The following is a 57671-nucleotide window of genomic DNA, read 5'->3' as shown; positions in this document are numbered from 1 at the left end:
GTCAGACTACCTTCTGTTCCTGCAAAACCACCATACATTTTTACACCTGAAACCATCGCAAATGCAGAGTCAGCATGCAAAAACGGACTATACCTCCCTTTTGCTACCCAAATTTCATCTCCATCTTTTGCGAGTGTCAGTGCCGTTTGTAACCTCGTATATCCGTTTGCCCAATCGATACCATTGTTTAAACCTGTTGCAGATACATTTACGTGTAATCTGGCCGCTCCCGGGTTAATTACAAAATTGTATTGTCTGCTTCCTACCAGACTTCCGCTGGTCGCTTTGATCACGACCGAATAATTTCCAGCAATTGTTGGAATGCCAATTAGCTGCCCTGTTTGCTGGTTTAAGCTAATTCCAGGAGGCAAAAACCCAAAAGTAATCTCCCATTTACTCGCTGTAGCACCACCTTTGAGGCTGAGCGACTGACTATAAGGTAACCCGCGTTGCTGCCCGGCGATGCTGCCAGGAAGAATGTCTAATGTCCCGGTCATTCCTGAAGGGCTTTCTATTGCGCCTAGGTCTATGTTCGCACCCACCAGCCTGGAATTGCCAGCGAAATCAGTTGTCCCATTTTGTTTGGAATTGTCTCCTGCATCAAGTGCGATCGAACCATTTTTCAACCTCAGGTCGTCTTGATCTGCGTCTACAAAATCAGGATTCCCAATAATATTGTTTACTCCATAACCATAATTATTTTGAACCAGGCTGCTTTCCATGGTGATCTTAACCCCACCAATCTGATCCGGAAGATTATTTCCCCGCTTGTTTCCCCAGAAAATACTGTTGTACACACTTGATGCTACCGCAGCATTTAAAGCAGCCCCGTAAGTATTATTGTTATTATCAGCAATCACATACGCAATTTCATTATTGCTGAAACTACAGTTGAAGATATTCATCGCAGTGGAAGCTCCATATACAGCCCCTCCAACATGACTTACAGCTGTTCCGGTTACCCTATTTCTACTGAAAACAGAGTTGCGGACAGTCATTCCAGCCCCTGAATAAATTGCTCCTCCCTGCTGACCAGTCGTATTTTGACTAAAGCTAGTCCGGTCTAGAGTCAGCATACCGGTACTGGATATTCCGGCCCCATTTACAGTTGAAGTATTGTTATTAAACACATTATCCTCCAGTGTAATCGGGGCGGTATTATACAATCCAGCTCCGGAGCTGGCCCCGGTATTATTGATAAAGGAAACACGACTTAAGGTCACTGCCCCTGAATTGTACATTCCTGCTCCAATAGCATTGCTAAATGCAGCGTTGTACATGCTGTTGTTTTCCAGAACGAGATTGATCAGTGTAGCGGGCCCTGCATTAAAAAATCCTGCGCCATAATGACTGGCCATGTTATCTTTAATCCATAGGTTCTGAAAAGTTGCAGATCCGGCATTGTTATAAATCCCAGCAGCCCTATTAGCGATTGCGCTTTGGCTATTGGTGCTCACAGTTCGTCCACCACTAACGGTAAATCCGTCCAAAACAGTTTCTTTAGGAACATTCGCAAGATTGGTCACGACGTGGTTGTTGACATTGCTACCTGTCAAAATACTTTGATTAACCGTAAATAATCCCCTTGCATCGGCGATACGCTCTGTCAACAGGCTTTCAGTTCCTGCAAAACCACCATACATTTTTACACCAGATTTTAGCGTAAATGTAGAAGCAGCAACTGCACCAGGACTATAAGTTCCTTTTGCTACCCAGATTTCATTGCCGGCAACTGATTTGGAAATCGCATTTAACAGGTCGGTATAGGCATTTGCCCAATCCACACCGGTATTTGCTCCCTTAGCAGCAGTATTTACATGAATTTTTGTTTGAGCGGAAACTTGAAGAGCGTAAAAGAAAAAAACAGAAAAAGCAATTGCCTTAAAAAGGGAGGTACGCATAATTTAATAAACGGGATTTCTTCTTGAAAAAATTAAGATTCAGTATGTGCGGGGTTAAAGATTTTATTCAGTTTCCACCAAAGAAAGAAAATCGTACTTTATGGACTTTTAAGGAAATACTTCCCTAAAAAAGACCAGATTCAATACGCCTTATCGATAGTTTAAACAACAAAATCAACCCTGCGGCAAAGCTATAAAATAAAGTTTGCTTCACAATAAAATTACCACCATTTTTAGTAAAAATCAGGATACCTAAAGCCATAATTTAGAATAAGTTAGCTAAAGTCAAACCACCGGTTTATAAATTGAATTTCTAAGCCTGATTCTGCGCTGATAACTGGATTTAAGGAAGGTAAAACAGGGCATAAAAAAAATGACTGATATCATCAAATTCGAAGATATCAGTCATTTTCCCTTTTTGAAGCGGGAATGTTCCCGCTAAATTTCACAAAAAAATAAAGCTATGGTTAAAGCGCTTTGTCTAAGCCTCTGTCTTTTAACAGGTATTTCATGTTAGGCTCTTTACCTCTAAAGGCTTTATACAAATCCATTGGCTCTACAGTTCCACCTTTTTCCAATACGTTTTTACGGAAGGAACTGGCTACTTCAGGATTAAATATGTTTCCGCTTTCTTTAAAAGCTGCAAATGCATCACTATCCAATACCGCCGACCAGATATAGCTGTAATATCCAGCGGAGTATCCTGAGGCGAAGATATGTTGGAAATAAGTACTACGGTAACGAGGTGCAATCTGTTTGATCAATCCGTATTTATTCATTTCTGAACTTTCAAATTCTGTTGCATTCACCTCTTTTCCTGCAGGCACAGTGTGGAAGCCCATATCCAGTAAAGATGCTGCAAGATATTCTACCGTTTCAAAACCCTGGTTAAATTTCGAGGCATTTTTCATACGGTCGATCAATTCCTGAGGAACAACTTCACCAGTTTTGTAATGTTTCGCATAAAACTGAAGTACCTCTGGTTCAAAAGCAAAATGTTCCATCACCTGAGAAGGTAGTTCTACAAAGTCGCGGGGAACTGATGTGCCTGCCAGACTTCTGTATTTTACATTCGACAATAAACCATGAAGGGCATGTCCCATTTCATGATAGAAGGTGGTCACTTCATCTGCAGTAAACAATGCAGGTTCGTCCCCATTAGGTCCAGAGAAATTACAAACAATAGAAACTACCGGAGCCACACGTTTGCCATTTTCATAAGACTGAGTTGCATAAGAAGTCATCCATGCCCCTCCACGTTTAGAACTGCGGGTAAAGAAGTCCATATAGATCACTCCGATATGCGTTCCATCTGCTTCCTTAACCTGATACGCAGAAACATCTTTATGGTATACTGGCACCTCTGGAAGTAAGGTAAAGGTAATGCCGTACAATTTGTTCACTACTTTAAAGAACCCTTCTCTTACATTGTCGATCTGGAAATATGGTCGCAATGCTTCCGCATCATAATTATATCTTTCTTTACGTATTTTATCCGCGTAATGTGCCCAATCCCAGGCTTCCAACTTTTCATTGTGACCTTCTTTGTCCATCATTTTTTGCATATCTGCTGCTTCTTGTTTAGCAACCGGTAAAGCAGCATCCCACAGCCCGTTTAACAAGTCGTAAGCTTCTTTAGGCGATTTGGCCATACTTTCTTCCAGCACAAAATCAGCATGACTGTTATAGCCTAATAATGCCGCTTTTTCTGCACGTAAAGAAACGATACGAGAAATGATCTTTTTGTTGTCATTCTCATCATCATGATTGGCGCGATTGATATATGCATTGTACATTTTCTCACGAAGGCTACGGTTTTCAGAATACTGAAGAAAGGGAGTTACACTCGGTGTATGTAAAGTAAACCTCCATTTCCCTTCTTTTCCTACCTGTTTCGCGGAAGCTGCTGCTGCTGCTTTTACCGACTCTGGCAAACCTGCAAGGTCTTTCTGGTTATCGATCAGCAATTCGTAAGCATTGACTTCAGCCAAGAGGTGTTGTCCAAAGTTCAAGGTTAACAGAGAAAACTCTTTATTGATGGCTCTCATTTGTTGCTGTTGTGCTGCATTCAGATTAGCTCCACTTCTCACAAAAGCCTTATACGTTTTTTCCAATAGTCGCTGTTGTTCTGCACTCAATTTTGAAGAAGCACGTTTATCATATACCATTTTTACTCTTTTGAATAATTCAGAATTCAGGTAGATATCGTCACTATGTTTAGACAATTCCGGAGCCATTTGCTGGGCAATTTTCTCCAATTCAGGAGAAGTATTTGCAGAACTAAGGTTAAAGAACACCGTACTTACTTTCGACAATAATTTACCGCTTTCTTCTAAAGCCACTACTGTATTTTCAAAAGTAGGCACTGAACGTTGTTTATAAATTGCGCCAACTGCTTGTTGTTGTTGCTTCATTCCTTCCTCAAAAGCCGGGACAAAATGAGCATTGGTGATTTTGTTAAATGGAGGCACTCCATGTGGAGTGCTATATGTTTCCATAAATGGATTTGTGCTTTGTCCCATTACCGTTTTATCGGTTACCAGGAGCATACCGCAAACTAAAAGCATAGAAGGGATTCCTTTTTTTAAGTTCATTCTCTTTAATAAAATTTATTAATCTACCACAAAAGCCTGGGTAGCCCAGGCCAATACAAAGATAATTTTAAAACGGCTCATGCCCTTTCAAAAATGTATCATTGTTGCAACAATAATGAAAAAGCAGGCATTTAAACTGTGGTAATTACTGTTCCCAGGAATTAGAAATCAAATTTCAAGCGCAACCCTGTTCCGATCAGGTAGAGATTTTCCTGAGTAAACTCTTTAATCGGGAGTTTGACAAATGGTTCCAGAGAAACCGACTTCCCTCGGGAAATTTTCTGTTTGTAACCCAAAGAGAAGTTATAAAATCCAAGATAAGGATCTGTTTTAAGCTCAGAAGTATGCTGCTCTTCCGTTGTCACGGTAGTACTCAATACATTCGCCTTAAAAGTAGAAGAAATTCCCTGTGGATCCACCGGACTATTTTGCACCTGGCTTTCCAGGAAAGTGTTTTTTTGTTTTTGATTCAATACCGCGAAGGCTGAAATTCCAACATTAGCATATAGATTTTTATTGAAACGATACCGGATCTCTAAGGGGATATCTATGCCCCGAATATTAGCATCCACTGCTTTCAATTCCTTACTATTCCCAGCCAATCCTCTTGCTGCCACTGGCATATCTTGTGCGCCTGAACCTGAAGAAGAGCCGGCACTTCTAGACGCAGCCATTTCATTATAAGAGATCCCTGAGTTAATCGATACTTTCTTACTTAAGGCATAGCCCATACTCAAGCCATACCCCATATTCAACTTCTTACTATTCCCCACAGAAGGAGCAACCATCACACCCATTTCCCATTTATCTTCCTGCGCTGCCAAGGAAGCCAATTTAGGATCAGGTCTTTTCCCTCTTGCATTGCCATTTTTAGATTCCTGCGTGAGGAAGTCTTCCAAACTTTGTGGTTTATCTGCAATCGGAGCTTCCACTACAGCTACAGTATGCTCCCCCGCCTTCTCTTGTAAGGAAGGGTTCGCAGTTGAAACTATAGGATTTTCAAGGTTATTGTTCTGTATATTGGTATTTGCAGAATTAGCATTGACAACTTTAGCTCGATCTGTAACAGCAGGCTCAATTGGAGAAGTAGCATACACCCTATTATTATTGGCTACAGTATTCCCTCCTACTGACTCCACTAAATTAGCTCTTACTGACGGCTGCCTTCCTTTCCCTACTTCAGCAGTTTCAGAAGGTACATCAAGAGACGATTCCGCTTGTTTCGGTATCGAATGTTGCCCTGATTCCTTCGTTACGCTTAACTCCAAGGGTATAATCCTTTCATTTTTATTCATGAAAAATATAGCGAAGCCGATCATGATCAATGCAGCCGCAGTACTTAAGCTTCCCAGCCAAAAAAACATCCCCCTTTTTTTGACTGGCTTGTTAGAATTGAAATTTTCCCATGCTCCGGGAGCATAGTCTTCCTCATGAGCCATTAATTGCTCCTTAATGTGAGCGATCAGCTCATCATCAGGCAATTTCATATGTTCATTCGGTTTCATCCTTATATTTTTATTTTTGTCATTTCCCCCATTCATCCCCTGTTATTCCTTTCGCTCCCCCCCTTAATTTGGTTCAAAATCACTAACCAATGATTTTGAATACAGTATCCTTAATTTATTCTTTGCTCTGGTCAGATACACCCTACTTGAGCTTTCCGGTATATTTAATAATTTTGAAATCTCCTCATGAGAAAAACCTTCCAGTTCATACATATTGAAAATCAATTTATGCATTTCCGGTAACTGATTCAGCAGCTTCATAATATCTTGTACATGGAGTTGAGAGATGGCATTTAATTCCGTGATTGGCTGTGGTGGCTCCTCCATATCATCCACATATAAAAATGTTTTTTTACTACGTAAAAAATCAATCGCTGTGCGGGAAGAAATTTTGGCTACCCACCCTTTAAATGCTTTCTGTAATTGTTCCGGATCTTTGGGCGCCCCAAACTGCCCTATTCCCTTAAAAATCTTAATAAAACAATCATTGATCAGCTCTTCAGCATCATTACGATCATTCACATACCTTAAAATAACGCCCATTAAATACCCGTAAAATGATTTATAAACCACCTCCTTGCATTTATTGTCATTCTTCAAACATCCAGCTAAAACGTCCTCAAACTTGAGCATTCTTTTCTAACACCATTAAGGATTCTTTAAATTCATCATCATTGTTCAGGTCAAAAGCATTTGAAAACTGCTTTCTTCCGGAATCTTCTAAAACCAGGCTTAACCTTGGAAACGCTAATTTACACATTTCCAAATAAAGCGGTTTAGAAGCTGGCCCATTGAAGAGCCAGCTACCTATGGTGTCTTATTTTAAAGTACCGATACTAATTTTTTAAAGTAACGTTATAAATTGTTGCTTTGAATTTTAAAGAATCTGTCTCTGCTTTATCTTTAAACCCTCTAGCCCAAACGGTATAGAATTTACCTTTTTCAAGTTTAATTGCAGGAATTGTAGTTTTCACAGTTTTTGAAGCATGATCTTTTACTTCCAGTGTCAGGTTTTCTCCTGGTTCAACATCTGTAAATACACTAAAGTCTTTAAAGCCTTTATTACTGGCAATATTAGTCGCTGTGCCGCTAAGCGCTAAATCTAGAGGTAATGCATCAGGACTTAAATTGATGAAACGAACTTTTGCTTTTTCATTTACAGCAATACTATCTAACTTATCATTGATCGTAAAGAAAGCTCTTTTGCTACCTGTATCTACCAGAAAAGAACTGTAGAATTTTCCTGCCTGATACATTTCATTTTTTGATAAAAGGATAGATGACTTTCCTCTCTCGGTAATGGCAATTCTACTGGTACCAGGATAGGCGCCCAGGTAACCAAATTTATTGCCATATTTAAATGCGGCCTCTTTATTTACCCTTTCATTACCGAAATAAAAATCAAGTTCCTTAGTATCCGGTCCAGCATGAACGATAGTGATTGCAGCCAATTGCACTGGCTCCATGTCATCATACTTTTTTGAACAGGCTGAAAAAACGACAGAGACAGCAATTGCTGCGACAAAAGTCTTCGATATTGATCCTAAATGGTTTGAAATTCTCATAATTAAATTTTTAATACGTAAATGGTTAATTGTTGGCTATTAGCCTTTTCCTTCTTAAACGGAGGTCAATTTAAAAACGCTACAACAGCAAAAAAATAAATTATGCGCATATGCCTTCAAGGAGATCCTTATAAACAAAAACCCCACTACATTTCTGCAGTGGGGTTTTTCCTTTTTTAAAAAAAGATTTAGATCAGATTTACACTTCTACTTACAAAAGCAGTTAATTCCGCACCTGTTAACATTCCCTGCGCCAATAAAGCAAGATCTATAGCTTGTTTCGCCAATAATCCTTGTTCTTCTTCATTGTCCGTTAAAAGAATCTTACCTATCAATTTATGGTTTCCATTGATGGCTACTTTATAGCTATCCGGCATACTGCCGTATAAGCCCATGCCGCCACCCATTTGTGCCATTTCTTTCATGCGGCGCATAAACTCGTCCATTGTTACCGTTACTGGTAATTCTTCCGGGTTCAGACCTACTACCTCCACTTGCATTCCAGGTTTGGTAATTGCTTTGGTAAAGATATCAGTGATCTTTTTCGATTGATCTTCTGTCAATACAGATTCAATAGCCTCATCTTTTTCGATCAGTTTATCGGCAACGCTAGAATCTACGCGTTTCAATAATGTCTTCTCCAGTTTATTCTCCAGGAAGCTGATAAAATGGTTATCGATTGCTGAGTTCATCAGCAATACATCATAATCCTTTTTATTGGCCGATTGGATAAACGTATCTTGTTTAGAAGGATCCGTTGCATAGATATAAACTACCTGACCATTTTTCTCGGTCTGGAAGTCTTTTACCTTATCATGGTATTCTCCTAAAGTATAATTTTCGTTTTTAGTATTGGTTAGCAAGGCAAAATCCTTCGCTTTATCGTAGAATTTCTCTTCGCTTACCAAGCCATATTTAACGAATAAACCGATATCACCCCATTTCTCTTCATAACCTTTACGGTCTTTATTGAAAAGTTCCTGAAGTTTATCTGCTACTTTCTTTGTGATATAGCTGTTGATCTTTTTCACATTGCTATCTGCCTGAAGGAAACTTCTGGAAACATTCAATGGAATATCCGGTGAATCAATCACCCCATGTAACAACATTAAGAATTCCGGAACGATATCTTTTACCTCATCGGTGATAAATACCTGACGTGAGAACAACTTGATCTTGTTGCGTTGCATGTCAAAATCATTCTTCACTTTAGGGAAGTACAATACCCCTGTTAAGTTGAAAGGATAATCAACATTCAGGTGGATCCAGAATAAAGGATCTTCTGCGTAAGGGTACAATTGCTTGTAAAAAGCAAGGTATTCTTCATCTGACAAATCTGCAGGTGCTTTCGTCCAGATAGGATTGGTGGTATTAATGATATTATCTACCTCAACAGCTACTGTTTTCGGTTTTCCTTCTTCATCTTCACCATCGGCCACATGCTCGGTTCTTGTACCGAATTTAATTGGCACTGGTAAGAACTTACCATATTTATCCAGAATCTCTTCCAGTTTATTTTTGCTCAAAAACTCTTCTGATTCCGCATTGATGTGCAGGGTAATTTCTGTACCACGAGTGGTTCTGTTACCGGCAGTAATTTCAAATGAAGTACTACCATCACACACCCAACGTGCAGGTTCTGCACCATCCTGATAAGAAAGGGTTTGAATTTCGACTAAATCCGCTACCATAAAGGCCGAATAAAAGCCTAAACCGAATTTCCCAATGATTTCGTTTGCATCTTTTGCGTCTTTAAACTTCTCTACAAACTCACTAGCTCCGGAGAAAGCCACCTGATTGATGTATTTCTTGATCTCCTCAGCAGTCATACCTAAACCATTATCTGTAATGGTAATGGTCTTTTTATCCGCATCAACCGCTACTTCTACCAATGGGTTACCCAGCTCTCCGTTGTATTGTCCTAATGCAGCAAGACGTTTAATCTTTTGTACCGCATCTACTGCATTGGATACCAGCTCGCGCAGGAATATCTCATTGTCTGAATACAGGAATTTTTTGATGATCGGGAAAATGTTCTCCGTATGAATGGAAATGGTTCCTTTTTCTTCTATGCTCATATGTTAACTCATTTTTAAGTACATAGCTCACCTATCAATGGCTATTCCAATTCAAAAATCTTGTCAAATTGACAGTATTATGTACAGCGCAAATGCCAGATGATTCCCTTAATTTTATGTATACTTGAATATTCTATCTATTTATTTTCGTTTCATGATACCTACCGATCTCTATAGTGAACTCAAAGAAAATGGCACAATTTCAGCCGAATCTTTTGAAAAGTTAACTGAAAAACAGCGAAGTCCATTGTTTTCTCTGCATTGGGAATTGAAGACCTTGTTATATCTTGGCGTGATGATGCTCAGCACGGGATTGGGCATCCTGATTTATAAAAACATAGACACCATTGGACATCAGGCAATATTGGCATTCATTGCGGCCATTTGTGGCGGATGCTTTTACTATTGTTTTAAACATAAAAAGCCTTTCAGCAGAGAATTACTGAAGGCACCGAGTGTGCTTTTCGACTACCTATTGCTGCTGGGCTGTCTTAGTTTCCTAACCTTCACCGGCTACCTACAGTTTCAATACCAGGTATTCGGAACCAATTATGGCCTTGCCACCTTTATTCCCATGCTGGTACTATTTTATGTGGCCTATGAATTTGATCATTTAGGGATTCTCAGCATTGCGATCACCAACCTCGCGGTATGGATGGGCGTGTCTATTACTCCCAATCGCTTACTTTCGACTGGGAATTTTGACAACAACACCTTAATTTATACTTACCTACTTTTAGGAGCTGTTCTTATACTAGCGGCTTTCCTGACCGAGCATTTTAATTTCAAAAAGCACTTTCGGTTCAGCTATCTTCATTTTGGAGTTCACATCAGCTTCATTGCTTTATTGTTCGCTTACTTTAATCATTACGAATCAAAGCTGGCCTTTTTATGGCTATTGATTCTATTTGCTCTGGCTTTCTACCTATACCTGGATGCCTTGCGTCATAAATCATTTTACTTCATGTTATTGGTGATCTTCTACAGTTACATCGCGGTCAGCATTCTTGTTTTCCGTTTAATGGATACCATGAATAATATTGGAGGAATGTACCTACTTTGTCTGTACTTCATTGTTTCAGCCACGGCATTAATCCTACGCATTGTCCGCTTAAATAAACAAATGAAAACCTCATGATCATTTATAATATTACCTGGTTAAAGAACCTGATCATTCAGGATCACCTAAAAAAAGCACATAAGGCCAATGACCTGAAGGGGGAAGAATTATATGCCGCCATGCAAAAATATCCAGTGGGTTTCCATAGCTCTAACGTGTTTATGAGGATTGGATTATTCCTGGTCACCGTTACCCTGACTTCTTTTGCCTTCGGCTTTCTGAGCCTAGTGCTGAGCAGAACCAACTTATTGGAATCTCCTGTCTATTACGTTTTTCTAGGGATTTGTTGTTATGTTGCGCTGGAAATTGCCACTCGTGTGTACCATCATTATCGATCTGGCGTGGACGATGCTTTAATGTGGACCTCCGGATGGCTGTTGCTGGTTGCACTTTACATTTATCTGGACAAAGGGGATTATGGTCATAAACACTTTACCAATGAACTGATCCTTTCCGGTTTTATCACCTTATTAGGCAGTTATTTTACCCTTCGTTTTGCGGATCTGGCCATGGCCCTGCTTGCTTTCTGCGCATTTATCGCTTTTGTTTTTTTTGGTTGGTATAAATACGGTTTCCAGCCTTTATCGACCATGCCTTTTCTAATGATTACTCTTGCCCTGTTGATTTACGGCTTTGCCAAACAGTTGGATAAAAAACACTGGGTTTATAATAATGTGCTGGGGATGGTACAAATAGGGAGTCTGCTGACTGCATATGCTGCCGGTAATTATTTTATCGTAAGGGAACTCGGTTCTACAATGAATGATGTAACATTAAAACCTGATCAAGGCATTCCTTTTGGATGGTTTTTCTGGCTATGGACGATTGGAATTCCACTAATCTACATCGCAATGGGCTTAAAGAGAAAAGAAGTCATCCTGCTCCGGTCTGGTTTAATTTTAGTGGCCGCCGCTGCTTTTACCTTTAGAAGCTATTACCATGTACTCCCGATTGAGATGATGCTGGTAATTTGTGGGGGTTTGCTTCTAGGACTCTCTTATGCTGTGATGCGTTATCTGGAAAGCCCAAAACATGGATTTACAGCCGCCGAGCTTGACGATGACCAGCTACTGGACAAACTCAAAGTAGAATCTCTAATCGTAAGCGGCACCTTTGGCGATGGGACAAGCGCTCCTGAAGGAAGCAGAATGGGAGGTGGTAATTTTGGAGGTGGCGGAGCCAGCAGCGATTTTTAAGGAGAAATATAAATTTCTTGAAGATTATTTAGAATAATTATAAATAGTTTGTTTCTTTGTAAAAAAAGAACCTACATGAAATTCATCATCAATACCTTATCTATTCTATCTCTTTCCATTTTCAGTGGACAGGTAGTTTTGGCACAAACTGTTAAAACGGAGAAAAATCTGGATGCTAAATCTAAAACCACTTTTTACAATCTGACGGAAGGGAAACCTGTCAAAGAGAGCGAAAACTGGGATCTGGCATTCAACAATACGACCATCAAATTGAATAGCAAACATAAAGTTGCTGGTCAGCTCTTGAGCAACACCAGCTTCGATAAAGTTGTAAAAGCACCTGAAAGCGGCTACAAAGAAGATAGCCAAAGCAGTAGTGTGATTCCAACGGGATCAGGAAAAGGCTGGTATAACTACGATATGGCCAGTCATGCGCTAACTCCAATTGAAGGTAAGGTAATTTTGATCCGTACTGCCGCCGGGAAACATTATAAAATTCAAGTATTGAGTTATTATTTTGATGAACAGGATTACAATGAAACCGGCTTTTATACCTTCAAATATACCGCACTAAAATAGCGCTTCGCTATAGGATATAAAAGCGCTCTATTCCTCGCTAACCGCCTTACATAGATACAGAAATGACCGGAATGCTACACAAATATTATCCCGCAGGAGGTTATTTCTTACGTATCTTTGTCGCCGATGGAATACAATGTTCACACTTTGCCAAATGGCATCCGATTACTTCATGTCCCTTCTCCTTCTGCCATTTCTCATGCCTGCATTATAGTAAATAGTGGGTCAAGAGATGAGCAGGACGAAAAAGCAGGATTGGCTCACTTTATTGAGCATCTAATCTTTAAACGCACAGAAAAAAGGAATACGAACCAGATCCTAAACCGACTGGAAAGTGTGGGTGCAGATCTGAATGCTTATACCACCAAAGAATATACTTGTATCCATGCCTCTTTTTTAAACCCATATCTGGATAGAACCCTGGAGCTGTTTCATGATATCGTTTTCCATTCTACATTTCCGGAAGATGAAATAGACAAAGAAAAAAGCGTGATATTGGATGAGATTACATCCTATCTGGATCAACCAGAAGAGGCGATTTATGATGACTTCGAAGACCTTGTATTTGCGGGTCATCCACTGGGGAGAAACATCCTAGGCAGCCCGGAAACGGTGAACAATATCAGCAGGGCCGACATTCAAGAGTTCATCAAAGAAAACTACCATACCGACAAGATCATTGTTGCTGTTTTAGGGAATTACAGCCTGAATAAGCTCATCAAAACCGGTACAAAATACTACTCCGAGATCCCAGAAAACCTGCATAAAAACACCAGAGTAGCTCCAGAAAAGGCTCCATTGGCTAAGGTCATCCTGGAGAAACCGATTATGCAAGCTCATGTGATGCTAGGCGCTCAGGCCTATTCGCTACACCATCCTTATAAAACGGGCTTACTCCTGTTGAACAACATCATCGGTGGTACAGGAATGAGTTCCATCTTAAACTTACAAATTCGGGAGAAATACGGCATTGCCTATACCATTGAGACGGGCTATAGTCCATTGAGTGATACCGGCATCTTTACTTTATATTTTGGCACAGACAAAGAGAAAGTAGAGCGGGCTTTATCGCTTATTTTCAAAGAATTTAAGAAGTTGAAAGACCATCCTTTAACGGAAGTGCAGCTTCAAAAAGCGAAGAATAAGTTCATCGGGCAAATTGCATTGGGCGAAGAAAATAGAATTGGCTTGATCATATCTATGGCTAAAAGTCTGATTGACTACAATAAAATTGACGATTTACAAACGGTATTTAAGAGAATTGAGGCCGTTACCACCACTGAAATGGACAATATTACCCATGAAATCTTGGATGAAAGTAATCTTAGCGCCTTAACCTTTTACCCTTTAGCGTAATATTTGTATTTTTGTATCATGAAATTACCCATTGTAGCATACGGCGATCCGGTACTTAAGAAAGTTTGCGCTCCTATAGACGAGACTTATCCGGATTTAAAACAATTGATCAGCAACATGTTTGACACCATGTATAATGCTCATGGAATTGGTTTAGCTGCCCCTCAGATTGGCTTACCGATCAGGTTATTTATTGTAGATACGGGAGTAGATGAAGAGGAGAAGCAAGGCTTCAAAAGTGCTTTCATCAATGCAGAAATCCTGGAAGAAACAGGCGAGCCCTGGGCTTTCAACGAAGGATGTCTGAGCATTCCTGATATCAGAGAAGATGTGATGCGTAAGCCCAACATCCGTATCAGGTATTATGATGAAAACTGGGATTTACAGGAAAAAGAACTCAATGGCATCCTTGCCCGTGTGATTCAACATGAATATGACCACATTGAAGGCAAGCTGTTTACAGAAACCTTAAGTTTATTGCGTAAGAGAATGCTGAAAAGCAAACTAGATGCGATTTCTAAAGGGAATGTGAGAGTAGATTATAAAATGCGTTTCCCACAGCAGAGCAGAAGGCGTTAATTCCCTTCGCTCCTGCTTTTATCCCCTTTGAATATGGATTGCATCAACTTACCCCATGCGAATGGGTTTAAAAGCGGGTTGGTTTGCACCATATTCTTGTTTAAAGACCTATCGTGATTCAACCTGAAGTTGATTCCAGAGATCTCTGAAGCATCTCTTGGCAAGGTTTGTATCCTTTCAGAAATACTCTCCTGAGAAAGATTCCTGATGGCGATTGCAAAATCATCATCAGCAATCTTCATGGCCATAAAATCTCTGGTGAAGTCCTCTACCGTTGCCCATGGATAAACCCGAACGGTTGGCAGATTGACAATCTCCGATTTTAGCTTCACCATCGCTGTATATTTACTGTCGTCGATTTGTGCAGGAATTGCCTGAAGCAAATCCCTATAACCTACCGCAGTATATAGAATGGTATCACCGGGATGCGCGATAAAGGAGAAATATCCTTTATAATTCGCAGCATACCGCTGGCCTTTATTTGTTAAATTGGTCACCGTTACATAAGGCACCACTGTATTACTGTCTACATCGGTAATAATCCCGCTAAACTGAATCAACTTTTTACTTGCCGGACTTTCCTGTGCGAAAGCCGTACCCATAAAAAGGAGCAATAATAAGGTGAGTGAATACTTCATATACAAAAATAGCTGTATTAATTAAAACGGCTAGTTAAATAGTGTTAAAACGATTAAACCGGTTCTGCTAGGTTAATAGCCACAACAGCAGTGATTTGCGGTACCGCTTTCATGATGGCTTGTTCGATCCCTGCTTTCATGGTCATGAAGCTCATTTTGCAAGATCCACAGTTACCTAATAATCTCAATTTAACTACATTGTCCGCCGTAATCTCTTCTATAGCCACATCCCCACCATCAGCAATTAAATATGGTCTGATCGTGTCTAGTGCCTGCTCTACTTGTTGTGTTAAATCCATTTTATTAATTTTTTAAAGTATAAAAATAGTAATTTTTTAGCAATTAACAGTCAGTGCATTGTTAATAGCCACCTGTTGTGCCACCTTTCCTGCAATTTCTGCAAACACGGTTGACATTTTACTGGACAGGTCTAATGCAATTGGAGTACCTTGATCACCAGCAGCTGTAATGCCCTGAACGATTGGTATTTCACCTAAAAATGGTACTTCAAATGATTTTGCCAGTTCCTTACCCCCATCTTTACCGAAGATATAGTATTTATTTTCCGGCAATTCTTCTGGTGTAAAGTAAGCCATATTTTCGATGACCCCTAATACCGGAATATTAATACTTGGCATTTTAAACATTGCCAATCCTTTTCTCGTATCCGCAAGCGCTACTTGTTGAGGTGTGGTTACAATCACAGCTCCTGCAATTGGGAAACTTTGTGTAATGGTGATGTGAATATCGCCTGTTCCCGGAGGAAGGTCTACAATCAGGTAATCCAGTTCACCCCAATCCGCATCATTGAATAATTGTTTGATTGCATTGGAAGCCATCGGTCCTCTCCATGGTACGGGCTGATCCGGATCTGCGAAAAATCCTAGTGATAATAGCTTTATGCCATATTTTTCAATAGGAAGGATCAGTGTTTTTCCTTCTTCAGTTTCTCTGGCACTAGGTTTTGCGCCCACTAAATCAAACATTGTAGGCACAGAAGGACCATAAATATCGGCATCAATCAACCCTACTTTTGCCCCATCAGCGGCCAAAGCCACGGCAAGGTTACTTGCAACCGTTGATTTCCCTACCCCACCTTTTCCGGAAGATACCAGCAAAATATTGCGAATGGCTTTCAGTTGGGTGGTGTCCATTGGTTTCGTTACCCTGGAAGTAATATTGATCACGACCTCAGCTTCCTGGCTTACAAAATGTTTTACCGCATTTAAACACGCATTTTTAAGCATATCTTTCATCGGACATGCAGGAGTGGTCAGTTCCAATGTGAAACTCACCTTCTTATCTTCTATTTTCAAATCCTTGATCATGTTCAAAGTCACCAGATCTTTTTTAAGATCAGGGTCTTCAACATTTCTCAGAGCGGCTAGAACTTGTTCTGGACTAATTATCATTAGCCAAAATTAACAAAAGACGGCCACAATTAATTGACTTTAGGCTTTTTAAGTGTAATTTTAACACGAAATAAACATTTGCGTTTAACGTTTAGCAATTATACCTACTTTACCGTATGCAACTTCCCAAAATTAACATCCCCAGAAAGTATATAAAAATTGGTGCTTGGGTGTTTGGAGTTTTTCTATTGATCTCTGTTATTCTAGGCGGTATTGCCTATAGTAAAAGGGAAGCTTTGTTACAAAAAATGATGGCGAAAGCCATTGCAAAAGCCGATAAAGATTATGGTCTGGACCTAAAAGTTGGTAGCTACGGCTTCAGCGGACTAAGCACGGTACACCTCACCAATATCTCTGTGGTTCCAAAAGAGCGCGATACACTAGCTACCATTGATGATTTCACGGTTGGCGTAAAGCTATTTCCATTGATCTTTGGAAATGTAAAGCTGTCGGAAATTATCCTGAATAAGGGGAACTTAAATGTGGTGTTTAAAGATTCGCTGAGCAACCTTGATTTCTTATTGAAACGTAAAAAGAAAGACACGGTTAGCACAAAAAAATCAGACCTTGCTGATCTCGCACATAACCTTTTGAATCAGGTATTGTACAAAATCCCCGACCATATGGAGCTAAAAGACCTAATGCTCCGGATCAATGACAATGACACCGCAAAACTGACCTTTCTAACCACTACTGCCACCATCAACGATGGAGAATTGCAGTCGACCATAAAAGTGAACGACAATTATGCGACCTGGCACGTTAATGGTTCCGTATATCCAGGGAAGAAACAACTGGATGTGATGCTTTTCGCTGACCATAAAAAGGTAGACCTTCCTTATCTGGAAAACAGGTTCAAGACCAAGTTTAGTTTCGATACGGTAAGAACCGAAATGAAAAGCGCTGATTATAGTGGCAATGACTTTAAAATTCAAGGATCATGGGCAGTAAAAAATCTGCTGTTGAACCATCCAAAAGTAGCTTCCACAGATATTGTAATTGCAGATGCAAAGATTGATGCAGATATGCGCATCGGTCCGAATTATATTGCACTGGATAGCACCTCTACCGTATTCCTAAAAAATGCAAAGCTGCATCCTTACCTGAAATATACCCTATCTCCTAATAAAATTTATGAAGTAAAGATTCAGGCACCAGAACAGGATGCCCAGGAAATCCTGAATGCCTTTCCACAAGGGTTATTCGAATCTCTGGACGGCCTGAAGGTAAGTGGAAAAGTAAAATATTCCCTAAACTTTTACCTGGATAGCTCGATACCTGATAGTGTAAAGTTTGATTCTGGACTTACGCCAGTCAATTTCAAGATTCTGAAATGGGGGAAAACCAATCTTCAAAAAATCAACAACGACTTTATTTACACGCCTTATGAGCGTGGTAAGCCGATGCGAGACATCATGATTGGCCCTTCAAACCCAAATTTCACTCCACTTTCGCAAGTATCCAGTAATTTCAAAAATGCCATTCTGACTTCCGAAGATCCCTCTTTCTTTACCCATAAAGGTTTCGTACAGGAGTCCTTCCGCAAATCTTTGGCGGTAAATTTCAAGGAAAAGAAATTCGTTAGAGGAGGCAGTACGATCTCCATGCAGCTCGTTAAAAACATATTCCTCAGCAGACAAAAGACCTTATCAAGAAAAGCTGAAGAAATTCTGATTGTATGGCTGATCGAAAATAATCGCCTGATCAGCAAGAACAGAATGTTAGAAGTCTATTTCAATATCATTGAAATGGGACAGAATGTATATGGAATTGGGGAAGCCACACGTTACTATTTCGGAAAACGACCTTCCGACCTGAATATCGGAGAAGGCATCTTCCTGGCCAATATCGTTCCACGTCCGAAAATTGCCCTGTTTAAGTTTAAAGGTGATGGCGGACTAAAAGATTACCTATATCCTTACTTCAAATATATTGGAAACATCATGGCCAATCGTGGCCTGACGCCAAGAGACAGCAGCGCTTATGGCTTCTATAATGTACAGCTGAGACCGGCATTGAGGCAGTATTTATTGCCTGATACCACCGCTGTAGATACTTCTGCCTTTGATAATGAAGATCCGCTACCTGCAATCGAAACGCATGATGAGTCTAAAAGCTTATTTGACCGCATTTTTGGTGGCAGCAAGAAGGATACAACCTCCAAACCTGCAATTAAACCTGATAGTCTTCAGAAGACTAAAAAACAACTGAGACAGGAAAAAAGAGACCAGAAGAAGAAGGAAAAAGATTTAGAAAAACAAATGGAGCAGTCCAAAGAAAACGGATGATACTCCTAATATAAAGATATGAATACGATTAAAGTACTAGATAAGGAGTTCGATATCCTTCTGGAAAATGACAACATTCTGAAGCGTACCCGCCTGATAGGTATACAGATGAATGTAGATTATGAAAACCGTTGCCCCCTTTTTATCGGGGTCTTAAATGGTAGCTTCTTATTTATGGCAGACCTGGTAAAAGAGATTACCGTTCCTTGTGAAATGGCTTTCATCCGTGTTTCTTCCTATAAAGACACGGAAAGTACCGGCGAAATTAAAGAAGTCCTTGGCCTTCCGGATAACCTAAAAGATCGCGACATCATCCTCGTTGAGGATATTGTAGATACCGGTTTTACCCTTAGCTACATACTTAAAGAGCTGTACAAACAATCCCCAGCCTCCGTTAGTGTCTGTTCTCTTTTACTTAAGCCAGACGCTTTAAAAGTGCCCATTGAAGAGCTGGAATATGTTGGCTTTGAGATTGCCAATGAGTTTGTTGTTGGCTATGGCCTGGATTATAATGGCCAGGGCAGAAACCTTAACCATATCTATACGGTTAAAACTGTTGCAAGCCCTTTACCTTAATGTTATATTTTTTTATCACTTTTGCAGAAACTAATACTCCCCATCACCAATGACCATACATAAAGAAGGTTACACTACCATTGCCCTATCATTGCTGTTCATCTTTGTATTGAACGCTTTTATCAGTTATAAATTTGCAGACATTACCTGGTTAACCTGGTTCGTATATATATTCTCATTTGCGTTATTTGTTATTGTATTGCAGTTTTTCAGGAATCCAAGCAGACAATTTGTAACTGCCGATAATAAAGTAATTTGTCCGGCTGATGGTAAAGTTGTGGTAATTGAAGAGACAGAAGAAGGTGAATACTTTAAAGATAAAAGGCTTCAGGTTTCTATATTTATGTCGCCGGTAAACGTACACATTAACAGAAATCCAATTTCTGGTGTTGTAAAGTTCTTTAAATACCACCCAGGAAAATACCTTGCGGCATGGAATCCTAAGTCTTCTACCGAAAACGAACGCACAACAGTTGTTGTAGAACATGCAAATGGTACGCCAGTGTTGTTCAGACAAATTGCTGGTGCCCTTGCCAGACGTATCGTATGGTATGTAAAAGAAGGTGATCAGGTAAAACAAACTGAAGAATTTGGCTTTATTAAATTTGGCTCAAGAGTAGATATCTTTTTGCCTGTGGGTACGAAGGTTAACCTGGAACTTGATCAGGTTGTTAAAGGTGGAATTACTGTTTTAGCAGAATTGAGCTAGGTAGTTTTTTAAGATATGTTGATGAGGCGTTCTATTTTAGGACGCCTTTTTTGTTTTAGGGAATTGAGGAACGGTTCAAAAAAAACAACCATCACTCTTCAAAGTCGGAAAGCTTTGTCTTGAAGAAAGGCAAAACCTTCTATGCCTTTTCTGAGAATGACTGTTTTTTTGAAAATTAAGGTTTCCTTTGAAATTGCAAAGACCTATTGACCGGCGGCTTTAGAGATAATTCCAGATATCCAGGTGCAAATTTCCTCAGGTTCCATTGACAAATGCCTAAAGAGCTGCACGCAAACAGTAAAAAGGGGTAATGAAATCGGGCAGCATTCCAGTGCATCAAGACTCAATCTCGATGAGATTTGGTTAGGGCATACTTTGTGCGCTTTACAAAAAAAAATGGGGATTGTTATTTTCAGCCCTGCGAAGGTTTGCGTTTCAGCAAAGATTCGAGGATGAAAAGGATAAGCACATTTTTTTATTTACTAATACTATTGGTTTAAACAAAGCAGAAATACTGATTTAGGGACGTTTACAGCAGCTCGAAGGCCAAATCCCACACTACGATCATTAGAACAGAACAGCGCCGTTAAACGCGTCAAAAATAGATTTAATCGCCTAAGCTTGGTACAGCCATACATTCGCTTTTCTAAGTTTAAACTTTAAGGGACTGGATTTTTGGAACTACCAGGGTAATCCTGAAGTTTAGCATATAGTTCATGTCTCAAAAAAAAGGAGACGTCATTCCACAGCTGGACGATCTGATCGATCTGCTCATTTTCTCCGGCCAAGGAATGGCCATTGATTGCCCCTCTTAAGGGCACCAGGTTCTCTTTCCCCATTATGGGATGAACCTGGGTTAACTACTGTGTTCAGTCTAAGGCTACAATCGTTTTTACTCCTTTGCTAAACAGGCAATTTAACTGCATCACAGATAGACGTAAGTGATTTGAAGTTCCCGGAGGAAACATCAAGACAAATCCATTTAACCGTAGTAGCTACAGAAATTACCTCTTTGAAGAGGAGAACAAAAAAACCTCCCCGATTGGGATCGGGAAGGCTATTATGCTTTTTGACTAGAGAGATTAAACTCTTCTAGATTTGATACGAGCTGCTTTACCAGTTAATTCACGTAGATAGAATAATTTCGCTCTGCGAACCTTACCGTGGCTGTTAACCTCTATTTTAGCGATATTAGGCGAATTGATAGGGAATATACGTTCCACACCAATACCATTAGACATTTTACGAACAGTAAACGTTTCATTAGCACCTACACTATTACGTTGTAATACTACACCTTGGTAAATTTGAATACGTTCTTTATTACCTTCGCGAATTTTATAGTGAACACTCACTGTATCTCCTGATTTGAATGCAGGAAACTCATTTTTTGCGATTACCTGCTCTTCAACAAATTTTACTAAATCCATGATTTTAAGCTATTAAGCCGACTTTTTGTTGTTTAAAATCGGACTGCAATATTAGGAATTATTTTTTATAAATGAAAGCGATTTCTGTTTTTTTCCACATTCTTTAACATTTCCACATTTCATTCTTTGGCATTTCCACAATTAAACCTACTGTAAAGCCGTTTTTGGGCTAAAAAATATTTTTTAGGGATTTGACTACCAGCAATTTTGCATTATAAAATTCAGGCTTCTTCCTCAGGACAAGTCTCTTCTGAAATAAGTGCTGCCAGGCTTTTATTTTGCAAAGGATAATTGGCGAGTTCACCGCGCTCCATTCCAAAGATTCCCTCCAACTGAACAACCGTTGCATATGGAATATCAGCTTTTCCACTTAAGGGTAACTTTCTATAATTGTGAAAGGTATTAAAAGCGATGTTCAAGTATTTAGGAATTAATCTGCTTGCCGCTTTATAATTCTTAAGATTCAACTTGTTCATTTCTTCTTCAATTTTGTACTTCCTTGGTTCTTCCATTATTTTTTGGTTTTGCGGTTAACAACTGGGAATCGATTTTCGTTGACAATAAATACAGTTTATTTCGAATAAAATAATTATCAAGCTGCAATAATATAAATAAGCGCCGACTCTACATAATTTATTTCTATTTAGCGTATTAATTATCCCAAAAAGAATTTTAAGCAGGTAAATTTAATGGATCCAGCTTCTACTGAATGGTCATTCCAAGCTCTTATGACTAAAGTTAGACTGGAACATTTCATTCAGACTACTCATCTCTATTGGCTCCGTTCTCAAAGTGCCAGGCTCCATTTCAAAAAGTTGCTCCATCATCACTACTTTTTCGTATGGAATGTCTTGTGTCTCATTTCTTAAAATATTTCGATAATTATGGAAAGTATTTAGAGAAACGCCCAATATTTTAGGAAGGGTTTGAATGGCCTTTCTATAGTTTTTCACATTGAGTTGATAGAGATAATCGTTGATTTTGTACTTTCTAGAGGGTTCGGTCATATCTTTTTGTGAGAAATAATTTTTAAAGTGTACATTTATCAAAATTATGATTGCAAACACATAATTTCCTTGAACTAAAATACTTATTATTTTTAGCAAAAACACCAAATATTCCTATTTTTTTATGAATTTAAAAAGTACTGTTGATGCGATTTTAAAGAAGAAGAACCGAACCTTCAGTTGGTTGGCAGCACAAATGGATCGGACTTTTGATGGTTTAAAGCTGAGTCTGACTACAGGATCGATCAAACATAGAGATATGGAATTGATGGCAAAAATACTGGAGGTGTCCCCTTTAGCCTTTTTTAGCGAGCCGCTGAGCCCTCTTACAGCGCTGACAGTAAAAAGTCCCGGCACTTTGCTTGCGGCAGAGTACAATGAGTTAAGGTTGGCTTTAAAGAGCTGCAAAGAACTAAATGCAGCTTTAAAAGGTCAAATAAAAGATAAGGACAAGATTATTGCCTTACTGACTAAAGGTTAATTGCTACAATCTTAGGAATTAATCCGTTAGTAAGTCTGGCCTACGCTGTTGCGTGCGCAATAAAGCTTGCTCATGACGCCAGTCGTTGATTTTCTGCTCATGCCCACTCAATAGGATATCCGGAACTTTATGTCCGTTCCAATCAGCTGGACGGGTATATACAGGAGCATCTAATAATTCTCCCTGAAAACTATCTGATAAGGCAGAAGTCTCATCATTTAATACGCCCGGAATCAATCTGACAATTGCATCCACGAGAACGGCCGCCGGCAGCTCTCCACCAGACAACACATAGTCGCCGATGGATATCTCTCTGGTTACATATAAATCTCTTATACGCTGGTCTATGCCTTTATAATGACCGCACAAAATCATGATGTTCTCTTTCCCTGAAAGTTCATTTGCGATCGTCTGGTTAAACGTGACCCCATCCGGACTCATAAATATGATTTCATCATAGGTCCTTTCCGCTTTTAGCGCTTCAATACAGCGCGCAAAAGGAGGAATAGACATCACCATACCACTACCCCCACCATAAGGATAGTCGTCTACACTTTTTTGCTTATTGGTCGAATAATCCCTTAGGTTGTGGACTACGATTTCGGCAATTCCCTTTGTTTGCGCACGTTGTAAAATAGAGTGTGCAAAAGGACTGTCCAATAAAGCAGGTAATACAGATATGATGTCAAAACGCATGGGGCAAAGATAATTTAATTTTCGAGGTAAATGTCTAACAAACCATCAGGAAGGTGTACACGAAGGATGCTTTCTTCTTCATCGATCTCTACAATCATATCATCATTCAGGGGAAACATGATTTCTTTTTCCTGATAGATTACCGTAGCTACAAACTGCTGTGGGTATTCATTCACTTCAATAATTTCCCCAAGTTCACCATGATTTTCATCTGAAACCAGGTATCCTTTCAGGTCATCATAATGAAATTCATCATTAGAGCGGTCTGGCATTTTTGTAAGTGGCAAATAGATTTTCTTCCTTAATAAGGGCTGTGCTTTATCGATATGGTCTACATCATCGAAATAGATATTTCCGGTATTATTGGTCTGCAATTTATAAGAAGAGACGAAATAAGGCACTAATTTTCCATTAAAATCGGCAAAAACGACATCCAGTTCCAATAATTCGGGTTCATCATATTCAAAAAATAGCTGTACCTCTCCTTTTAATCCTTTAGTCTTGGTGATGTAACCAATATAAAATGCTTCTTCAATTTTCATAATCGTATCCTTAGTGTTTCCACTCTATCCTTAATTGCATCTTTTTGCTTCCCATAAAATATGGTTTAAATGAAAATAGCGAAGAATACATTCCAGAGGAAGATTCTTCGCTATTGTTCAGAATAACAAAAATATTATGCTTGTTCTTCTTTGTTTTCTTCAGTTGCAGGAGCTTCTTCAGTTGCAGGAGTTTCCTCAGCTACTTCTTCAGTTGCTACTTCTTCTTCAACAACTTCTTCTGCTACAGGAGCATTTTTGATTGCTAAAGCAGCTGCACGATCTGCATTTTTCTTAGCTTCAGCAGCTAAAGCAGTTTTCTTAACTTCATCTTTAGATTTAGTCAAGTTGTCTTTTTTACCTTCGATTTGACCGTCTTTACCAACTAACCAAGCAGCAAATTTAGCTTCTGCTTGTTCTTCAGTTAAAGCGCCTTTTTTAACACCACCTTGTAAATGTTTTTTGTATAAAACACCTTTGTAAGAAAGGATAGCACGACAAGTATCCGTAGGCTCAGCACCTTTGTTAACCCAGTCTAAAGTTTTATCGAAATTGATTTCGATGGTTGCAGGATTGGTGTTTGGGTTGTATGAACCTAAACGCTCAATGAATTTACCATCTCTTGGTGAACGAGAATCCGCTACCACTACGTGGAAAAAAGGCTTACCTTTTTTACCGAATCTTTGCAATCTGATTTTAGTCGACATTTCTTATATAGTTTATGTATTCAACATAGTTCCCGGAGCAACGCGCTTGCGGGAGTGCAAAAGTAAGTAAAATCCTATTGATAAGCAAGATGCATTATTTTTAAATTATTTGAGACCTCCTTTGTCCCTTTTACAAGAAAGGAGAATTGCTACTCAATAGGATAAGGCCTAAGGTTCAGGATACCGGATAGAGATTCTGCTGTCGGAGGAAATAAAATGAAGCCCTGAAAAAGATACTGGAAGGGAAAATAAAAACAGAAAATGGCGAAAAAGCATGTACCAAGGTCTTAATATATTTGGGTATTAAGTCGGATTTACTAGTCGGTTGCCGGGGCCTTGTCCAGCCTAATGCCGTAGCAAGGCCTATCTTTTGCCGCATCTGAATTCTTTTATTTATAGGCGTTATACGACAACACTTCGTAATGCTTATTGAAATTATTTTAGGTATTTTTTTCATTAAACCAATTAATTCAAATTGTTTTCAACCCCTATACCAACCCCTATACCAACCCAAATAAAGCGCTGTAAATATGTGTTTTACAAAAAAATACAGGAAATAGCATCACTTGTATAATCATTTTATTATACGCACCTTGGTGTTATAAACAACAAAAATCTAAAATTATGGCAATAGCAAAAAATGGCCCTCATGGATGGTCAAGTGGGAAACTCGGAAACGTCGTGTCCTATATGTTAAGAGGACAACTGGTTCAAAGAACCATCGGTAAGTCCGGGAAACCGAGTTTAAAACAACAGGCCAATCATCAGGCGATGGCAGTAACAACCAGATTTTTAAGTCATCTGAGCGAATTTGTAAACAATGGATTTGATCTAGAAGCACGCGGAACGATTAGAAATCAGCATAATATGGCAGTTTCCTATATTAAGAAAAATGCATTGCAGGGCGAATACCCGAATATCAGCATTGATTATGCTAAAGTACAGCTCAGTAAAGGCCGCTTAGCAATTCCTAAAGACCTGCGTATGGAGAAAGTGGCAGGCGGCATACAGATCAGCTGGGCACCTAACCATTATTTGGGAGAAGGGGCGCAATATGATGATTGTCTGCAGTTAGCAGTGTGTTTTCCGGAAAAGGGAAAGAAAAAAGTAGAACTGAATTTTTCAAAAAGGGAATTGGGAACTGCTTTTCTGCCTTTAGAACCGGAAGAACTGGAGCGTTCTATGGAGGTATATTTGTTTTTAAGGGCTGCAAACCATGATAGCGTTTCAGATACGGTATATCTGGGCAACCTGAATGGCAGCTACGAAAGTCCAGCAATCACCGAAATACGGGAAAACCAACAGGCAAAAGCACTGATGTTTAAATCCAGATTTGAGCAGGTAAAGGAGCAATACAAATCACAATTGAAGCTCAAGCCTGAAGAAAGAATGGCGAAGAAGCCCTTCCGAAATCTGGAAAAAGAATACCTGGTACTAATGGCCCGCTGGAGTTCCGAGCAAGGAAGGCCCGGCTAGCTCTTAAAGTTGGGCCAAAAAGGCCTTTGGTTACTAGGATATAAAAAGAATAACCAGACAAACAGCGCCATAAAAGCGATGATACAGGCCAACTATGTTTTGTTTTTTATGTTTCTGATCTGTAACATCATACTCAAATTCACATCAAATCGTTATCAAAATTTTATCAAATCTAACAACACAATTATGCTAGTAACGACAACAAATTCGATAGAAGGCAGAAAAGTAACCAAATACATCGGCCTGGTGAGCGGCGAAACCATTATCGGCGCAAATATTTTCAAAGACCTATTTGCCAGCATTCGCGATGTAGTGGGTGGAAGGTCTGGTTCTTATGAGCAGGTTTTAAGGGAAGCAAAAGACACGGCGATTAGCGAAATGCAACAATATGCCTCGGCGTTAGGAGCAAATGCCATTATCGGCGTCGACCTGGATTATGAAACGGTAGGTAGTGGAGGCAGTATGCTTCTGGTTGCAGCTACCGGAACGGCAGTAGTTATAGAGTAGGCATTTAGCCAGTACAAAAACGACCCTCTAGGAAAGAGGGCCGTTGATATTTTATAAGGAAAGGATTTCTACCAGTTTTAACCAGGCTGGCGTGATCTCTTTTGCGTCTATATGTTTAATAGCATGATCAAAGGGTGTAAAGATGATTTCTCTGTTCACCTGACCAACCATTACGCCAGATTGACCAGCGATCAGTCCTTCTACGGCTGCTACACCAAGGCTACTGGCGAGTACACGGTCCATGCAGCTTGGTTTACCACCACGCTGGATATGTCCAAGTACAGAGACCCTGATGTCGTAATGAGGGAATTTCTCTTTCAAGACCTCACCTACATTGAAGGCACCTCCCACTTCATCACCTTCTGCAACGATGATGATTTTCGAAGATTTATCTTTTCTACCGGAAGCTAGTCTTGTCACCAATCCATCTACGCCCATATTGGCTTCAGGAATCATGATGGCTTCTGCTCCTACACCGATTCCACTTCTTAAAGCGATCAGTCCGGAGTCACGTCCCATTACTTCTACGATAAACAGGCGGTCATGAGATTCTGCGGTATCACGAATTTTATCAACTGCATTGATTACCGTATTGATGGCGGTATCATATCCGATCGTAAAATCAGTTCCTTCCAGGTCATTATCAATGGTGCCTGGTAAGCCTACTACAGGGAAATTAAATTCTGTAGTCAGCAAGTGTGCGCCGGTAAAAGTACCATCACCACCAATTACAATCAGGGCATCAATATCATGTGCCTTTAATTGCTCATAAGCTTCATCTCTACCTTCTTTGGTACGGAAGGCATCGCTTCTGGCTGTTTTCAAAATTGTGCCACCACGTTGAATAATATTGGCTACAGATTTACGGTCCATATCGAAGAAATCGCCATGAATCAGACCTTCATAGCCCCTTAATATACCGGTAACTTTCAAATCATAATAGATTGCCGCTCTCACCACTGCCCTAATGGCAGCATTCATTCCCGGGGCATCACCACCGGAAGTTAATACTCCTATATTTTTAATTTTATTCATTTGGTTTTTCAGCGTTTTTAAATTTATCTAAACCACTTTGTAAATATGCAGCGTACTCTTTTGCGTCAAAAATTGCGCCCTGAGGTTTTACCAGAGGATTCAGGTCATGGCCTGCCAGTACGTAGTAAGGCTGAGAATTCGAGCCATATTTAGTGGCTTGAAAATCACCGTTCCACCTACCCAGGTCGTCGGTTGTGGTTCTTAAGATTTCAGAATAATGCACTTTATCTTTAGGCATTTTAATATTTCTTTCATCCACATATAATTGAATCAGGACGTATTCATCCTTAATGATCCTTCCTACTTCTTTATCGATCCAGACCTTATCTTCCATTTTACGACAGTTCACGCAGGCGTGTCCTGTAAAATCGATCAGCACTGGTTTATTTACGCTTTTTGCATAAGCCACACCTTCGTCAAGGTCAAAGAAGGCATTGAATCCTACTGGCGGTTTCAGCGTTTCACTATATTTAACAGTTGCAGGGAAGCTACTGGAAGCTGCAGAAGCAGCTCCGCCTCCATTGCCATTCAGGATAAAATCCTGGGTATTCATCGGTGGTGCAATTCCGCTCAGAATATTTACCGGAGCGCCCCATAGTCCTGGAACCAGATATACTGCAAACGATAAAGAGAAGATGGCAAAGAACAGTCTAGGAACGGAAACATAAGGAACATCGCTATCATGCGAGAACTTAATCTTACCCAGCAGGTAGATTCCCATCAGGATAAAAATGATGATCCATAAGGCCAGGAATAACTCACGATCGAACCATTCCCAATGCCAAACCAGGTCGGCAGCAGAAAGGAATTTTAAGGCTAATGCCAGTTCCAGGAAGCCTAAACATACTTTTACGCTATTCAACCAGCCACCAGATTTAGGCATAGAGCTTAAAAATCCAGGGAAGATTGCTGATAAAGTGAAGGGTAGTGCCAATGCTAATGCGAACCCAAACATTCCAATTGCAGGGGCAAGAATATCGCCTTTAGAACTCGCTTGCACCAGGATTGTTCCAATAATTGGACCGGTACAAGAGAAGGAAACCAGCGCCAGAGAGGCCGCCATGAAGAATATTCCACCTAAACCTTTGCTATTATCCGCTTTCTGGTCAATTTTATTGACAAAAGAACTCGGTAAAGTGATCTCGAAAGCGCCAAAGAAAGAGATAGCGAAGACCACTAATAGGATAAAGAAAAAGAAGTTAAAATAGCCGCTAGAGCTGAGTTCATTAAGTTTTGCCGAGCCAAAAAGCAGGGTAATTAATAAGCCCAGGGCAACATATATGACAATAATAGAAATTCCATAGATTAATGCCTGCCCGATTCCGCCCTGTTTACTTCCTGCTCTTTTGATAAAGTAGCTGACAGTAAGGGGTACCATTGGAAAGATACAAGGCATTAGAAAAGCGATAAATCCACCCAATAATCCGGCGATAAATGTCTCCCAGAGTGTTCTATCTGCTTCTGCTGGGATTGCTGTGGCAGTAGTGCTGGCCGCTTCCGTTGTTTTCACAACTGCGGTTTCTTTCTTCAGGGTATCTTTAACGATGTTATTTGCGATGCTATCTTGCGAGGAACCTACTTCGGTAAAAACAAGTTCTTCTTCGGTAGCGGTACTATCTGGTGTTTGTACGGAGGCAAAGCCATGTGATGTTAAGGCTACGGTAAACAGTAGCATTAAACTCAACATTAAAAATAATCTCTTCATTCTTTGTGTGTTTTTTACTTAAAGGCTCACTATAAATAGGGAAAATCTACCTAAACAGCAATTCTCTTTATGATAAGGGCGTGAAATTAGTTATTATTTTTTATTTAAGCCTTTCAATATGGATGGATGAGCCATAATTTTACGTTGGGAGGATAACTCCTTGAATTAATGGGCATAAAAAAAGCGATGAGAAAAAATCTCACCGCTGTATCTATTCGTTTTTATATGGCTTATTTCACCGGAACGCTAAAACTTATTTCTTCCGGAGGCAAACACTTCACATCATTACAAACCATAAATTCAACGGTACCTTTTACCGTAGTGGCTGCTTTATTCAGTTTTACTTTTTGTTGGAATACCACTTGATTTCCAAAGTAGCTCACGTTCATTTTGAAGTTTTTATCAAAATAAGTAGTTGGCTTAGGTTCTGTTGTTTTTCCTATCGGACTATAATCTTTAGAAGCTGCAAACTTGAAAACTGTAGGATTAGGTCCATCAGGCTTCAGGTTTTGTGAGTAAATATGCCAGCCATCTTCCATTGTTGCTTTCATATACACTACGGCTTCTGTTTTACTGATTTTCTTTGCGGCATAAGACCAGGTTACTGGTCGCTCTATTTGAGCAGAGGCACCAATTACTGTAAATAGTACGAAAGTGATGATCAGACTAATTTTCTTCATGTTGTGTGATTTAAAAACTCTATTTCTTTAAAATTGTACTCTTTTGTCTCTCCATTGACCAGGAGTACCAGCAAACCTGCTTCGGTCACTTCTACGATCCTGCCTTCAATAACCTCGCCATTTTGGCGGTAGCTTACGAGTGTATCGAATTTATACAGTCCGCTGACATAATCGGTCATCAGTGCTTTGTAATTTCCTGACTTCAAACGGAGGTACTGTTTTTCAATACTGCTACAAATTTCTGCTAATACCTCAAATAAATTAACATCCGCTTGTAAAATTACTTTCATTGAAGTTGCGCGATTCTGAAGCTCTTCTGCAAAAACCTCCTGGTTTACATTGAGTCCAATACCGATAATACTGGCTTTATAGGTGCTTCCGGCAAGGATATTTTCGATGAGTACACCACCCATTTTACGATCGTTATGATAGATATCGTTGGGCCATTTTATTTTGACCCCCTCCTCCACAAAAAGCTGCAGGGCATTTCGAATACCGATGCTTATGGCCATATTGAGCAGGAATTGCTTAGTTATCGGTAAGAAAGATGGTTTAAGATACAGGCTAAAAGTCAGGTTTAATCCGGGCTTGGTATGCCATACATTGCTCTGCTGCCCTCTACCTGCATATTGATGATCTGCCATAATAACAGTTCCTTCTGTTAATGGCTCGGAATTTGACACCAAGTCTTTTATAAAGTTATTGGTAGAATCAACCTCTAATAATTTGATAAGATTTTGACCAACAAATAATGTTGAAAAAGTGTTATTTTGCAAGTGTTGATTGTATATTTGTTTATCAAAACTAAAAAATTTTAATGGTAAAAAAGAAAAATGTAAACCTTTCTACATTACTCTCAGAGATAGCCGTAAACGGCATGCAGGAAAAAAAAGGAAAAGATATTGTGCGTTTAGACCTACGTGAACTGAATAGTTCTGTTTCTGACTACTTCATCATCTGCAACGCAGATTCAGCTACCCATGTTAAGGCAATTGCGGATAGCGTAGAAGAAGAAATCTACAAAAACACAAAGGCAGACCCATGGAAAAAAGAAGGACAAGCTAGCGGAGACTGGATAATTCTAGACTATTTCGATGTGGTAGTTCATATATTTAAGACTGACAAGCGCGAGTTTTATGGTATAGAAGATCTATGGGGTGATGCCCAATCTACCAGCTATCAAAGCGCTTAATCATTTACACAAAAACATTTTTGACTCAAGATGAAAGAGAACCCGAATACAAACCCTAAGTTAATTAAGAAGTTACCGAATATTCCTAAAAAGCCTCAAAAAGGCTCTAAATTCAATATTATTTGGGTTTATGGGGCAATTATTTTAGGTCTGTTTTTACTACAGTTTTTATTTAGTGCAGATACGACCAAGGACGTTACTTACCGTACTTTCGAAACTCAAATGCTTTTACCTGGTGACGTTGAAAAACTTGTTGCCTATAAACATGAAGACCTGGTAAAGGTTGAAGTGTATATAAAGAAAGACAAACTTGGAGAAGAGAAGTACAAAAAGTACATCAGTAAAAATAATTTCGGCACACAAAACGGCCCATTAGTATATTTCACTGCTGGATCAATGGATGCCTTGGATGCTCAGTTAAAGGAAGCTCAGAAAAATATCCCTCCTGATCAACAGATTTTGGCGGAGAAAGAGACGAGACAAAGTACTTTTAATTCTTGGTTCTTCACTGTAATTATTCCGGTATTGTTATTTATCGGGTTCTGGATTTTCATTATGCGCCGCATGGGCGGTGGCGCTGGTGGCGGTGGCGGACAGATTTTCAACATTGGGAAATCTAAAGCAACGCTATTTGACAAAGAAAGCCAGGTTAATGTAACGTTTAACGATGTTGCAGGTCTGGAAGAAGCCAAACAAGAGGTTATGGAGATCGTTGATTTCCTTAAAAACCCTAAGAAATACACGAATTTGGGGGGTAAGATTCCTAAAGGCGCGCTATTAGTAGGTTCTCCTGGTACTGGTAAAACCTTATTGGCCAAAGCAGTAGCTGGTGAAGCGCAGGTTCCTTTCTTCTCTCTATCGGGTTCAGACTTCGTAGAGATGTTTGTAGGGGTTGGTGCTTCGAGGGTACGTGATTTGTTCAAGCAGGCGAAAGATAAAGCACCATGTATCATCTTTATTGATGAGGTGGATGCAATCGGCCGTGCGAGAGGAAAGAACAGTATGATGGGTGGAAATGATGAGCGCGAAAATACGTTGAATCAGCTATTGGTAGAAATGGATGGTTTTGGTACAGATTCAGGAATTATCATTCTTGCAGCAACCAACCGTCCGGATGTATTGGACTCGGCATTATTGAGACCAGGTCGTTTTGACCGTCAGATTTCTATCGACAAACCTGATTTAGTGGGTCGTGAGCAGATTTTCAAAGTTCACTTGAAGCCTATTAAAACGGATGAAGTTGTAGATGCTAAAAAGCTTTCTGCACAGACTCCGGGATTTGCTGGTGCAGAGATTGCGAATGTTTGTAATGAGGCCGCGTTGATCGCTGCACGTCGCAACAAACAATTTGTAGATATGCAGGATTTCCAGGATGCAATTGACCGTGTAATTGGTGGATTAGAAAAGAAAAATAAAATCATCTCTCCTGAAGAGAAAAGAATAGTTGCTTACCATGAGGCTGGTCATGCGATTGCAGGATGGTTCCTGGAACATGCCGATCCATTGGTAAAAGTATCTATTGTTCCTCGTGGTGTTGCAGCCCTTGGCTATGCACAATACCTACCAAAAGAGCAGTTCTTGTATACTACAGAGCAGTTAACTGATGGTATGTGTATGACGATGGGTGGTCGTGTTGCGGAAGATCTTACCTTTGGCAAGATTTCTACGGGTGCACAGAATGATTTAGAACGCATTACAAAATTAGCCTATGCAATGATTACCATTTATGGTATGAATAGTGTGATTGGTAATGTTTCTTTCCATGATCCACAGAATGAATATAACTTCAATAAACCTTACTCAGAGAAAACATCAGAACTGATTGATGTGGAAGTGCGTAAGCTAGTTGAAGAGGTTTATAACAGAACGAAACAACTCTTAATAGACAAAAAAGAAGGACTAGAGAAACTGGCTCAGAAACTTTTAGAAAAAGAGATTTTATTCCAGGCAGATCTGGAAGAGATTTTAGGTAAACGTCCTTTTGACAACCGTACTACTTATGATGAATTCGTAAATGGAACAGGTGATCAAAAGCCGGCTGCTGAGGGTCTATTGCACCACGGTGTTGGTGAGGCAACCGATGTATCGGCTCCTACCAGCCCGACTCAAACAGAATCTTAAACACATTTACGAGGAACCGCCAGTACAATCTTGTGCTGGCGGTTCCTCCTTTTTTTTATGCAAGAAAACCGATCTTCTAAAGAATTAATGCTAAAAAAGATAAGGAAAGCACTTTTAGAAAAGCGCGACAATCCCTATCCGAATCTGGAAGATACCCCATTGTATCCTAAGAACGATGAATTCCTGGAAATCATGTTCGCTGAGGAGTTGACTGCCGTTTCCGGTAACTTTATTTATTGTGAAAATGGCATGGATTTCATTGAAAATATGCTGCAACTCGCAGAGAAATTCAACTGGAGAAAGATCTATTGCTGGGAGCCTGAATTACAAAACCTTTTATCAGAATATGAATTCCCCTTTTATCAGACCGATAAGGATTTTGAAATGGCGGAAGTAGGAATTACCCTTTGTGAAGCCTTAATTGCACGCAATGGCTCGGTGATGGTTTCTAATGAAAATGCGGCTGGCAGAAGGCTAAGTATTTTCCCTCACCATCATATCATTATTGCCAGAACCGGTCAGCTGGTCCTGGATTTGAAAGATGCCTTTAAACTCATCAAAAACAAATATGCTGATCAGCTTCCTTCTATGATTAGCACGATTACCGGACCCAGCAGAACTGCTGATATTGAGAAAACACTGGTACTCGGCGCACATGGACCTAAGGAATTATTTGTAATTTTAATCGACGATTTTAGCTAATCGTTTTACATTTCAATTAATTAATCCTAATTTTATACTGTACACCAAATCAGTATCCGGTTCAAAATGGGCGAAAAAACAAACATACATTCAGTTATTATAGGTACTGGGAGTTATATTCCAGAAAATATCATCTCAGGTGACGCCTTTTTGAATTCTACCTTTTACGACAATGGCCAGCTATTGGAGAAGGATATTCATGAGATTATCCATAAGTTTAGCGAGATCACCGAGATCAAAGAGCGACGCTATATTGACGATCATTTGAACAATAGTGATATGGCTACAGTTGCGGCACAACGTGCAATTGACCATGCTTCAATCGATAAAGAAAGTCTGGATCATATTATCTTTTGCCATAATTTTGGCGATGTAAAACCTGGTAGTAACCGAATGGACATTTTGCCTTCTCTTGCCGCAAAGGTGAAACAAGCACTGGAGATCAACAATCCTGATTGTGTGGCATATGACCTTATCTTTGGTTGTCCGGGTTGGGTACAGGGCGCTATTCAGGCAAATTATCTGATCCAAAGCGGCGATGCTAAAAGAGTATTGGTGATTGGTGCGGAAACTTTATCCAGAATTACTGATCCTCATGACAGGGATTCGATGATTTTTTCTGATGGTGCAGCTGCAGTAGTATTTGAGGGGCAATCTTCTACAGAAGACCTCGGCATTATTGCGCATAAAACACAGACCTATGCGGTTAATTTCGGCTCACTGTTACAGATGGGCAAAAGTAACAATCCTGCGGAAGACAATGGTAACGCTTATTTGAAGATGAATGGCCGTAAGCTCTATGAATTTGCGGTAACTAATGTTCCACAGGTGGTAAAGAAAGCCATTGATAAAGCAGGGATTGACATTACTGCGATTAAAATTGTGTTTATTCACCAGGCAAACGGAAAAATGGACCATGCCATCATGAAACGTCTTTTCAAATTATATGATATGGATACTGTTCCGGAAAACCTGGTTCCGATGTCTATTTGCTGGCTTGGAAATAGTTCTGTGGCTACAGTGCCTACCCTCTTGGACTTAGTCTGGAAAGGCAATGTAGAGGGCTATCAGATCAATAAAGGCGACTATGCCGTCTTTGCTTCTGTAGGCGCAGGGATGCACATAAATGCATTTGTTTATCGTTTTTAATCCTGTAGTATTCTTATTTGAAACAAGGTATTACCATTAAAATTTTATATGTAAGGTCCCAGATAAAATAAACTGATTATTTTATCCGGTTTAATCCGGCCTTAGCTTGAGTTTCAATGCTGCTTTCATACTCATGATTTTTCATTTGAATGGCGGTATTGAAACTCTCTTTTGCTTTAACCATATTCTTTTGTTTTTCATATACTTTTCCCATCTGTAATGCGGCATTAGCAGCAAAATAGTATTTCAATTGCTTTCCAGTGTTGATGGCAAGCTGATAATTGGTTAAAGCATCTTCGAATTTACCCTGATCATCGTACAACCGCCCCAGTCGGTAGTAATACTCTGTGCGGTCGCGGCCGGGACTAAAATTATCTGCTTTACGTTCTGTTAATATCGCCAGCCCTTTTGCGTCATATCCTCCATCAAATAATAACCTGGCTTTTAATAAGGTTAAATCAGGCCTTGGCGCATTGGCTTCGTTAAGGGCCTGCTTATCTTTTTCCTGATAGAGATAACCACTGTTCTTTACTTTAGTGGTAAAAGCTGAATAAGCCCCTGTGTCGCCTTTTAGTAAGGAAAGCCAAGCCAAGTGCAAGTTAGCGTCTTTAATGTAATTGACGCCTTTATTTTGCTGTAAAAAGCGGTTAAAATAAGTACTGGCATTAAGGTCGAGCTTATTGAGCATACTAGCTCCAAGCAGGAAATCCAGATAAGGGAAGGCGGCGTAATAATTTCCTGAAGGGCGATTTTGCAAAATCTGAATCGCTTCCGCGTTATGTCCGGTTTTTGCGCATACCGCAGCTTGTAAATAAGCTTTCAATAAGCTACTATCGGCCATCCTTGCGGTGTATTTCATCGTTTTCTGGTAGGCATTCGAGCTGTGTGCAATGTCGTTTAGGACGAATACATAATAGAATACCACTTCTTCATAGAAAGGTTCATAAGTAGATTTGGGAAGATTTTCGACAAGGTTATCCAGCATATTCATGCCGGCCTGGAGGTTGCCCTTGATTCCAAAAGTAGCCAATGTACTTTTTAACATTCCATCAGGTAGGTTTCCGAGGAAGGCATTGATCACTCCCAGACCTTTTGAATTGAGGTGAAAGCCTGGGAATTTTTTAGTATTTTCCTGTAATAGTCCATTGGCTTTCTTAATCTCCCTTGCCGCAGTAAAATATTCTCCATAACGTCCCCTTATTAAAGCCCATTGCAAGTTGATTTCAGCTTGTGCATACAAGTAATAAGGCGAGCTTTTATCATCCCCTTCTATCTGATCCAGTCTTTTCGATTTGTTATCTTTCAGCTGATCAAAATCGGCTTTGCTTTCTGTAGTCAGCAAATGAAAGTAATCGATATAATTTTCCAGTAAGGGTATAATCGCATTTTTAGGATTTATCTTTTTCTCATTTGCGATCAATGCTTTTGCAGTATTGAGTTTCAGTTCAAAGATATTCTGGTAGGCCTTCAGACAGTTGGCATTGAAATCAAAGTTGGCAAAGAGCGCTGTCGGTGCGATTAAGAACAATATTAAAAGCGATAACCTGGCACAATAGAATTTTACTTCAGACATATGGAATACATTGTACTATAAAGAATTAATTAGGATTAACAGCATTAGGGCGACAATGTTTCAAAGATAAAAAACAGGCGCAACGAAAAAAGGCCGGAAATAAATTCCGGCCTTTTTATATTCGATAATTTGTGCTTATACTGGAGCTACTTCTTGTGTTAGGGCTTCATCCACAAGGATTCTTCCACAATGCTCGCAAACAATAATTTTCTTACGTTGACGAATGTCAAGCTGACGTTGAGGCGGGATCTGGTTGAAACAACCTGAACATGAATCGCGGTCAATTGTTACCACTGCTAATCCGTTATTTGCATTTCCTCTTAACCTGTTATAAGCGGTTAAAAGTCTTTCCTCTATTAGAGTTTCTGCTTTTTCAGATTTTTTAGCTAGTGATTGCTCTTCTTTTTCCGTTTCAGCAGTAATGGTTTGCAATTCGCCTTTTTTAATTTCAAGATCTTTTTTTCTTGATTCTAAATCAGCTAATGCTTTTTCATAAACCTCATTTTTCGTTGTGATGTCAAATCCGTACTCTCTGATCTTTTTCTCACAAACCTGAATTTCAAGCGTTTGTATTTCTACCTCTTTAGTTAAGGCATCGTACTCACGGTTGTTTTTAACATCTTTTAACTGGGTCTCATATTTCTTGATCAAGTTTTGAGCTTCTTTGATCATGTTTTTACGCGTTACAATGGCATCTTCAGTATCATCCAATTCGCCTTTGAATTTTTGTATACGTGTTTCCAGGCCAGCAACTTCGTCTTCCAAATCAGCCACTTCCATAGGTAATTCACCACGGATTTGACGTATTTTATCGATCTTAGTATGCAGGGTTTGTAATTCGTATAAAGCTTTTAGCTTTTGCTCTACAGTTTGTTCCATTAAATGAAATAATTTATGGGGTTTGTGTTATGCTCCGTTAAACGGATTGCAAAGTTAGGAAATTTTTCTTGAATAATATCTATCAACAAATCAGATGTAAATTGTTCACTCTCAAAGTGTCCGATATCTGCGATGACTAATTTTTCATCGGCATCAAAAAACTCATGGTATTTAAAATCGGCGGTTACAAATGCATCGGCACCCGCAGCAATTGCATCTTTCAGCAGAAAGCTCCCGGAACCGCCACAAACTGCGACCTTCCTGATGCGTTTCGGCAATAGTTTGGTGTGTCTGATGACCACTGCGTCCATCCTGTCTTTGACCAGGTTAAGGAATGCACGGCCATCTATTGCTTCTTCCAACCAGCCAATCATACCCGCTCCTACTGTATCTAATTTATTCTCCAGTTGATAGATGTCGTAAGCGACTTCTTCGTAAGGGTGATTTTCCAGTAAGGCCAGGAGGATCTTACGCTCATTTTGTGCGACAAATACCGTTTCAATCCTTATTTCGGATTCATGGTGGCGGATTCCCGGTTCTCCAACGAAAGGATCTGAATCATCATTTCCCTTGAAGGTACCTGTACCTGTTGCATTGAAACTACATTCACTATAGTTATTAATATTTCCGGCTCCCGCAGCAAAAAGTGCATCTTTCAGCTCTTCTGCATGCTCCACCGGGCAAAAAGTAACGAGTTTCTTTAGTAACGAAGACTTAGGGCTAAGGATTTTGGCATTTTTTAATCCTAGTCTTTTCGCGATTACACCGTTCACGCCATATTTTACATGGTCCAGATTGGTATGTATGGCATACAAAGCAATGTTATTCTGAATGGCTTTCAAAACTACCCTTTCCACATAAGTTTTTCCGGTGATCTTTTTCAGACCTTTAAAAACGATGGGATGATGGGTAATGATCAGGTTACAGTTTTGAGTAATAGCCTCATCAACAATCTCTTCTGTACAGTCTAAAGCGACTAATGCGCCATGTACTTCCATTTCAGGCTGACCAATCAGCAGGCCTGAGTTGTCATAATCTTCCTGATAATTGAGCGGTGCAAATGCTTCCAGGTGTGCTATTAAAATGGATAATCTCATAAGCTGTAAATTTACGATTTGAACCTCAGAAAATAAACTTAATCATTTTAAGGCTTTTCAGCATTTGAAAAACAAAAAAAGCCGGTACAAATTTGCACCGGCCTTTATATTAGGAGTGATTTATTGAATATTTCCCATTTTCACCATTTGTAAGCTTTCGAAAACCATACGTTGGTTGTATTCCATTGCTAAAGTTTTATGGTTTACCAGATCGATAATAGTTCCAATAAAACATAAGCCCAAAGTAAAGAAGTACAGCACGCCCATTCCGATTTGATTTACCAGAAATCTAGGCAATCCCGGAACAAAAAAACCAAGGATACAGTACAATACCATATCGTCTGGATTCCTTCTTTTACTTCCGTAAATCATTAAAAATCCCCTTAACTGTTGTTCACTAAATCCTGTAGTTGCAGTCTGCAAGTAAGAATATTCCTGGGGTGTGATACCCGGCAATGTCATAAATGGTGAATCAAACATATCTCTCCTCCTTGTATTTTAATTTTCTATTGTTATCTATTCTTCTATTAATCAATTCAATAATTCGGTGACCAATGATCATCAGCGCAGGTATTCCAAACCAATGATGCGCCAGACTTTCCTTGATATTTCCGTGGAACAACTGCGTAATTGCTCTACCAATTCCACAACCCGGACACCATTCTATACCCATATTCGCCAGTGGACAAAGCGTAAAATGATCCAGATGTCCATGCTTTAGTGGATCTGCAATAGCAAGCATCACCAAGGCCGTAATCCAGAAGATCAATTCAACAGGTATGCGGTGTAGCGTTTTCATCTATAGGCTTTATTCGATAGGAAATCCGGTGTCCCAATATCGTTTTTATTTTAGATTGATTATTAGAGACTTTGTTACATTTAAGCTCATCATAAATCTTACCTTTGCATAGTGAACATCCGTGACCTGATTAATACATATAAAACAGACGAACGCATTGTCGCATTGGCAAAAGCCCTCAACGCGGGCAAAGGTAATAAACTTCAACTAAAAGGATTAGTTGGTTCTGCCGATGCAACGATAGCCATTGCTATTTATTTTCTGTTACACAAACCCATGTTATTTGTACTTCCTGATCGGGAAGAAGCTTCTTATTTCATGGCCGATCTGGAAAGCATCCTCGACAAAGAGGTGCTGCTTTTTCCTTCATCCTTCCGTAAACCATTCGAGTTCACCCAGGTAGATACTGCAAATGTATTGGCCAGGGCAGAAGTACTCAATGAGCTAAATCACCATTCAGAATATGGCAAGATTGTAGTCACCTATCCGGAGGCTTTGGCTGAAAAAGTGATCAATAGGAGTGTACTAGAGAAAAACACACTGGAAATTGCTGTTCAAACGAAATTAGGGATTGATTTTATCAATGAATTCCTATTCGATTATGATTTTGAACGTACCGAATTCGTCTATGAACCCGGACAGTTCTCTATCAGGGGTGGAATTGTCGATATTTTCTCTTTTTCTCATGATTTGCCTTACCGTATTGAGTTTTTTGGTGATGTGATTGAAAGCATCAGGACTTTCGAAATTGAAAGTCAGCTTTCGGTAGAAGATGTAAAAAGTTTTACCATTATCCCAAATGTGCAATCCAAATACCTGACAGAAAGTAACATTAACCTGTTAGATTACATAGAAAAAGACACACAGCTATGGTTTAAAGACGTAGAATTTAGTCTGGATATCATTAAAGCTGGCTATAAGAAAGCAAAAGAACTCTGGCTGGCTTTACCTGCAAAGGAGAAATCGGAGAATCTGGATTGGATAGATCCTAAATTTGCTTTTACTGATGAGAAAATGATGGCTGATATGGTTCATGATTTTGCATTGGTAGAATTTGGTAAACAGTTTTTCTATAAAACTGAGCAGATCTTTTCTTTTGACACTAAGCCACAGCCCTCCTTCAACAAAGACTTTAACCTACTCATTCACAACTTAAAAGAGAATGAGAAACAGGGTATTCATAATTATATTTTCAGTTCTTCGCCAAAACAAACCGAGCGTTTGTATGCTATTTTAGAAGATATTGATAAAACAGCCAAATTTACACCGGTCAATATTCCATTGAGGGAAGGTTTCTTAGACCCATATCTGAATGTGGCTTTTTACACAGACCATCAGATCTTTGACCGTTTCTATAAATACAAGCTAAAACGAGGCTACCAACGGAGTCAGGCGATTACTTTGAAAGAATTAAGAGACCTTAAACCCGGAGATTTTGTAACTCATATTGACCATGGTATCGGAAAATATGCTGGTTTAGAAAAAGTAGAGGTGAGCGGTAAGACCCAGGAGATGATCCGTCTGGTCTATGCAGACAATGATTTGCTCTATGTAAATATCAACTCCCTAAATCGGATTGCGAAATACAGTGGAAAGGATGGTACTCCTCCAAAAATGAATAAACTGGGTACAGAAGCCTGGGATAAGCTAAAAAAGAACACTAAAAAAAAAGTTAAAGACATTGCCCGGGACCTGATTAAGCTATACGCGATCAGAAAAACTCAGGTTGGTACTGCTTTTGCCCCTGATGGCTATCTGGAAACAGAGCTGGAGGCTTCCTTCATTTATGAGGATACTCCGGATCAGGAGAAGGCAACCATGGACGTTAAGAAAGACATGGAGGCCCCACATCCGATGGATCGTCTGATTTGTGGTGATGTAGGCTTTGGAAAGACAGAAATTGCGATCAGAGCCGCGTTTAAAGCTGTTGCAAATGGAAAACAAGCCGCAGTACTCGTTCCAACAACGATTCTTGCGCTTCAGCATTTTAAAACTTTTTCTGCACGATTGAAGGATTTCCCTTGTACAGTGGATTACATCAATCGTTTCAAGACCAATAAACAAATCAAGGAAACCTTAGCTAAAGTAGCTGATGGGAAGGTAGACATCATAATCGGAACCCATAGACTCCTGAGTAAAGATGTTAAATTCAAGGATCTGGGCATCATGATCATTGATGAAGAGCAGAAGTTTGGTGTAACATCCAAAGAAAAACTAAGACTATTGAGAGCCAATGTAGATACGCTTACTTTAACGGCTACACCAATTCCAAGGACTTTACACTTTTCCCTGATGGGTGCAAGAGATCTTTCCATCATGAGTACGCCACCACCAAACCGTCAGGCAGTGAATACGGAACTTCATGTATTCAATGACAAATTGATTCAGGAAGCCATTCAATTCGAGCTAGATAGGGGTGGACAAGTGTTTTTCATCCATAATCGGGTAAATGATTTGCCTCAATTAGGTGGTTTAATACAAGGATTGGTTCCTAAAGCCCGAATTGGGATTGCACACGGACAGTTGGACGGTGATGCGCTGGAAGATGTGATGCTTGACTTTATCAATGGGGAAAAAGATGTATTGGTAGCCACAACCATTATTGAGGCCGGACTGGACATTCCAAATGCCAACACCATCATCATTAACCATGCCCACATGTTTGGTTTAAGCGATTTACACCAGATGAGGGGCAGGGTAGGACGCTCCAATAAAAAGGCTTTTTGCTATTTGTTGAGTCCTCCGTTATCTACACTGACTTCTGAAGCCCGGAAAAGACTGAGTGCTATAGAAGAATTTTCCGACCTGGGCAGCGGTTTTAACATCGCCATGCGGGATTTAGACATCCGTGGCAGTGGAAATCTGTTAGGAGCGGAGCAGAGTGGCTTTATTGCCGAAATTGGCTTTGAAATGTACCATAAAATCTTAGACGAAGCCATCCAGGAACTGAAAGGTGATGAATTTAAGGATTTATTCAAGGATGAACCTACACGTCCGTTTGTAACTTTCACGCAGGTAGATACTGATTTGGAGATGTTTATTCCCGATGATTATGTGACAAATATTACCGAAAGATATAACCTGTATACAGAACTTTCTAAGTTGGAAAATGAAACACAGCTGAAAGCTTTTGAAGATGCATTGAAAGATCGTTTTGGACCTGTTCCGAAGCCAGTAAAAACCATGCTCAATGTATTGCGTTTGCAATGGGTGGCTAAGAAACTAGCTTTTGAAAAGCTGAGCTTTAAAAAAGGAGTGTTGCGGGGGTATTTCATTGCTGATAAGCAATCTTCTTTCTTTGATTCAACGATGTTCAATCAGATTCTGCATTTTGCACAGATGCATCCAAGAATCTGTAATTTAAAGGAAGTGAAAAACTCTTTAAGAATTGCTTTTGAAAACCTGAATACGGTGGATGAAGCGGTAGAGATGCTAAATATGGTCGCTAATTAACCCAATAAGCAATGAATCCCCAAATATTAAATGATCTGGTAACGATGAAAATGCCTTTTGGTAAATACCAGGGAAAAACCATGTGTGACCTTCCCGAATCTTACCTGATCTGGTTTCACAATAAGGGCTTTCCTCCTGGAAAACTAGGGGAGATGCTAGCCACATTATATGAAATCAAATTGAATGGTTTAGAATATCTTTTGCAGCCTTTAAAAAGACGTTAACATAAACTATGCTCATAGCTAAGAAAATTGATTAGCGGGCTTTATTTTCATTAAAAAGGACATAAAAAAAGCAGCAGATTCCCCTCTGCTGCTTTTTTTATGCTGATTAACGACTATTGAGCCAATACTCCATAGAAATAAGAGTTTGGATTTGTCTGACTTAAGAAGCCACCTACAGTTGACCCGGATGGTGCTGCTGCAGCAATATAGGCGATCTTAAAGGCGTTTGTATTTAGATAATTAATAAACGGAGTTAATGCTGGCCTAATCGCCTCCCCATTACTTACCGTTGTACCAGTAACTGGTGCAGGAATTCCAGTAAGTTGAGCAACCCCAGCATCATTTACCGCCATGTTGAAGTAAAAATCTCCATCATAGAAAGTAGTAGTAGAGGTACCCGCTGGAAGGAAGCGAACCCTTAGGATCATTTGGTTATTTCCTGTAAACAATAAGGTCATATAATCCAGTCGCAGGCCTTGAATCAAGGTTAAGCTTGACACTGCAGCGTTATACCTGGCCACAAAATCTGCCGACAAATCAGGTAAAACAGCTGGACTGATCTTCATAGAAGTATATCTAGTACCAAGAAGTGTATGCAATGCTGGTGTTTTATCAAGAATCAAAGGAACAGTAGAAGCCACAACTTTGTATTTGGTAGTCCCTTCCAGCAGGTAAAAATAGCTATCAGTAGCATCCCAGAATACTTTTTTGAATACATGCGTACCATAAATGATTGGATTTTTAATCTCCAGTCCATCGATTGCAAAAGCAAAAGCATTGTCTAGACCGCCAATATTCAATGACTTTGTAGATACACCAATAGACACCGGTACTTGTTTGTTGTCTAGCATTACATAAGGAAATTTTCCAGCTAAAAAGGCAACTGTTTTGGTTCTCATAGTGTTTAAACCTCCTCCTATGATCGCTTGCTCTTCATCCGCTGAGAGTTTCACCATTTTCAGGATGTTCTCATTAATAATACCTTCTAGTTTTAAAGTATCAGGATTGGCATCCCCCGTAAAGCCGAATTCGAAATCAGAAGTTAGGCCTTTACCGGCTGTTCCACCGTTTACCGCTGGATTTGGATCAGACAACAAATGGATAGAGTTGTAAGTATCAAATATTAACGTTGGGAACTGTAATGCTTTTAGCCTGTAAGTACTTTCTTTGATTGCTGAGGCTGTTGACGCATCAAAATCAGAAAGCATTTTGACCTTTCCTTCCTTATCAAACTTGAAGTAAAAGGAAAACCCTTTACCTCCTTTAGGAAAGATCGTTGCCTTCCAGCCATTTGCTGGCGTCGTTAGCTGCGACTGGTCTGCAGCCAATGCCTCACCCAGTCTTTTATCCACATCATCAAAAATGGGGCTTTCATTTTTCTTGCATCCGGATAGTATTACACCTGCAAACAAAATGATATATAATAGGAATTTTTTCATATCTGTATTTTTAAAATCAGTATTAATACTTAATTGCGCCTAGGTTACCAAAGAAGAATGAATTGGGATCTGTAGTTTTTGTCATTTGCCCAAATTCAAGGAAATTGGAATCATAACGCCAGCTTACGCCAAAGCTTCCTGTAGTCAGGTAATTGGTTAATGCGACTAATCCTGGAGCGATTACATTCGCATTTCCGTCCCTTCTGACATAGGTTAAGGTTAGGTTTCTTGATGCATCATAGGCTACTTTATAAGCAAAGTGAGCTAAATAATTTGTCCCTGCTGCATTAGAGAAATTTAATCTCAACACCAGTTCTCCTGCCCTTGGATAAAAGAATAGCGTAAAACTTTTAGGAATATATCCAATTGCTGCCATTCCAGTTTTAGCGGTATTCCAGGTGCTCAAGAATGCACTCGACATGCCCGGCATGGTTACCGGATCTACGGTTAATGAGGTAAATTGCCTTCTGTTACCAAATAATCCAGATAAGGCCACCGGTGCATTTTGCGCAATAGCATAATTAGTCCGATTCTGTAATCTTGGGAACTCAATTCCAAACGATTGTTTAAAATAGGTGATCACATTTGCTTCTTTTTTTCTGATAAATGCTTGTGCCGTTGCATTAGGTTTTTCTCTTGCAATAATAAAAGGAGGATTTAGAGGATCAGGAATAGAGTCTAGTTTAACCTCTACAATATTGTCTACTTTCGCATTGTATGAGGCTTTACCTTCTGTCAGCATCACGGAAACCATTTCTGCAAAATCCTCACCAGGAGCCGCCTGAGCATACTCAGTAATGAATCCAGCTGCATTAGCAGAAGCCATGGTCGTGTTATTCCAATCCGAAGTATATCCGCCAGGAGTAATCAAAGGATACTCTTTTGAAAAATTCACAGTTTGGTTTAAAATGTGTGTAAACTCATGGTGAATGGTTTTCAATACCGGTTTAACGATCGTTGCATTTGTTTTATCAAAATTATTGATGTTATAAAGTGTCACCTTATTTCCACCTTCAGCTTCCCCTAAAGTAACCGTAGTGCCATTATATTTCAAACTTCCCACCAGTACATATTGTCTAGGTGCAAATTGCTTGATAAATGCTTCCCCGGCTTCTGCCGTATAAACATCAATCCATCCCAATTTAACAGTTTCCATTGTCGGCTTCACGCGATCCACATTAGGAGGGATCATAGTTTTAGAAACATCTAGATCTGAGCCGTCCCAACGGTATTTTATATCCATATTATATGGCGAAAAAGTACTGGTTAGCCAGTTATCTAAGTCAGAAGGTGGCCATTTATCACCTCCAAGTCCAACAATCTCTCTATCTAGATTTTCAGTTTTTTTACAAGACAGCACAGATAACATCATCCCAACTGCTAATAATATATTTATTTTTTTCATCTTAATCTGCTAATTAACGTGGGTTTAACTGTATTCCTGACAAAGTAACTTCTGCAGGTAATTGTAACAATCTTCTTGGATCATTTGCTGCAAGCGTTCGTATAGTACCATCCTGATCATTATGGGTTACTGGCAAATTCAAGCGCTTAATATCCATCCATCTGATCCCCTCATGTACAAATTCTGCACGTTTAATATCCAATACAGCATTCAGATAAGCTTCTTTAACATCCGTTGTTTTTGATACATAAAAAGCCATTATCTTTGCATTAGTTAAACCATTGGCAGCCTCCTGGTAATTCAATACCCTTTGACTAATCAGCGCATTCATATCTGCTAAAGCTGAAGCATAATCTTCATTCATTACATAGGCTTCTGCTCTGTTCATTAATAATTCTTCCGTAGTCAGAAAAGGAACCATTGAATAATTAAGACCCGTGGTGGCATTAATACTGGAATACACAAAGTGACGGTAGAATTTATTGACAAAATAAAAAGTACTACTGGTAGAGTATTTTTTTAATGCTGTGAAATCAACCCCAACTGGAGCGGTTACCGAATTCAATTTCACCTGTGAAAATGAGTAACGACTTCCATAATAAGCACTTGGAACCATATTGGTAATTGTTTCTCCAAGAAGTAGGTTTCCAGGGTTTGTTGCACTGGTAAACTGCTTTTGTTGCTCTGTGATGTCTAAGTTTGCATAACTAATCCATGGTCTAACATTTCCAGCGAAATTATTAGAAGGAAAAGCAAGATTAGCGGCATCAATAACGCTCTTATAATCTCTTTTGTTCAGGTAAAATCTGGCGGCAAAAGCTTGAGCTGCTTTTTTTGTAAAGTGATAGGCTGGCACAGCATAATTGTCTTTAATCAAGGGTAAGCCCTCCTTTAAATCTTTTTCTATCTGTTCGTACACATAAGCAACTGTTTTGCGATCATATTGCTGCAGCACCACTTTTTCCGGAGCAGTTACGTAAGGAATTCCAGGATCTGTTCCTGATGTTGCAGGATTATAAGCCTTAGCATAATAGCTAACGAGCATAAAATGTGCATAGGCCCGGGCAACTAATGCTTCTCCTCTTTGACTATTATATTCTTGAGGATTTGCTGCGTTGTTACAGGCCTCCAGCGCCTGATTGGCTGCGGCAATAGCCTCGTAACAAGAGCCCCAATAATAGGTTGGTGAATCCTGAGAGATAGATTCTGGATCTTTCCAAAAATAGCCACCAATATTCATTTGGTTTACACCACCGGCAGTGCTATTGTCTATCGGGTTATCTGACATGGCTTCAGAAAGCAAAAATAGATTGGCTTTAGGGTAGGCGGTCACTAATAATTCCGAAACTTTACCTGGCGTATTTAACTTTGTTCGTTGATCGGGTGCCTGATCCAGGTATTTCTTACAACCCGAAGAAAGCACAAGAGCAGATAACATGGTATATATGATAATTTTTTTCATTGTAATTCTAATTTAAGTGTAGATTAAATGCTCACTTTTAAGGCTAAAGTGACTTGCTTAGGAATTGGTAATGCTACTCCTCCAGAGCTGAAGAATTCAGGATCTTGTCCGTTCAATTTCTTATCTGCATAGATTAGCCAAAGGTTATTTCCAACCAAGCTTAGCGACATATTGTGAACTCCTATTGATTTAACCCATTGTGAAGGAAGGTTATAAGCCAGAGAAACATTCTTTAACCTTACAAATGACCCATCAGCCACACGATCTGAAGAATAATTATATGCAGTATAAGGATATTTTCCATTCAGCTTATTATTGGTCACATAATCCGCAATGGAAGGGACATTAGTTGCATTTTGATCCAATGGAAGTGTCCATCTGTTCAAAAATTCTTTTGGTAGCGCCTGATCATCAGTATACCTAGAATCGAACACATTATTTAATCTGATTTTATTTCCTGCCTGATAAGAAACAAATACATTCAGGGTAAAACCTTTATAGGTGAAATTATTGTTCAAACCACCGGTAATTGTAGGGTCAACAGATCCTTCATATTTAAGGACATCTGTAATGTCACTTTGAACATATACATTGTTGCTGATTTCTCCTTTTTCATTGATGAAAAGAGGTATACCTTTTCTATCTAGCGAATTGAAATCAATAGAGTATAAACCTCTCACTGCACCCCCTTCTTTTGGTCCACCTTCAGGAACAATCAGGTCATAAATTCTAGGTTTGCTTTTTAATTTGGTGATTTTATTCTTGTTGTATCCAAAAGTAAAATTGGTTCTCCAGGCAAATCCGTCATTTTTAATGATCGGACCACCAATAGTTACCTCATATCCATGAGATTTCATATCTGCATAATTGGCTTGTTTCACTGTTTCACCACCAATTCCAGAAGTACGGATGGCGCTGATCAGGTCAAATCCTTTACGGTTGTAATAATCTACACTCACATTTAACTTATCTCCGAAAAGGCCTAAATCAAAACCAAGATTCGCCTCATATTGTTTTTCCCAGGTTAGCTCTGCGTTTTCAAGTTGTGAAATTGAAATACTCGGTTCCACTTCCGAAAGCATCGGGCGTTTGGTAGAGCCATTTTGTAAAACTACAGAAGAGTTGGTCGCACTACCCATACTTGCGGTAAGACCATAACCACCTCTTACTTTTAAATAAGAGATCTCTTTAACTTTCTTCACAAATTCCTCTTGATCAGCGTTCCATGCAGCACTAGTTGTCCAGGTTGGTAACCATCTAGCCACCGCCGACTCTCCTAAACGATTTGATCCGTCATAACGTCCTGTAGCACTAAAAACATACTTTCCTTTGTATGCATAGCTTCCGTTAACAAAGAAAGCCGCATATCTATCGTACAATTCGCTTAATCCGTAATAGTTAAAGTTACCTTCTAACATTTGTTTAATAATGCGGTAATCTACAAAAGGAACTCCTCCTTTATCATATTGATAACCGTAACCATTACTATAGCTATTTTTTCTATCGGTGTATTTCAGCTCTTGACCAGCTAGGAAGGAAACATCATGAACGTTATTGAATTGTTTCTTCCAGTCAATTTGATTTCTTACATAGAAATTGATCAGATTATCATCATTTCTATTGTATAATCCTCCTTGTGGAAGTACGATTACTTTGTCTACATTTTCCGGATAGCTAGGATCTTTGTATAAAAATGGGTTATTATTCTGAATGGTGCTTGTTGGCGCATAACGATATGCGTTGGCCATATTTGAATACTCAGAAATTCTATGTTCCCTGGTTGTTTTCACATAACGCATGGCAGCAATAGATTTAAAATTCAAATCTTTAAGGATTTTATAGCTCAATTCTGCCTGGAATTTTAAGTCCAGCATGTCCAGCTTAATCTTATTATTTTCCTGCTCTTGGATAATGTTAAATGGCGCATAGTTTTTCGGAAAGAACTCTAGATTACCATCTTCATCATAGGCGGTCATTGCTCTACTTGTATTTAGCGCATAGCTGAATGGATTAATGTCAAATGCCCTGGTATATTTTCCTTCCACTACATTACTGGTACGCCCTAATGTTCCCGGCGCATCTTGTTGTCTAAGCGCTCCGTTTGCCAATAAAGCCAAATTTACCTTAGGAGATAACTGATAATCATTACGCATATAAGTGGTGTATCTCTTCACCTTATCGGCGATCGTCCATCCATTGTCATTGTAAAAACTTGTAGAAAAGTAATGACGGGCATTCTCTGTACCTGAAGAGACACTCAATGAATGCTCCTGAACCAGAGAGTTTTTAAAAAGAATATCGAACCAATCAGTATTTACACCTACATAACGCTGAAGAAATGCTGCTTTATCAGCTGTGTTATTTTTTAAGCCAAACTGATCGCTTGCTGGATTATACTCTTTAATTTTTTGCCACATTTTAGTATAAATACCACCGTCCTGATCGTTGGCTATAGAAATTCCAAACCCACCTTTACGTGCAATCTCTGAATATACTGACATTTGATCGGCAGAATTCATGATATTATAAGTATCATAACTAGGCTTTAAAAAGGTAGAGAAATTTCCACTGTAAGATACTACCGGTTTTCCTATGCGCCCTTTTTTAGTGGTGATCACGACAACGCCATTCATTGCACGCGCACCATAAAGCGCTGTTGCAGATGCATCTTTCAAGATATTGAAACTTTCAATATCATCAGCGTTGATTCCAGCTACAGAAGATCCAATTAAAGTAGCCGCATCTCCACTGGAAAGTTGATCGTTAGAAATATTAACCACATCTTCCAATACCACACCATCGATTACCCATAATGGCTTATTCTCTCCTGAGATGGATGTTGCTCCACGAACTCTAATTTTAGGCGCCGCACCAAAGGTTCCCGATACATTCTGTACAGAAACACCAGCTACTTTACCTTCCAGCATACGACTCACATCAATAACACCATCTTGTTTTACGTCTGTTGCTTTAATACTCGTCGCAGATCCTGTAAATAACTTTTTATTAATGTTCTGAAATCCTGTAACGATAACTTCGTTTAATCTATTCTGATCTTCATTCAGGACAATATCAAAAGAAGTTCTTCCTGCAGAAACAGTCGCTTCTTCAGATTTATATCCGATATAGGAAAATACAAGGGTTGCATTATCTGATACTGAGATGCTAAATTCACCTTTACCATTTGTAGAGACACCGTTTTTTGTGCCTTTTTCCTGTACGTTAATTCCGGCAACGGCTTCTGAATTTCCATTGTTTAGTTTTAATTTTACAGTTCCTTTTGCCATTACATTTTTATTCTTGGCAATTGTAGAAGCTGGTCTTATTACTTTACTAAGGATTACTTTTGTACCGGTTTTGTAATAAGCAATTCCATTTGTTTCCAGCTGTTGCAGAACCTGATCAATAGACTTATTGTCCGTTTCAACGTCTACTTTGGTATTTTTGTTTACTTCTGAGGCATCGTAAACAAAATTAACTTTGTACTGCTTTTCGAGTCTTTTTAGGAGAAACTCTAAAGTTTCCATCTTCATCTGCATCTCTTTGAATGCGAAAACAGGTGCTGTATTGAACAAAATAACGATGGCTAAAAGCCATGAAATTCCATTCAATCTACCTCTTCTTTTGTAGAAGTCTTTAATCATAATTGAAAGTTTAGGTCGGTTTAATAGTTAGTTATTGCTTTATTACAATTTGGTTATTGTGGTATTCTATGGAGATTTTATAGGTCATTTTCAAGACCTCAAGTACATTTTTTAAGTCGTCATTCTTAAAGTTTGCATTGAGTTTTTTGATATTAGGGATATGTCCTTCAATTTTTATTGTAACACCATACTGCTTCTCTATTAAGGCACATACTTCAGGTAAAGTAGCATCCACAAAATTGAGTTCTTTATACAGCCAATTGGAGTTTGTTTGTTTATCCTGCTCCAGAATTTTCTTTATTAAACCAGTTTTTTGATCAAATTGAATAGCCATTCCCTTTCCAAGAATATGTGGGGTACCATCGTTCCTCGTTTCAAATTTCACTTTACCCGTTTTAACTTCTACAGCGATAGTACTATCTATATTTTGAACGTTAAAAGTGGTTCCTAATACCTGAATAGTTGATTTATTGATCAATACCTTAAAAGGGTATGAAGGATTTTTGGCAATATCAAAGAAGGCTTCCCCTTTTAAAAGAATGAATTCTCTTTTATCTTTATTAAAAGAGCTAGAGTATTTAATATTTGTATGCTTATTTAAGTACACTTTAGAGCCGTCTGCAAGCAAAACTGAATCTTGTTGATCGTATGTGCTCTTTATTATAAAAGTTTCTGATTTAAGCTCTTTATAGCCCCATAGTCCCGCCATTCCAAATACCAGTACAGCAGCAGCAGTTCTCCACCATAAACGATATGTTTTTGCAGGTGCTTTACTTAGATTGATTTTATTTTCAAGACGAGTAGTAAAATCGGAAACGACTAAATCTATTGGTCTGCCTGTATAAGGTTCTTCCAATAGAGCAGACTGTTCCCATATAGATTTAACTTTCTGATATATAGCTTCATTATCGGCAGTCAATTCTCTCCAGTTTTTTAATTTCGCTTGTAAAGCGGCATCCTCCGGATAGTTTAATGCGTTTGTAATGAGTATAAAATGCGCTTGATCTTCCATGCCTTTTTTAGAGATAGACACGGTAAAAATGAAATACCCTTGCTCTATTTGAAGATTTATTTATTTTTTTAAAACAAACCAGCCGAAATAAGCCAAAAGAAGGATTAACCCCAACAGATGAGTTCTAAGTATTTTTAAAGCTTTAGCCATATGGCCTTCTACAGTTTTCTCAGAAATGTTAAGCTCTTCTGCAATCTGACGGTATTTTAATCCCTGAAAACGATTCATTTTAAAAATCGTTTTACATTGCGGCGGTAAAGTGTCTACCGCCTTCATTATTTTTCTTTTGAGTTCTTCCTCTTCAAGTAAAGTATTGACAAACTCCGGGCTATCAACTTTAGAAAGCTGCTCATAGTGCTTGCTTTGCGTCTTTTGCTTCCGGAGTTTATTGAGTGATTCATTCCCGACAGAACGATATAAGTACCTTTCGAATTCTACAATCTGATGAAACCTATCTTCATTCTCCCAAAGCCTTAAGAAAACATCCTGAATGACCTCTTCGGCAAGATATTCATCCCTAACAATTTTTAGGGCGGTCATAAATAGACTCTTAAAATAATGCCTGTATAATTTAGTAAAGACTGTGACACTATTTTCCCTAATTTCTCCGAAAAATTCTTCTTCAATTAATAAAGAAATAGTATTCTCACTGCTCATAATACAATAATAGCAGAATTATGCATATTATTCCATTATTTTATCCTTAGTTGTTTAATACAAAATCAAATACAAGTAAACATAAACAACCGGAGCGGACATCAATAAACCATCAAATCGATCTAAAAGACCTCCATGACCCGGCAATATGTCTCCAGAATCCTTAACATTCAAGCTCCTTTTTAGCATTGATTCTACCAAATCTCCCAATGTTCCGAAACTAGATATCAGTATAGCCATTCCTCCAAGAGTTAAAAAAGAAAGTTCTGTGAAGTAAATGGAAAGTATATAAGCTACAAGAACACTGGTAAATACTCCGCCAAAAAAACCTTCCCATGATTTCTTCGGAGAATGACGTTCGAATAGTCTCGTTTTACCAAATTTAGAACCAAAAAGATAAGCACCGGTATCATTCGCCCAGAGCATCAACATAAAAGCCAATGGTAAATGAAAACTATACTCCGGGATATGCCCGATAAAACCAAGAGAATAGAAGAAGCAAAAAGGAACTGTAACGTACATGAAACCAGCAAACGTATAGGATATATTTGCAAAAGGAATTTTTTCCTTTTTGTAAAGTTCAGAGATAAATACAGCAAATATTAATGGGACCAACAAGAGTAGAAATTTTGTTTCAAATTGTAAAAAATGATAACCTGCGGTCATGAAAAATATCAATGCAGCAGCAGCAATTGCAATATTTCGGTGTGGCCTGATACCTGCTGTTCTAATCAGCTTAAAAAACTCCCATAAGGCAGCTAGACTCAGCAACAAATAAAAAACAGAGTAGACATAAGGTCCTAAAAACATAGATCCTAACATCACAATGGTAAAAAAGAAAGCAGTAATAGCTCTTGTTTTCATGCGTAAAAGTGTAATTATGGTAATTTATGCGATCTCGTTATCTTTGATGTAAGCGTTTGCTTTTTCTATATTATCAGGGTGTACCAGGATGTGAATCATTCCAAAAACTTTATAGGAAGAATCCTGCTGATTCATTACTACCGCAGGAATATCATTTTCCAATAGCCCTTGTTTTAAAATTTCTGCGGTAAAGGGATCTTCGGTACTAAATACTTTTGTCCAATTGTTTTCCATCTGCTTTTAATGATTTATTTTTAAAATATTTGAATACCAGGAATGTTAAAACTGCACTTATCACATAACCATACCACTGGAAATAGGTAGTTTTATCTGAGTCCGACAAAGGTATATTGTTTTTTTGCATATACCATGCTGCGGTTACTTGATAAGCATTATTTAAAAAGTGAGCAAATATAGAGTACCACAGACTCTGAGTCCAGAAGTAAATGTAACCGAAAGCTGCACCAAGTAGCAAACGCGGTAAAAACCCGTAAAACTGTACATGAATCGCACTAAAAACGAATGCGCTAAGCCAGATCACTAAATGCTGATTCTTTAACATTCTTCCCAGAGATCGCTGAATAGCTCCTCTAAACATCATTTCTTCTGCAAAAGCAGGCAAAATCCCAATCAATGCAATATTAATCAGATAATCTCCGATGTTTTTCATTTTGATGAGCTCCATCATAGTCGCCATAGCTGTATCTTCTTGAACTCTCATCCATTCTTCTACAGATTTCAAAAATTCTGGAAACACCATCCGCTGATTCGTTACCGTTACCAATTCTAATACTGGCATATAACACACCATCATCAGCACAACTAAAAGCATTAAATCTATCCTTATTTCCTTGAAATCATAAAACTCCAGAATTCGTTGTTTTTCTCCCCAGGCCAACATTAATGCCGGAATTAGAAAAAGTCCAATTTGCTGTAGAGAAATCAAGGTTCTGGAGACAAAAATAAATTTTGGATCTCCTGGTATAGACCAATTCAAACTCATCAATTCTCCATAACGGAGATAAAATATCCCTATTCCAAGAATTAAAGTGAGACTTAGCCCAACAATAGCATATAAACCCAAGGTAAGTAATTGTACATAAGGACTTTTTTCAAGTCTTTCGCTTTCTATAAAATTCATTATTTGTAATATTTGTACCTTTGTCCTTTGATTTTAGGTTTGAAGATAGAGAAATGTCTGTAAAGATAGGAAATATTGATCTGGGAGAGTTCCCACTATTGCTTGCACCGATGGAAGATGTAAGCGATCCCCCATTCCGTTTTGTATGTAAACAAAGCGGCGTGGATATGATGTACACCGAGTTTATCTCTTCTGAGGGGCTGATTAGAGATGCCGCAAAGAGCAGGGCTAAACTGGATATTTTTGAATATGAGCGTCCAATAGGCATTCAGATTTTTGGAAGTGAAATAGATCATATGCGAGAAGCAACTGAAATAGCAACACTCGCAGGACCAGACCTAATGGACATCAATTATGGCTGTCCAGTTAAAAATGTAGCTTGTCGCGGAGCTGGATCTGCTTTATTACAGGATATTGACAAAATGGTGAAGATGACAGAAGCTGTAGTGAAAGCAACACATCTGCCAGTCACTGTGAAAACCCGTTTAGGATGGGATGATACCACTAAAAATGTAGAGGAAGTAGCCGAACGTTTGCAGGATATCGGGATTCAAGCCTTAACCATCCATGGAAGGACACGCGCACAATTATACAAAGGTGCTGCAGATTGGTCATTAATCCGGGAAATAAAAAGAAACCCAAGGATAAAGATTCCAATATTTGGAAATGGTGATGTGGATAGCATTCAAAAGGCAGCAGATTGGCGTCTGGAATATGAAGTAGATGGCATCATGATTGGAAGAGCAGCCATAGGTTACCCATGGATTTTCAGAGAAATAAGGCACTTTTTCAAAACCGGGGAAATTCTTCCCGGGCCAACAGTTGAAGAACGTGTCAATGTTTGCAGAACACATTTTGAAAAATCTATAGCCTGGAAGGGACCAAGGGTAGGCGTATTTGAAATGAGACGTCATTACGCCAATTATTTTAAAGGTTTACCTGATTTTAAACCTTATAGGATGTTATTGGTAAAAGAAGAAAACATTGAAATTATTCATAGCATTTTAGACGAAGTGGCAGATAAATACCATCAGATTTCCCCAGAGGGAGAAATGGCTTGATTATTGAAAAAGACTTCCTAATATAATACTTTAAAAATGGTTACAGCAATCACTCAGGGCGTTAAAATATCAGTAGAAACTATGTACCAGGATGAATATTCTAATCCCGGTAATGAGCATTTTATGTTTGCTTATCAGATTACAATTGAAAATTTATCTGATTATGCCGTTCAATTGATGAGAAGACAGTGGTTTATTTTTGATTCTAATGGTACTGAAAGAGAAGTTGAGGGAGAAGGAGTAGTTGGCCTTCAGCCAGTAATTGAGCCTGGTAGTAGCTATACTTATGTTTCAGGAAGTCATTTAAATACAGATATGGGTGCTATGAAAGGCAACTACCTCATGCACCGCATCGTTGATGAAAGTGATTTTACTGTAGATATCCCAGAATTTAATCTGATTGTACCTTATCGCCTCAATTAAATTGCATTATCAATATTTATTTCTACCAAATAACATAGAAGCATAATAGACTAAATTGGCTAAAGCTCCTAATGCCGCTACTACATAGGTCATCGCTGCCCACCAAAGTGCATCCTTGGCCTGTAAATTTTCTTCTGGGGTATTCATTACCCCATTGTTATTTTTTAACCATACCAATGCTCTCCTGCTCGCATCAAACTCTACAGGCAGGGTAACCACACTAAATATGGTAAGCAGTGCTAAGCCAATTACACCAATACTTAAAACAAAGGGATTCCCTGTAAAACCAATCAATAAAACACCAAGAATTAGCACCCACTGCAACAAGGTAGAGGAAATGCTGACTAGAGGTACCATATTTGTCCTCAGTTGCAGCCAATGATAGGCTTTAGCATGTTGTACTGCGTGTCCACATTCGTGTGCCGCAACCGCTGCAGCTGCTACACTTCTTCCATGATATACATCTGTACTTAAATTCACTGTTTTATCTTCAGGATTATAATGATCTGTTAACTGGCCATCGGCATTCATCACCCTAACATCATATATTCCATAATCATGAAGCATCTTTTCCGCCACCTCTTTTCCCGAAAATCCCGAACTTAAACGCATTTCAGTGTACTTTGAAAACTTATTTCTAAACTTCCATTGCACGTACATGCTAATCAGTAATATCGGGATTATTAAAAATAAATAAGTTCCCATTTCCGTATGTATGTTTTTCATTTGTTACAAATCAAAAAACGAGCCTAAATCCCCGCACATAAAAATTATTTTTAAAACCCTATTTCATTTTTTAACGTTCTTGCTTGCAGGTTCATTTTTATTTTTTCATTTTTGATAAAAATATTAGTATGGAAACAGCAATCATCATTCTATTGATCATAATATTAGTAGTACTTATTGTGTTATTCTTAAAAAAACCGGTAGTAGGAAATCAACATATTGCCTTGTTAGCTTTAAAGGAAGAAGAGCATCAAAAATCACTAAACTGGCTGAAAGAAGAAAAATTAAG

56 protein-coding genes (2 of these 56 cut by a window edge) are annotated in these 57671 nt (G+C 39.0%); 20 read left to right on the top strand and 36 right to left on the bottom strand.

All coding sequences use genetic code 11. The annotated features are described in order from the left end of the window. From R2S10_RS13925 to htpG, 7 genes are all read right to left on the bottom strand, one after another. Positions 1-1901, bottom strand: the beginning of a protein-coding gene (locus R2S10_RS13925; RefSeq protein WP_316841027.1) for a choice-of-anchor Q domain-containing protein. It extends 23431 nt beyond the left edge of the window; only the first 1901 of its 25332 coding nucleotides appear in the window; its start codon is at positions 1899-1901; its stop codon lies beyond the left edge, outside the window. 467 nt (positions 1902-2368) lie between these two features. Continuing rightward, positions 2369-4495, bottom strand: coding sequence for a M3 family metallopeptidase (locus tag R2S10_RS13920; RefSeq protein ID WP_316841026.1), 2127 nt, complete (start codon positions 4493-4495; stop codon positions 2369-2371). 161 nt (positions 4496-4656) lie between these two features. Then, positions 4657-6000, bottom strand: coding sequence for an outer membrane beta-barrel protein (locus R2S10_RS13915; RefSeq protein ID WP_316841025.1), 1344 nt, complete (start codon positions 5998-6000; stop codon positions 4657-4659). Positions 6001-6063: 63 nt separating this feature from the next. Beyond that, positions 6064-6633, bottom strand: a complete 570-nt coding sequence (locus R2S10_RS13910; protein WP_316841024.1) for an RNA polymerase sigma factor — start codon at positions 6631-6633, stop codon at positions 6064-6066. Further along, positions 6620-6760, bottom strand: a complete 141-nt coding sequence (locus R2S10_RS13905; protein WP_316841023.1) for a hypothetical protein — start codon at positions 6758-6760, stop codon at positions 6620-6622. The genes R2S10_RS13910 and R2S10_RS13905 overlap by 14 nt, the downstream gene beginning before the upstream one ends. Before the next feature lie 76 nt (positions 6761-6836). After that, on the bottom strand, positions 6837-7565 hold the full coding sequence (locus tag R2S10_RS13900; protein WP_316841022.1) for a DUF4397 domain-containing protein: 729 nt from the start codon (positions 7563-7565) through the stop codon (positions 6837-6839). A gap of 188 nt (positions 7566-7753) precedes the next feature. Next, positions 7754-9643 (bottom strand): molecular chaperone HtpG, encoded by a 1890-nt coding sequence (htpG, locus tag R2S10_RS13895; protein ID WP_410478976.1) that lies wholly within the window; start codon positions 9641-9643, stop codon positions 7754-7756. A 154-nt stretch (positions 9644-9797) separates the two neighbouring features. On the opposite strand from htpG, the gene R2S10_RS13890 reads away from it, so the two are divergent. The 5 genes from R2S10_RS13890 (at position 9798) to def (ending at position 14473) form a co-directional block, all read left to right on the top strand. After that, positions 9798-10781: a DUF2157 domain-containing protein gene (locus tag R2S10_RS13890; RefSeq protein ID WP_316841021.1), complete on the top strand. Its 984-nt coding sequence runs from the start codon at positions 9798-9800 to the stop codon at positions 10779-10781. Next, positions 10778-11959 carry a hypothetical protein gene (locus R2S10_RS13885; RefSeq protein ID WP_316841020.1) on the top strand — a complete coding sequence of 394 codons (1182 nt, stop codon included), beginning with the start codon at positions 10778-10780 and terminating at the stop codon, positions 11957-11959. Before R2S10_RS13890 ends, R2S10_RS13885 begins: the two co-directional genes overlap by 4 nt. Before the next feature lie 75 nt (positions 11960-12034). Next, on the top strand, positions 12035-12538 hold the full coding sequence (locus R2S10_RS13880; protein ID WP_316841019.1) for an HmuY family protein: 504 nt from the start codon (positions 12035-12037) through the stop codon (positions 12536-12538). 126 nt (positions 12539-12664) lie between these two features. Then, entirely contained in the window at positions 12665-13894 is a 1230-nt protein-coding gene (locus R2S10_RS13875) for a pitrilysin family protein (protein WP_316841018.1), read from the top strand. A gap of 18 nt (positions 13895-13912) precedes the next feature. Then, on the top strand, positions 13913-14473 hold the full coding sequence (gene def, locus R2S10_RS13870; protein ID WP_062546315.1) for a peptide deformylase: 561 nt from the start codon (positions 13913-13915) through the stop codon (positions 14471-14473). On the opposite strand, the gene R2S10_RS13865 is transcribed toward def, so the two are convergent. From R2S10_RS13865 to R2S10_RS13855, 3 genes are read right to left on the bottom strand one after another with little or no spacing between them, the layout of a single operon-like run. Further along, positions 14470-15111, bottom strand: a complete 642-nt coding sequence (locus R2S10_RS13865) for a hypothetical protein (protein ID WP_316841017.1) — start codon at positions 15109-15111, stop codon at positions 14470-14472. The two genes, def and R2S10_RS13865, sit on opposite strands and share 4 nt — an antisense overlap. A gap of 53 nt (positions 15112-15164) precedes the next feature. Further along, a complete protein-coding gene (locus R2S10_RS13860) occupies positions 15165-15410 on the bottom strand; it encodes a NifU family protein (RefSeq protein ID WP_316841016.1) in 246 nt (81 codons plus the stop codon). 36 nt (positions 15411-15446) lie between these two features. Beyond that, positions 15447-16523 carry an Mrp/NBP35 family ATP-binding protein gene (locus tag R2S10_RS13855; protein ID WP_316841015.1) on the bottom strand — a complete coding sequence of 359 codons (1077 nt, stop codon included), beginning with the start codon at positions 16521-16523 and terminating at the stop codon, positions 15447-15449. Positions 16524-16639: 116 nt separating this feature from the next. Here R2S10_RS13855 and R2S10_RS13850 point away from each other — a divergent pair, with 116 nt between their 5' ends. The 3 genes from R2S10_RS13850 to R2S10_RS13840 are packed head-to-tail and all read left to right on the top strand — an operon-like array spanning position 16640 to position 20096. Continuing rightward, positions 16640-18811: a transglycosylase domain-containing protein gene (locus R2S10_RS13850; RefSeq protein ID WP_316841014.1), complete on the top strand. Its 2172-nt coding sequence runs from the start codon at positions 16640-16642 to the stop codon at positions 18809-18811. Positions 18812-18829: 18 nt separating this feature from the next. Then, a complete protein-coding gene (hpt, locus tag R2S10_RS13845; RefSeq protein ID WP_316841013.1) occupies positions 18830-19387 on the top strand; it encodes a hypoxanthine phosphoribosyltransferase in 558 nt (185 codons plus the stop codon). A 49-nt stretch (positions 19388-19436) separates the two neighbouring features. Beyond that, entirely contained in the window at positions 19437-20096 is a 660-nt protein-coding gene (locus R2S10_RS13840; protein WP_316841012.1) for a phosphatidylserine decarboxylase family protein, read from the top strand. Between the two features lie 659 nt (positions 20097-20755). Here the strand turns inward: R2S10_RS13840 and R2S10_RS13835 are convergent. The 4 genes from R2S10_RS13835 to R2S10_RS13820 form a co-directional block, all read right to left on the bottom strand. Beyond that, positions 20756-20935, bottom strand: a complete 180-nt coding sequence (locus R2S10_RS13835; RefSeq protein WP_316841011.1) for a hypothetical protein — start codon at positions 20933-20935, stop codon at positions 20756-20758. 243 nt (positions 20936-21178) lie between these two features. Continuing rightward, positions 21179-21526 carry a 50S ribosomal protein L19 gene (rplS, locus tag R2S10_RS13830; RefSeq protein WP_062546321.1) on the bottom strand — a complete coding sequence of 116 codons (348 nt, stop codon included), beginning with the start codon at positions 21524-21526 and terminating at the stop codon, positions 21179-21181. Between the two features lie 221 nt (positions 21527-21747). After that, the gene (locus R2S10_RS13825) at positions 21748-22038 is read right to left on the bottom strand and encodes a hypothetical protein (RefSeq protein WP_316841010.1); all 291 of its coding nucleotides are present in this window, start codon (positions 22036-22038) and stop codon (positions 21748-21750) included. Positions 22039-22239: 201 nt separating this feature from the next. Then, positions 22240-22533 carry a hypothetical protein gene (locus R2S10_RS13820; protein ID WP_316841009.1) on the bottom strand — a complete coding sequence of 98 codons (294 nt, stop codon included), beginning with the start codon at positions 22531-22533 and terminating at the stop codon, positions 22240-22242. A 124-nt stretch (positions 22534-22657) separates the two neighbouring features. Here R2S10_RS13820 and R2S10_RS13815 point away from each other — a divergent pair, with 124 nt between their 5' ends. Continuing rightward, a complete protein-coding gene (locus tag R2S10_RS13815) occupies positions 22658-23014 on the top strand; it encodes a hypothetical protein (RefSeq protein ID WP_316841008.1) in 357 nt (118 codons plus the stop codon). 18 nt (positions 23015-23032) lie between these two features. Here R2S10_RS13815 and trmD read toward each other — a convergent pair whose 3' ends face one another. The 3 genes from trmD to R2S10_RS13800 all read right to left on the bottom strand — a co-directional run bounded on the left by trmD (position 23033) and on the right by R2S10_RS13800 (position 24956). Then, the gene (gene trmD, locus R2S10_RS13810) at positions 23033-23710 is read right to left on the bottom strand and encodes a tRNA (guanosine(37)-N1)-methyltransferase TrmD (RefSeq protein ID WP_316841007.1); all 678 of its coding nucleotides are present in this window, start codon (positions 23708-23710) and stop codon (positions 23033-23035) included. 14 nt (positions 23711-23724) lie between these two features. Continuing rightward, the gene (gene rimM / locus R2S10_RS13805; protein WP_316841006.1) at positions 23725-24252 is read right to left on the bottom strand and encodes a ribosome maturation factor RimM; all 528 of its coding nucleotides are present in this window, start codon (positions 24250-24252) and stop codon (positions 23725-23727) included. A gap of 134 nt (positions 24253-24386) precedes the next feature. Next, on the bottom strand, positions 24387-24956 hold the full coding sequence (locus tag R2S10_RS13800) for a 30S ribosomal protein S16 (RefSeq protein ID WP_316841005.1): 570 nt from the start codon (positions 24954-24956) through the stop codon (positions 24387-24389). 624 nt (positions 24957-25580) lie between these two features. Between R2S10_RS13800 and R2S10_RS13795 the strand changes: the two genes are divergently transcribed. Both R2S10_RS13795 and R2S10_RS13790 read left to right on the top strand, forming a co-directional pair. Next, the gene (locus R2S10_RS13795) at positions 25581-26432 is read left to right on the top strand and encodes a DUF6266 family protein (RefSeq protein WP_316841004.1); all 852 of its coding nucleotides are present in this window, start codon (positions 25581-25583) and stop codon (positions 26430-26432) included. Positions 26433-26618: 186 nt separating this feature from the next. Further along, positions 26619-26939, top strand: coding sequence for a heavy metal-binding domain-containing protein (locus R2S10_RS13790; RefSeq protein ID WP_316841003.1), 321 nt, complete (start codon positions 26619-26621; stop codon positions 26937-26939). Between the two features lie 51 nt (positions 26940-26990). On the opposite strand, the gene pfkA is transcribed toward R2S10_RS13790, so the two are convergent. The 4 genes from pfkA to R2S10_RS13770 form a co-directional block, all read right to left on the bottom strand. Then, positions 26991-27974, bottom strand: coding sequence for a 6-phosphofructokinase (gene pfkA, locus R2S10_RS13785; protein WP_316841002.1), 984 nt, complete (start codon positions 27972-27974; stop codon positions 26991-26993). After that, positions 27967-29679: a protein-disulfide reductase DsbD family protein gene (locus R2S10_RS13780; protein WP_316841001.1), complete on the bottom strand. Its 1713-nt coding sequence runs from the start codon at positions 29677-29679 to the stop codon at positions 27967-27969. The genes pfkA and R2S10_RS13780 overlap by 8 nt, the downstream gene beginning before the upstream one ends. A gap of 230 nt (positions 29680-29909) precedes the next feature. After that, positions 29910-30359, bottom strand: a complete 450-nt coding sequence (locus R2S10_RS13775) for a protein-disulfide reductase DsbD N-terminal domain-containing protein (RefSeq protein ID WP_316841000.1) — start codon at positions 30357-30359, stop codon at positions 29910-29912. Further along, positions 30356-31135, bottom strand: coding sequence for a biotin--[acetyl-CoA-carboxylase] ligase (locus R2S10_RS13770; RefSeq protein WP_316840999.1), 780 nt, complete (start codon positions 31133-31135; stop codon positions 30356-30358). The genes R2S10_RS13775 and R2S10_RS13770 overlap by 4 nt, the downstream gene beginning before the upstream one ends. 41 nt (positions 31136-31176) lie before the next feature. Between R2S10_RS13770 and rsfS the strand changes: the two genes are divergently transcribed. From rsfS to R2S10_RS13750, 4 genes are all read left to right on the top strand, one after another. Continuing rightward, complete coding sequence (rsfS, locus tag R2S10_RS13765; RefSeq protein WP_316840998.1) at positions 31177-31551, top strand: ribosome silencing factor; 375 nt, start codon at positions 31177-31179, stop codon at positions 31549-31551. A 30-nt stretch (positions 31552-31581) separates the two neighbouring features. Continuing rightward, the gene (ftsH, locus tag R2S10_RS13760) at positions 31582-33672 is read left to right on the top strand and encodes an ATP-dependent zinc metalloprotease FtsH (RefSeq protein ID WP_316840997.1); all 2091 of its coding nucleotides are present in this window, start codon (positions 31582-31584) and stop codon (positions 33670-33672) included. A gap of 57 nt (positions 33673-33729) precedes the next feature. Continuing rightward, complete coding sequence (locus tag R2S10_RS13755; protein ID WP_316840996.1) at positions 33730-34374, top strand: lactate utilization protein C; 645 nt, start codon at positions 33730-33732, stop codon at positions 34372-34374. Between the two features lie 66 nt (positions 34375-34440). After that, positions 34441-35523, top strand: coding sequence for a ketoacyl-ACP synthase III (locus tag R2S10_RS13750; protein ID WP_316840995.1), 1083 nt, complete (start codon positions 34441-34443; stop codon positions 35521-35523). Between the two features lie 76 nt (positions 35524-35599). Here the strand turns inward: R2S10_RS13750 and R2S10_RS13745 are convergent, their stop codons facing one another. The 5 genes from R2S10_RS13745 to R2S10_RS13725 form a co-directional block, all read right to left on the bottom strand. Continuing rightward, positions 35600-37096: a tetratricopeptide repeat protein gene (locus R2S10_RS13745; RefSeq protein ID WP_316840994.1), complete on the bottom strand. Its 1497-nt coding sequence runs from the start codon at positions 37094-37096 to the stop codon at positions 35600-35602. Positions 37097-37231: 135 nt separating this feature from the next. After that, positions 37232-37975, bottom strand: coding sequence for a zinc ribbon domain-containing protein (locus R2S10_RS13740; protein ID WP_316840993.1), 744 nt, complete (start codon positions 37973-37975; stop codon positions 37232-37234). After that, the gene (locus tag R2S10_RS13735; RefSeq protein WP_316840992.1) at positions 37975-39072 is read right to left on the bottom strand and encodes a Nif3-like dinuclear metal center hexameric protein; all 1098 of its coding nucleotides are present in this window, start codon (positions 39070-39072) and stop codon (positions 37975-37977) included. The genes R2S10_RS13740 and R2S10_RS13735 overlap by 1 nt, the downstream gene beginning before the upstream one ends. 120 nt (positions 39073-39192) lie before the next feature. Beyond that, a complete protein-coding gene (locus tag R2S10_RS13730) occupies positions 39193-39552 on the bottom strand; it encodes a TM2 domain-containing protein (protein WP_082461367.1) in 360 nt (119 codons plus the stop codon). Next, a complete protein-coding gene (locus R2S10_RS13725) occupies positions 39545-39871 on the bottom strand; it encodes a DUF2752 domain-containing protein (RefSeq protein ID WP_316840991.1) in 327 nt (108 codons plus the stop codon). The genes R2S10_RS13730 and R2S10_RS13725 overlap by 8 nt, the downstream gene beginning before the upstream one ends. A 111-nt stretch (positions 39872-39982) precedes the next feature. On the opposite strand from R2S10_RS13725, the gene mfd reads away from it, so the two are divergent. Further along, complete coding sequence (mfd, locus tag R2S10_RS13720; protein ID WP_316840990.1) at positions 39983-43324, top strand: transcription-repair coupling factor; 3342 nt, start codon at positions 39983-39985, stop codon at positions 43322-43324. Positions 43325-43335: 11 nt separating this feature from the next. Continuing rightward, positions 43336-43548 (top strand): DUF3820 family protein, encoded by a 213-nt coding sequence (locus R2S10_RS13715; protein ID WP_316840989.1) that lies wholly within the window; start codon positions 43336-43338, stop codon positions 43546-43548. A gap of 113 nt (positions 43549-43661) precedes the next feature. On the opposite strand, the gene R2S10_RS13710 is transcribed toward R2S10_RS13715, so the two are convergent. Genes R2S10_RS13710 through R2S10_RS13670 form a run of 9 tightly spaced genes read right to left on the bottom strand, consistent with a single transcriptional unit; the run spans position 43662 to position 55172 of the window. Beyond that, complete coding sequence (locus R2S10_RS13710) at positions 43662-44987, bottom strand: DUF4302 domain-containing protein (RefSeq protein WP_316840988.1); 1326 nt, start codon at positions 44985-44987, stop codon at positions 43662-43664. A gap of 22 nt (positions 44988-45009) precedes the next feature. Continuing rightward, positions 45010-46392, bottom strand: coding sequence for a substrate import-associated zinc metallohydrolase lipoprotein (locus R2S10_RS13705; protein ID WP_316840987.1), 1383 nt, complete (start codon positions 46390-46392; stop codon positions 45010-45012). 13 nt (positions 46393-46405) lie between these two features. After that, the gene (locus tag R2S10_RS13700) at positions 46406-47854 is read right to left on the bottom strand and encodes a RagB/SusD family nutrient uptake outer membrane protein (RefSeq protein ID WP_316840986.1); all 1449 of its coding nucleotides are present in this window, start codon (positions 47852-47854) and stop codon (positions 46406-46408) included. A 23-nt stretch (positions 47855-47877) separates the two neighbouring features. Beyond that, positions 47878-51498 (bottom strand): SusC/RagA family TonB-linked outer membrane protein, encoded by a 3621-nt coding sequence (locus R2S10_RS13695; protein ID WP_316840985.1) that lies wholly within the window; start codon positions 51496-51498, stop codon positions 47878-47880. 31 nt (positions 51499-51529) lie between these two features. Further along, entirely contained in the window at positions 51530-52510 is a 981-nt protein-coding gene (locus R2S10_RS13690; protein WP_316840984.1) for a FecR family protein, read from the bottom strand. Positions 52511-52570: 60 nt separating this feature from the next. Then, a complete protein-coding gene (locus tag R2S10_RS13685; RefSeq protein ID WP_316840983.1) occupies positions 52571-53167 on the bottom strand; it encodes an RNA polymerase sigma-70 factor in 597 nt (198 codons plus the stop codon). Between the two features lie 54 nt (positions 53168-53221). After that, positions 53222-54031, bottom strand: coding sequence for a phosphatidate cytidylyltransferase (locus tag R2S10_RS13680; protein ID WP_316840982.1), 810 nt, complete (start codon positions 54029-54031; stop codon positions 53222-53224). A 24-nt stretch (positions 54032-54055) separates the two neighbouring features. Then, positions 54056-54265, bottom strand: coding sequence for a DUF2007 domain-containing protein (locus tag R2S10_RS13675; protein WP_316840981.1), 210 nt, complete (start codon positions 54263-54265; stop codon positions 54056-54058). After that, positions 54237-55172 (bottom strand): CPBP family intramembrane glutamic endopeptidase, encoded by a 936-nt coding sequence (locus tag R2S10_RS13670; protein ID WP_316840980.1) that lies wholly within the window; start codon positions 55170-55172, stop codon positions 54237-54239. Before R2S10_RS13670 ends, R2S10_RS13675 begins: the two co-directional genes overlap by 29 nt. Before the next feature lie 53 nt (positions 55173-55225). On the opposite strand from R2S10_RS13670, the gene dusB reads away from it, so the two are divergent. Together dusB and apaG are read left to right on the top strand one after the other, a co-directional pair. Beyond that, positions 55226-56233: a tRNA dihydrouridine synthase DusB gene (gene dusB, locus R2S10_RS13665; protein ID WP_316840979.1), complete on the top strand. Its 1008-nt coding sequence runs from the start codon at positions 55226-55228 to the stop codon at positions 56231-56233. 36 nt (positions 56234-56269) lie between these two features. Beyond that, positions 56270-56656: a Co2+/Mg2+ efflux protein ApaG gene (apaG, locus tag R2S10_RS13660; protein WP_316840978.1), complete on the top strand. Its 387-nt coding sequence runs from the start codon at positions 56270-56272 to the stop codon at positions 56654-56656. A 9-nt stretch (positions 56657-56665) separates the two neighbouring features. Here apaG and R2S10_RS13655 read toward each other — a convergent pair whose 3' ends face one another. Then, complete coding sequence (locus R2S10_RS13655; protein ID WP_316841106.1) at positions 56666-57361, bottom strand: zinc metallopeptidase; 696 nt, start codon at positions 57359-57361, stop codon at positions 56666-56668. A 149-nt stretch (positions 57362-57510) separates the two neighbouring features. Between R2S10_RS13655 and R2S10_RS13650 the strand changes: the two genes are divergently transcribed. Continuing rightward, positions 57511-57671: the beginning of a DNA recombination protein RmuC gene (locus R2S10_RS13650; protein ID WP_316840977.1), read on the top strand. The gene runs 1162 nt beyond the window's last position; the window shows 161 of its 1323 coding nt (coding positions 1-161); it begins with the start codon at positions 57511-57513; its stop codon lies off the right edge, out of view.

This window comes from Pedobacter gandavensis, from assembly GCF_032678745.1.
Lineage (GTDB): Bacteria > Bacteroidota > Bacteroidia > Sphingobacteriales > Sphingobacteriaceae > Pedobacter > Pedobacter gandavensis_C.
The sequence above is the reverse complement of the archived record's forward strand: the minus strand, read 5'-3'. Positions and strand labels throughout refer to the sequence as shown.

Excerpts from the sequence above, each read along its gene's own strand:
- R2S10_RS13740 (WP_316840993.1), bottom strand. The coding sequence starts at position 37,975 with ATGGAACAAACTGTAGAGCAAAAGCTAAAAGCTTTATACGAATTACAA.
- R2S10_RS13780 (WP_316841001.1), bottom strand. The coding sequence starts at position 29,679 with ATGAAGAGATTATTTTTAATGTTGAGTTTAATGCTACTGTTTACCGTA.
- R2S10_RS13795 (WP_316841004.1), top strand. The coding sequence starts at position 25,581 with ATGGCAATAGCAAAAAATGGCCCTCATGGATGGTCAAGTGGGAAACTC.
- R2S10_RS13725 (WP_316840991.1), bottom strand. The coding sequence starts at position 39,871 with ATGAAAACGCTACACCGCATACCTGTTGAATTGATCTTCTGGATTACG.
- R2S10_RS13815 (WP_316841008.1), top strand. The coding sequence starts at position 22,658 with ATGAATTTAAAAAGTACTGTTGATGCGATTTTAAAGAAGAAGAACCGA.
- R2S10_RS13915 (WP_316841025.1), bottom strand. The coding sequence starts at position 6,000 with ATGAAACCGAATGAACATATGAAATTGCCTGATGATGAGCTGATCGCT.
- R2S10_RS13840 (WP_316841012.1), top strand. The coding sequence starts at position 19,437 with ATGACCATACATAAAGAAGGTTACACTACCATTGCCCTATCATTGCTG.
- R2S10_RS13865 (WP_316841017.1), bottom strand. The coding sequence starts at position 15,111 with ATGAAGTATTCACTCACCTTATTATTGCTCCTTTTTATGGGTACGGCT.
- R2S10_RS13680 (WP_316840982.1), bottom strand. The coding sequence starts at position 54,031 with ATGAAAACAAGAGCTATTACTGCTTTCTTTTTTACCATTGTGATGTTA.
- R2S10_RS13735 (WP_316840992.1), bottom strand. The coding sequence starts at position 39,072 with ATGAGATTATCCATTTTAATAGCACACCTGGAAGCATTTGCACCGCTC.
- R2S10_RS13800 (WP_316841005.1), bottom strand. The coding sequence starts at position 24,956 with ATGTCGACTAAAATCAGATTGCAAAGATTCGGTAAAAAAGGTAAGCCT.
- R2S10_RS13880 (WP_316841019.1), top strand. The coding sequence starts at position 12,035 with ATGAAATTCATCATCAATACCTTATCTATTCTATCTCTTTCCATTTTC.
- rimM (WP_316841006.1), bottom strand. The coding sequence starts at position 24,252 with ATGAAAATTGAAGAAGCATTTTATATTGGTTACATCACCAAGACTAAA.
- R2S10_RS13655 (WP_316841106.1), bottom strand. The coding sequence starts at position 57,361 with ATGGGAACTTATTTATTTTTAATAATCCCGATATTACTGATTAGCATG.
- R2S10_RS13690 (WP_316840984.1), bottom strand. The coding sequence starts at position 52,510 with ATGGAAGATCAAGCGCATTTTATACTCATTACAAACGCATTAAACTAT.
- R2S10_RS13890 (WP_316841021.1), top strand. The coding sequence starts at position 9,798 with ATGATACCTACCGATCTCTATAGTGAACTCAAAGAAAATGGCACAATT.
- R2S10_RS13685 (WP_316840983.1), bottom strand. The coding sequence starts at position 53,167 with ATGAGCAGTGAGAATACTATTTCTTTATTAATTGAAGAAGAATTTTTC.
- R2S10_RS13715 (WP_316840989.1), top strand. The coding sequence starts at position 43,336 with ATGAATCCCCAAATATTAAATGATCTGGTAACGATGAAAATGCCTTTT.
- apaG (WP_316840978.1), top strand. The coding sequence starts at position 56,270 with ATGGTTACAGCAATCACTCAGGGCGTTAAAATATCAGTAGAAACTATG.
- R2S10_RS13910 (WP_316841024.1), bottom strand. The coding sequence starts at position 6,633 with ATGCTCAAGTTTGAGGACGTTTTAGCTGGATGTTTGAAGAATGACAAT.
- R2S10_RS13820 (WP_316841009.1), bottom strand. The coding sequence starts at position 22,533 with ATGACCGAACCCTCTAGAAAGTACAAAATCAACGATTATCTCTATCAA.
- htpG (WP_410478976.1), bottom strand. The coding sequence starts at position 9,643 with ATGAGCATAGAAGAAAAAGGAACCATTTCCATTCATACGGAGAACATT.
- R2S10_RS13905 (WP_316841023.1), bottom strand. The coding sequence starts at position 6,760 with ATGTGTAAATTAGCGTTTCCAAGGTTAAGCCTGGTTTTAGAAGATTCC.
- R2S10_RS13850 (WP_316841014.1), top strand. The coding sequence starts at position 16,640 with ATGCAACTTCCCAAAATTAACATCCCCAGAAAGTATATAAAAATTGGT.
- hpt (WP_316841013.1), top strand. The coding sequence starts at position 18,830 with ATGAATACGATTAAAGTACTAGATAAGGAGTTCGATATCCTTCTGGAA.
- rsfS (WP_316840998.1), top strand. The coding sequence starts at position 31,177 with ATGGTAAAAAAGAAAAATGTAAACCTTTCTACATTACTCTCAGAGATA.
- R2S10_RS13705 (WP_316840987.1), bottom strand. The coding sequence starts at position 46,392 with ATGAAAAAAATAAATATATTATTAGCAGTTGGGATGATGTTATCTGTG.
- ftsH (WP_316840997.1), top strand. The coding sequence starts at position 31,582 with ATGAAAGAGAACCCGAATACAAACCCTAAGTTAATTAAGAAGTTACCG.
- rplS (WP_062546321.1), bottom strand. The coding sequence starts at position 21,526 with ATGGATTTAGTAAAATTTGTTGAAGAGCAGGTAATCGCAAAAAATGAG.
- R2S10_RS13670 (WP_316840980.1), bottom strand. The coding sequence starts at position 55,172 with ATGAATTTTATAGAAAGCGAAAGACTTGAAAAAAGTCCTTATGTACAA.
- R2S10_RS13825 (WP_316841010.1), bottom strand. The coding sequence starts at position 22,038 with ATGGAAGAACCAAGGAAGTACAAAATTGAAGAAGAAATGAACAAGTTG.
- R2S10_RS13875 (WP_316841018.1), top strand. The coding sequence starts at position 12,665 with ATGGAATACAATGTTCACACTTTGCCAAATGGCATCCGATTACTTCAT.
- R2S10_RS13920 (WP_316841026.1), bottom strand. The coding sequence starts at position 4,495 with ATGAACTTAAAAAAAGGAATCCCTTCTATGCTTTTAGTTTGCGGTATG.
- R2S10_RS13900 (WP_316841022.1), bottom strand. The coding sequence starts at position 7,565 with ATGAGAATTTCAAACCATTTAGGATCAATATCGAAGACTTTTGTCGCA.
- dusB (WP_316840979.1), top strand. The coding sequence starts at position 55,226 with ATGTCTGTAAAGATAGGAAATATTGATCTGGGAGAGTTCCCACTATTG.
- R2S10_RS13745 (WP_316840994.1), bottom strand. The coding sequence starts at position 37,096 with ATGTCTGAAGTAAAATTCTATTGTGCCAGGTTATCGCTTTTAATATTG.
- trmD (WP_316841007.1), bottom strand. The coding sequence starts at position 23,710 with ATGCGTTTTGACATCATATCTGTATTACCTGCTTTATTGGACAGTCCT.
- R2S10_RS13750 (WP_316840995.1), top strand. The coding sequence starts at position 34,441 with ATGGGCGAAAAAACAAACATACATTCAGTTATTATAGGTACTGGGAGT.
- def (WP_062546315.1), top strand. The coding sequence starts at position 13,913 with ATGAAATTACCCATTGTAGCATACGGCGATCCGGTACTTAAGAAAGTT.
- R2S10_RS13855 (WP_316841015.1), bottom strand. The coding sequence starts at position 16,523 with ATGATAATTAGTCCAGAACAAGTTCTAGCCGCTCTGAGAAATGTTGAA.
- R2S10_RS13675 (WP_316840981.1), bottom strand. The coding sequence starts at position 54,265 with ATGGAAAACAATTGGACAAAAGTATTTAGTACCGAAGATCCCTTTACC.
- R2S10_RS13730 (WP_082461367.1), bottom strand. The coding sequence starts at position 39,552 with ATGTTTGATTCACCATTTATGACATTGCCGGGTATCACACCCCAGGAA.
- pfkA (WP_316841002.1), bottom strand. The coding sequence starts at position 27,974 with ATGAATAAAATTAAAAATATAGGAGTATTAACTTCCGGTGGTGATGCC.
- R2S10_RS13860 (WP_316841016.1), bottom strand. The coding sequence starts at position 15,410 with ATGGATTTAACACAACAAGTAGAGCAGGCACTAGACACGATCAGACCA.
- R2S10_RS13700 (WP_316840986.1), bottom strand. The coding sequence starts at position 47,854 with ATGAAAAAAATTATCATATATACCATGTTATCTGCTCTTGTGCTTTCT.
- R2S10_RS13710 (WP_316840988.1), bottom strand. The coding sequence starts at position 44,987 with ATGAAAAAATTCCTATTATATATCATTTTGTTTGCAGGTGTAATACTA.
- R2S10_RS13775 (WP_316841000.1), bottom strand. The coding sequence starts at position 30,359 with ATGAAGAAAATTAGTCTGATCATCACTTTCGTACTATTTACAGTAATT.
- R2S10_RS13695 (WP_316840985.1), bottom strand. The coding sequence starts at position 51,498 with ATGATTAAAGACTTCTACAAAAGAAGAGGTAGATTGAATGGAATTTCA.
- R2S10_RS13835 (WP_316841011.1), bottom strand. The coding sequence starts at position 20,935 with ATGGGGAAAGAGAACCTGGTGCCCTTAAGAGGGGCAATCAATGGCCAT.
- R2S10_RS13885 (WP_316841020.1), top strand. The coding sequence starts at position 10,778 with ATGATCATTTATAATATTACCTGGTTAAAGAACCTGATCATTCAGGAT.
- R2S10_RS13755 (WP_316840996.1), top strand. The coding sequence starts at position 33,730 with ATGCAAGAAAACCGATCTTCTAAAGAATTAATGCTAAAAAAGATAAGG.
- R2S10_RS13790 (WP_316841003.1), top strand. The coding sequence starts at position 26,619 with ATGCTAGTAACGACAACAAATTCGATAGAAGGCAGAAAAGTAACCAAA.